General features: G+C 65.0%; 50 protein-coding genes, 1 pseudogene and 1 riboswitch (1 of these 52 cut by a window edge). Of the genes and pseudogenes, 32 read left to right on the top strand and 19 right to left on the bottom strand.

Annotation, left to right across the window (positions count from 1 at the left end):
• The first annotated feature begins 157 nt into the window (after positions 1 to 157).
• Positions 158 to 517 carry a VOC family protein gene (locus ACVWZ5_RS01960; protein WP_062573676.1) on the top strand — a complete coding sequence of 120 codons (360 nt, stop codon included), beginning with the start codon at positions 158 to 160 and terminating at the stop codon, positions 515 to 517.
• Positions 518 to 520: 3 nt separating this feature from the next.
• On the opposite strand, the gene ACVWZ5_RS01955 is transcribed toward ACVWZ5_RS01960, so the two are convergent.
• The 3 genes from ACVWZ5_RS01955 to ACVWZ5_RS01945 all read right to left on the bottom strand — a co-directional run bounded on the left by ACVWZ5_RS01955 (position 521) and on the right by ACVWZ5_RS01945 (position 2947).
• A complete protein-coding gene (locus tag ACVWZ5_RS01955; protein WP_081100372.1) occupies positions 521 to 2023 on the bottom strand; it encodes a sensor domain-containing diguanylate cyclase in 1503 nt (500 codons plus the stop codon).
• Positions 2024 to 2253: 230 nt separating this feature from the next.
• Complete coding sequence (locus ACVWZ5_RS01950) at positions 2254 to 2733, bottom strand: hypothetical protein (RefSeq protein ID WP_084943696.1); 480 nt, start codon at positions 2731 to 2733, stop codon at positions 2254 to 2256.
• A gap of 58 nt (positions 2734 to 2791) precedes the next feature.
• Complete coding sequence (locus tag ACVWZ5_RS01945) at positions 2792 to 2947, bottom strand: hypothetical protein (RefSeq protein WP_155721651.1); 156 nt, start codon at positions 2945 to 2947, stop codon at positions 2792 to 2794.
• A 430-nt stretch (positions 2948 to 3377) separates the two neighbouring features.
• Here ACVWZ5_RS01945 and ACVWZ5_RS01940 point away from each other — a divergent pair, with 430 nt between their 5' ends.
• A complete protein-coding gene (locus ACVWZ5_RS01940; RefSeq protein ID WP_028691652.1) occupies positions 3378 to 3698 on the top strand; it encodes a hypothetical protein in 321 nt (106 codons plus the stop codon).
• Positions 3699 to 3768: 70 nt separating this feature from the next.
• Here ACVWZ5_RS01940 and ACVWZ5_RS01935 read toward each other — a convergent pair whose 3' ends face one another.
• The 5 genes from ACVWZ5_RS01935 to ACVWZ5_RS01915 all read right to left on the bottom strand — a co-directional run bounded on the left by ACVWZ5_RS01935 (position 3769) and on the right by ACVWZ5_RS01915 (position 9096).
• Entirely contained in the window at positions 3769 to 4554 is a 786-nt protein-coding gene (locus ACVWZ5_RS01935) for an ABC transporter ATP-binding protein (protein WP_280084132.1), read from the bottom strand.
• Positions 4551 to 5567: a FecCD family ABC transporter permease gene (locus tag ACVWZ5_RS01930; RefSeq protein WP_301141969.1), complete on the bottom strand. Its 1017-nt coding sequence runs from the start codon at positions 5565 to 5567 to the stop codon at positions 4551 to 4553. The genes ACVWZ5_RS01935 and ACVWZ5_RS01930 overlap by 4 nt, the downstream gene beginning before the upstream one ends.
• Positions 5564 to 6577: an ABC transporter substrate-binding protein gene (locus ACVWZ5_RS01925; protein WP_457340369.1), complete on the bottom strand. Its 1014-nt coding sequence runs from the start codon at positions 6575 to 6577 to the stop codon at positions 5564 to 5566. The genes ACVWZ5_RS01930 and ACVWZ5_RS01925 overlap by 4 nt, the downstream gene beginning before the upstream one ends.
• Positions 6578 to 6691: 114 nt before the next feature.
• Positions 6692 to 6889: riboswitch (cobalamin riboswitch) on the bottom strand.
• Positions 6890 to 6916: 27 nt separating this feature from the next.
• On the bottom strand, positions 6917 to 8077 hold the full coding sequence (locus ACVWZ5_RS01920; RefSeq protein ID WP_062573682.1) for a DUF1624 domain-containing protein: 1161 nt from the start codon (positions 8075 to 8077) through the stop codon (positions 6917 to 6919).
• A 98-nt stretch (positions 8078 to 8175) separates the two neighbouring features.
• Positions 8176 to 9096, bottom strand: a complete 921-nt coding sequence (locus tag ACVWZ5_RS01915) for a LysR family transcriptional regulator (protein WP_062573683.1) — start codon at positions 9094 to 9096, stop codon at positions 8176 to 8178.
• A 112-nt stretch (positions 9097 to 9208) separates the two neighbouring features.
• Between ACVWZ5_RS01915 and ACVWZ5_RS01910 the strand changes: the two genes are divergently transcribed.
• Positions 9209 to 10396, top strand: a complete 1188-nt coding sequence (locus ACVWZ5_RS01910; RefSeq protein WP_457340368.1) for an MFS transporter — start codon at positions 9209 to 9211, stop codon at positions 10394 to 10396.
• Positions 10397 to 10681: 285 nt separating this feature from the next.
• Here the strand turns inward: ACVWZ5_RS01910 and ACVWZ5_RS01905 are convergent, their stop codons facing one another.
• The 8 genes and pseudogenes from ACVWZ5_RS01905 to ACVWZ5_RS01870 form a co-directional block, all read right to left on the bottom strand.
• Positions 10682 to 11575 (bottom strand): hypothetical protein, encoded by an 894-nt coding sequence (locus tag ACVWZ5_RS01905; protein WP_280071577.1) that lies wholly within the window; start codon positions 11573 to 11575, stop codon positions 10682 to 10684.
• A 2-nt stretch (positions 11576 to 11577) separates the two neighbouring features.
• A pseudogene (locus ACVWZ5_RS01900) lies at positions 11578 to 14538 on the bottom strand (T6SS effector BTH_I2691 family protein).
• A complete protein-coding gene (locus ACVWZ5_RS01895) occupies positions 14535 to 15428 on the bottom strand; it encodes a DUF6708 domain-containing protein (RefSeq protein WP_435768283.1) in 894 nt (297 codons plus the stop codon). The pseudogene ACVWZ5_RS01900 and the gene ACVWZ5_RS01895 overlap by 4 nt, the downstream one beginning before the upstream one ends.
• Positions 15429 to 15430: 2 nt before the next feature.
• Positions 15431 to 18421, bottom strand: a complete 2991-nt coding sequence (locus ACVWZ5_RS01890) for a T6SS effector BTH_I2691 family protein (protein ID WP_457340367.1) — start codon at positions 18419 to 18421, stop codon at positions 15431 to 15433.
• A 444-nt stretch (positions 18422 to 18865) separates the two neighbouring features.
• Positions 18866 to 19840 (bottom strand): PDR/VanB family oxidoreductase, encoded by a 975-nt coding sequence (locus tag ACVWZ5_RS01885; protein ID WP_084942856.1) that lies wholly within the window; start codon positions 19838 to 19840, stop codon positions 18866 to 18868.
• A 57-nt stretch (positions 19841 to 19897) separates the two neighbouring features.
• Positions 19898 to 21019: an aromatic ring-hydroxylating oxygenase subunit alpha gene (locus ACVWZ5_RS01880; RefSeq protein ID WP_062573688.1), complete on the bottom strand. Its 1122-nt coding sequence runs from the start codon at positions 21017 to 21019 to the stop codon at positions 19898 to 19900.
• Between the two features lie 121 nt (positions 21020 to 21140).
• Positions 21141 to 22739 carry a BCCT family transporter gene (locus tag ACVWZ5_RS01875; RefSeq protein ID WP_050706147.1) on the bottom strand — a complete coding sequence of 533 codons (1599 nt, stop codon included), beginning with the start codon at positions 22737 to 22739 and terminating at the stop codon, positions 21141 to 21143.
• Positions 22740 to 22989: 250 nt separating this feature from the next.
• The gene (locus ACVWZ5_RS01870) at positions 22990 to 24081 is read right to left on the bottom strand and encodes a tartrate dehydrogenase (RefSeq protein ID WP_028689262.1); all 1092 of its coding nucleotides are present in this window, start codon (positions 24079 to 24081) and stop codon (positions 22990 to 22992) included.
• Between the two features lie 94 nt (positions 24082 to 24175).
• Between ACVWZ5_RS01870 and ACVWZ5_RS01865 the strand changes: the two genes are divergently transcribed.
• From ACVWZ5_RS01865 to ACVWZ5_RS01830, 8 genes are all read left to right on the top strand, one after another.
• Positions 24176 to 25087: a LysR substrate-binding domain-containing protein gene (locus ACVWZ5_RS01865; protein WP_457340366.1), complete on the top strand. Its 912-nt coding sequence runs from the start codon at positions 24176 to 24178 to the stop codon at positions 25085 to 25087.
• A 173-nt stretch (positions 25088 to 25260) separates the two neighbouring features.
• Positions 25261 to 28092 (top strand): xanthine dehydrogenase family protein molybdopterin-binding subunit, encoded by a 2832-nt coding sequence (locus ACVWZ5_RS01860; RefSeq protein ID WP_457340365.1) that lies wholly within the window; start codon positions 25261 to 25263, stop codon positions 28090 to 28092.
• Positions 28085 to 28624: a (2Fe-2S)-binding protein gene (locus ACVWZ5_RS01855; RefSeq protein WP_028689265.1), complete on the top strand. Its 540-nt coding sequence runs from the start codon at positions 28085 to 28087 to the stop codon at positions 28622 to 28624. The genes ACVWZ5_RS01860 and ACVWZ5_RS01855 overlap by 8 nt, the downstream gene beginning before the upstream one ends.
• 2 nt (positions 28625 to 28626) lie before the next feature.
• Positions 28627 to 29838 carry a c-type cytochrome gene (locus ACVWZ5_RS01850; protein WP_457340364.1) on the top strand — a complete coding sequence of 404 codons (1212 nt, stop codon included), beginning with the start codon at positions 28627 to 28629 and terminating at the stop codon, positions 29836 to 29838.
• Between the two features lie 3 nt (positions 29839 to 29841).
• Positions 29842 to 30813, top strand: coding sequence for an XdhC family protein (locus tag ACVWZ5_RS01845; RefSeq protein WP_062573691.1), 972 nt, complete (start codon positions 29842 to 29844; stop codon positions 30811 to 30813).
• A complete protein-coding gene (locus ACVWZ5_RS01840) occupies positions 30810 to 31373 on the top strand; it encodes a nucleotidyltransferase family protein (RefSeq protein WP_062573692.1) in 564 nt (187 codons plus the stop codon). The genes ACVWZ5_RS01845 and ACVWZ5_RS01840 overlap by 4 nt, the downstream gene beginning before the upstream one ends.
• 169 nt (positions 31374 to 31542) lie before the next feature.
• A complete protein-coding gene (gene hchA, locus ACVWZ5_RS01835; RefSeq protein ID WP_062573693.1) occupies positions 31543 to 32397 on the top strand; it encodes a glyoxalase III HchA in 855 nt (284 codons plus the stop codon).
• A 5-nt stretch (positions 32398 to 32402) separates the two neighbouring features.
• A complete protein-coding gene (locus ACVWZ5_RS01830; protein ID WP_062575708.1) occupies positions 32403 to 33104 on the top strand; it encodes a PA1136 family autoinducer-binding transcriptional regulator in 702 nt (233 codons plus the stop codon).
• A 1-nt stretch (position 33105) separates the two neighbouring features.
• On the opposite strand, the gene ACVWZ5_RS01825 is transcribed toward ACVWZ5_RS01830, so the two are convergent.
• Entirely contained in the window at positions 33106 to 34098 is a 993-nt protein-coding gene (locus tag ACVWZ5_RS01825; protein WP_069017794.1) for an NAD(P)H-quinone oxidoreductase, read from the bottom strand.
• Between the two features lie 180 nt (positions 34099 to 34278).
• Between ACVWZ5_RS01825 and ACVWZ5_RS01820 the strand changes: the two genes are divergently transcribed.
• The 17 genes from ACVWZ5_RS01820 (at position 34279) to ACVWZ5_RS01740 (ending at position 51576) form a co-directional block, all read left to right on the top strand.
• Positions 34279 to 35148 (top strand): LysR family transcriptional regulator, encoded by an 870-nt coding sequence (locus tag ACVWZ5_RS01820; protein ID WP_062573695.1) that lies wholly within the window; start codon positions 34279 to 34281, stop codon positions 35146 to 35148.
• Positions 35149 to 35272: 124 nt separating this feature from the next.
• Positions 35273 to 36277: an AraC-like transcriptional regulator QhpR gene (gene qhpR / locus ACVWZ5_RS01815; protein ID WP_062573696.1), complete on the top strand. Its 1005-nt coding sequence runs from the start codon at positions 35273 to 35275 to the stop codon at positions 36275 to 36277.
• A gap of 90 nt (positions 36278 to 36367) precedes the next feature.
• Complete coding sequence (locus ACVWZ5_RS01810; protein WP_457340363.1) at positions 36368 to 37732, top strand: NAD(P)/FAD-dependent oxidoreductase; 1365 nt, start codon at positions 36368 to 36370, stop codon at positions 37730 to 37732.
• Positions 37733 to 37937: 205 nt separating this feature from the next.
• Entirely contained in the window at positions 37938 to 39275 is a 1338-nt protein-coding gene (locus ACVWZ5_RS01805; RefSeq protein ID WP_084942845.1) for a DUF1329 domain-containing protein, read from the top strand.
• A gap of 18 nt (positions 39276 to 39293) precedes the next feature.
• Positions 39294 to 41120: a DUF1302 domain-containing protein gene (locus ACVWZ5_RS01800; RefSeq protein ID WP_457340362.1), complete on the top strand. Its 1827-nt coding sequence runs from the start codon at positions 39294 to 39296 to the stop codon at positions 41118 to 41120.
• 44 nt (positions 41121 to 41164) lie between these two features.
• Entirely contained in the window at positions 41165 to 43525 is a 2361-nt protein-coding gene (locus ACVWZ5_RS01795; RefSeq protein ID WP_457340361.1) for an efflux RND transporter permease subunit, read from the top strand.
• Positions 43526 to 43553: 28 nt separating this feature from the next.
• Positions 43554 to 44516: a WD40/YVTN/BNR-like repeat-containing protein gene (locus tag ACVWZ5_RS01790; RefSeq protein WP_230962655.1), complete on the top strand. Its 963-nt coding sequence runs from the start codon at positions 43554 to 43556 to the stop codon at positions 44514 to 44516.
• 37 nt (positions 44517 to 44553) lie between these two features.
• Positions 44554 to 45774, top strand: a complete 1221-nt coding sequence (locus ACVWZ5_RS01785) for an amine dehydrogenase large subunit (protein ID WP_189660255.1) — start codon at positions 44554 to 44556, stop codon at positions 45772 to 45774.
• Positions 45768 to 46322: a MauE/DoxX family redox-associated membrane protein gene (locus ACVWZ5_RS01780; RefSeq protein ID WP_062364443.1), complete on the top strand. Its 555-nt coding sequence runs from the start codon at positions 45768 to 45770 to the stop codon at positions 46320 to 46322. The genes ACVWZ5_RS01785 and ACVWZ5_RS01780 overlap by 7 nt, the downstream gene beginning before the upstream one ends.
• Entirely contained in the window at positions 46319 to 46915 is a 597-nt protein-coding gene (mauD, locus tag ACVWZ5_RS01775; protein WP_457340360.1) for a methylamine dehydrogenase accessory protein MauD, read from the top strand. Before ACVWZ5_RS01780 ends, mauD begins: the two co-directional genes overlap by 4 nt.
• Complete coding sequence (locus tag ACVWZ5_RS01770) at positions 46912 to 47436, top strand: methylamine dehydrogenase light chain (RefSeq protein ID WP_028689280.1); 525 nt, start codon at positions 46912 to 46914, stop codon at positions 47434 to 47436. The genes mauD and ACVWZ5_RS01770 overlap by 4 nt, the downstream gene beginning before the upstream one ends.
• Positions 47437 to 47439: 3 nt before the next feature.
• The gene (locus tag ACVWZ5_RS01765; protein ID WP_084942829.1) at positions 47440 to 47886 is read left to right on the top strand and encodes a hypothetical protein; all 447 of its coding nucleotides are present in this window, start codon (positions 47440 to 47442) and stop codon (positions 47884 to 47886) included.
• On the top strand, positions 47883 to 48488 hold the full coding sequence (locus ACVWZ5_RS01760; protein ID WP_457340359.1) for a c-type cytochrome: 606 nt from the start codon (positions 47883 to 47885) through the stop codon (positions 48486 to 48488). The genes ACVWZ5_RS01765 and ACVWZ5_RS01760 overlap by 4 nt, the downstream gene beginning before the upstream one ends.
• A gap of 95 nt (positions 48489 to 48583) precedes the next feature.
• Positions 48584 to 49108, top strand: coding sequence for a hypothetical protein (locus tag ACVWZ5_RS01755; protein ID WP_260269921.1), 525 nt, complete (start codon positions 48584 to 48586; stop codon positions 49106 to 49108).
• Positions 49105 to 49809 carry an NAD(P)H-dependent oxidoreductase gene (locus ACVWZ5_RS01750; protein WP_062573707.1) on the top strand — a complete coding sequence of 235 codons (705 nt, stop codon included), beginning with the start codon at positions 49105 to 49107 and terminating at the stop codon, positions 49807 to 49809. Before ACVWZ5_RS01755 ends, ACVWZ5_RS01750 begins: the two co-directional genes overlap by 4 nt.
• A gap of 15 nt (positions 49810 to 49824) precedes the next feature.
• Positions 49825 to 50607 (top strand): enoyl-CoA hydratase/isomerase family protein, encoded by a 783-nt coding sequence (locus tag ACVWZ5_RS01745; protein WP_062573708.1) that lies wholly within the window; start codon positions 49825 to 49827, stop codon positions 50605 to 50607.
• A gap of 147 nt (positions 50608 to 50754) precedes the next feature.
• A complete protein-coding gene (locus tag ACVWZ5_RS01740) occupies positions 50755 to 51576 on the top strand; it encodes a MipA/OmpV family protein (protein ID WP_260269918.1) in 822 nt (273 codons plus the stop codon).
• 1 nt (position 51577) lies between these two features.
• Here the strand turns inward: ACVWZ5_RS01740 and ACVWZ5_RS01735 are convergent, their stop codons facing one another.
• Both ACVWZ5_RS01735 and ACVWZ5_RS01730 read right to left on the bottom strand, forming a co-directional pair.
• A complete protein-coding gene (locus ACVWZ5_RS01735; RefSeq protein ID WP_062573709.1) occupies positions 51578 to 52042 on the bottom strand; it encodes a VOC family protein in 465 nt (154 codons plus the stop codon).
• 41 nt (positions 52043 to 52083) lie between these two features.
• Positions 52084 to 52266 (bottom strand): DUF2986 domain-containing protein, encoded by a 183-nt coding sequence (locus ACVWZ5_RS01730; protein WP_186599836.1) that lies wholly within the window; start codon positions 52264 to 52266, stop codon positions 52084 to 52086.
• Between the two features lie 153 nt (positions 52267 to 52419).
• Here ACVWZ5_RS01730 and ACVWZ5_RS01725 point away from each other — a divergent pair, with 153 nt between their 5' ends.
• The 4 genes from ACVWZ5_RS01725 to ACVWZ5_RS01710 form a co-directional block, all read left to right on the top strand.
• Complete coding sequence (locus tag ACVWZ5_RS01725) at positions 52420 to 53187, top strand: ribonuclease T2 family protein (RefSeq protein WP_028689288.1); 768 nt, start codon at positions 52420 to 52422, stop codon at positions 53185 to 53187.
• 22 nt (positions 53188 to 53209) lie between these two features.
• Complete coding sequence (locus ACVWZ5_RS01720) at positions 53210 to 54901, top strand: phospholipase D-like domain-containing protein (protein ID WP_062573710.1); 1692 nt, start codon at positions 53210 to 53212, stop codon at positions 54899 to 54901.
• A gap of 249 nt (positions 54902 to 55150) precedes the next feature.
• The gene (locus ACVWZ5_RS01715) at positions 55151 to 55786 is read left to right on the top strand and encodes a lytic polysaccharide monooxygenase auxiliary activity family 9 protein (protein WP_028689290.1); all 636 of its coding nucleotides are present in this window, start codon (positions 55151 to 55153) and stop codon (positions 55784 to 55786) included.
• A gap of 37 nt (positions 55787 to 55823) precedes the next feature.
• On the top strand, positions 55824 to 56753 hold the 5' portion of the coding sequence (locus tag ACVWZ5_RS01710) for a chitinase (protein WP_028689291.1). 120 nt of this gene lie beyond the right edge of the window; 930 of the gene's 1050 nt are visible here — the first part of the coding sequence; it begins with the start codon at positions 55824 to 55826; its stop codon lies beyond the right edge, outside the window.

Genomic DNA, 56753 nt, shown 5'->3' with positions numbered 1-56753 from the left:
AGCGGCAGGGCGAGCAGGCTTTGTCGAGGGCGACCTCCGGATATCCGTTAGCACCGCCCCTTGAGCTTGGAAGGACAAACATGATGTGTGGAAGCGGGCCTGCGCGCGTGGCGCTTGCAGTAAGCTTCCCCTTCCAATCCCCGCAAGGAGGCTCACCATGGGTGCGCGTGGCAATGACCGGCAAATCGACAACATCGAGTTCAACGTGGGCGATATCGCCCGCAGCAAGGCTTTCTACGGCCAGGTGTTTGGCTGGACCTTCACCGACTACGGGCCGACCTATGCCGAATTCAGTGACGGCCGCCTCACGGGTGGTTTCACCACGGGCGAACCGGTTCGTCCGGGTGGGCCGCTGATCATCCTGTATGCCGCTGACCTGGCGCAGGTGCAGCAGCGCATCGAGGCTGCCGGCGCCCGAATCAGCCGCCCGGTGTTCGCGTTTCCTGGCGGGCGGCGTTTCCATTTCATCGACCCGGACGGCTATGAACTGGCGGTGTGGACGGCCGACGCCGCGTAGGGGTCAGGCCGGGCTGTCGATGCAGACGCGGTTGCGTCCCTTCTGCTTGGCCTGGTACAGCGCCTTGTCGGCCCTGGCCAGGGCGTCGGCAGGCGTGCCAGCGTCGCGGGGCTGCCAGCTGGCCACGCCCAGGGAGATGGTGACGGTACCGGTCGGTACGATCGGGGTGTGCTCGACCGTCAGGCGCAGGTGGCCGGCGACAGCTGTCGCCACCTCCAGGCCGGCACCCGGCAGCAGCATGAGGAACTCCTCGCCGCCGGTACGGCACAGCACGTCACCTTCGCGGCAGGTCCCGCGCATCAGCCTGGCCAGCTGCTGCAGCACACGGTCGCCGGCATCGTGGCCGTGGCTGTCGTTGATCCGCTTGAAGTGATCAATGTCCAGCACCACCACGGCAAACCCGCACTGCTCGGCCTGTTGCACCCGCAGTGCCTGTTGCAGCCCACGCCGATTGACCAGCCCTGTCAGCGGGTCGGTCTGGGCATCTCGGTTGAGCCGGCCGATGCGCTCCTGCAGCAGGTTCACGCCGAACAACAGGGCACGCTTGAGCTCCGCGGCCTCTGCATACCAGGCACGGACCTGGTGGATGCGTTCGGTGGTCTGCTGTTGGCCCATGCCCCGGGCGACACTGGCCAACTGCCGCAGCGGGTGGGCGATGACTTGCGTGAGCCAGTACAGCAGCAGGCAGCCGAGCAGCGCCAGCGGCGCGGAAATCATCACTACATTGAGGATCAGCTGGCGAAGCGGTGCCACGGTTTGGCGCAGTGGCTGCTGGGCGACGATGGTCCAGCCGGCACTGGGTACCGTGGCGAACCCGGCGAGCATCTCCACGCCCTGGCTGTTTACCAGGCGCCGGGTGCCATGGTCGAGGTTCGGCAGGTCGTCGAGCAGCGCGTTGTCGCCTACCAGGGTGCCGACCCGTTTGCTGTCGGGGTGAAACAGCAGCCGGCGGTTGCGGTCGACCACGTACAGGTACGAGCCGTTCTGGTAGAAGTGCGTGCCCAGCAGGCTGTTGAGCAGGTTGCGTTCGCGCAGGTACAGGCTGCCGCCGATATAGCCGTGGTAGTGGCCGCTGGCGTCGAAGATCGGTTGCGAGAGCACCACCAGCAGGTTGTCGGCCGCCGACAGGAAAGGTGTGGAGACCAGCGTGCGGCGCTCGCGCAAGGCTTGCCGGGCGCCGGGTGAGGTTGCCTGGCTGCCGGCCAGGTGCTGCAGCGGTGCGGGCGATAGCGAGCGTACGGTCCCCTGGGCGTCGACCCGCAAGGTGGAGTTGAACAGGTTGCTCTGTTGCTGCAGGCGGTCGATCTCAGCTTGCACCAGGCTGTCGTCGTCCGGGTGCAGGCCACTTTGCCGGGCGCCGTAGGCCAGTTGCTGCAAGGCATTGACCAGGGTGGTCTCGGTCACGGCGGCCAGCTTGGCGGCATAGGCCCGGTTGGCCTCCAGGGCGCTGTCGATCAGCAGCTGCCGTTGTACCCGGTAACTGGCGAAATAGCTGGCCAGCAGCATGACCAGGGCCGTGGTGGCGCAAAGGGCGAGTATGAGGGTGCGCAGGTCGGGGCGCGGTCCGTGCGGGGTGAAATATCGCAATCCTTGGCCTCGTCGGATACAGCGGAAAACGCACCTTACGCGCTTGGCCCAAAGTGGACCATGCTTGAGCGCAATTGCAGGGTTGGAGGACAAAGGTGGCTCCGGTTTCCCACGGGACTCACGGAATTATCCTCCCTTGTTACCTACGTTCAGGGGGCAGTCTGCTCCAGCGCCTGCAGGTCGTCCTCGACTTGTTGCATACGCTCCTGCACCAAGGCCTGGACCTTGGCGTCGCTGGCGCTTTCGCGCATCAGCGTGGTGAGCTTCTCGCTCAGGCGCTTGCCTTCCTCGCTCTGGCCCAGTTCCCTGGCCTTGGCCGGATCGCGGGTGGCCTGAACGATGAGGTCGAACTCGGCATCGCTGAAGTGCTCCTCGCTGTACAACCTGAACAGGTCCTGGCGCTGGTCGTCGACGGTCAGGTGCTTGCGCAGCACGTCCTTGATCTTGTCCCGGGGCACCTGCGCATGGGTCATGGCCAGCAGCCCGGCCATGCGCTCGATGTTGTGGTCGTAGGCTTCCTGCAGGGGCAGGTTGGCGAGGATCTTTTCCTCGCGGCTGGGCTTCTGGTCGCAGGCAGCGAGGGCGGCGAGCAGCAACACGGGGAGCAGTAGACGGGGCAGGCGGGGCATGGTGGGGCCTTGGGCACGGTAAGGCCTGGGAGTGTACTGCAATCCCATGGTCGAGGAATCAGCGTTGCAGCGGATTGCGCAGGCGTACCCAGAGGATCGCCGGCAGGGCCATCAGCAGCCATTTCAGGTAGCGGTTGACTTCGTAGTGTTCGCAGGCGACGCCGATGAGGGTGCAGACCATCACCACGGCCACGAACTGGATCATTCTTTCCATCAGCAGGTTTCCAACATTGCAGGGGCCGGACGGGCCGCGGGCGCACTGTAGCAGGAGTCGCAGGCGCCGCAGGCCGGCATGCCACACGGCGTAACACTTTTGCGCCGCTGGCAGGTGCCAGGTTGGCTATTGTGCGGCAATCCCACCAGCCAGGGAAGGTAGCCCCCATGACCCTCTACAAAGATGGCTAGCCAGCGTTCTGCGCCACCTGCGGCAGTTCCCTCGGGGCCATTGACGATGCGCCTACGGTGGCCTTGCTGCTGGGCAGCTTCGATGCCAAGGGCGACCAGGCCCTGCGCCCGGCACGCGCGTCTGCACAGTCTGACAGATCCTTCCAGCCTTCCTGCACAACACTCAACACCGCGTTCATTTTCATTCCCGCTGTATTCGCCTACCGTCTCCTTCCACCCCCATCACAAGGAGATCACGCATGCCTGAGCTTGCGTTGTACAAGGTGAAACTGCTGGATGAATTCGAGGCCCGCGAGGACGACTGGAGCTTCAGCCACTTCGAGCGCCGCCTGACCCAGGTCAAGCCCGCCGCCAACTACCAGGATGCCAAAGGCATTATCAAGGCCGCCCACCTGGCGAACAACTGGCCGAAAACGGTCCGGCGCTACCTGCTGAGCAACTACCGATTCCACGGCAATGTCAGCAGTGAGCTGACTGAAACCTTCGTGCAGGTGCTGGCGGGCATGACGCCGTTGGAGCTGCAGGCGTGGAGGTTGCCGCCTGCAGGATACATGGGCTGAGATGCAGGCTGTAACCTCTGCTCAGCGCTATGACAAACGATGCTGGGGTCGCGAAGCGGCTCCAGCCCTTTCAGGCGCGAAACCGCAGTACCCGCGCCCCATCATACGGATCGATCAGGTAGTGGGCCTGAACCCCGAATGTCGCCGATATCCGCTCCGGCGTCAGCACCACCTCCGGTATCCCCAAGGCAACCAACCGTCCTTGGTCAAGCACCGCCAACCGGTCACAAGTCAACGCCTGGTTGAGATCATGCAAGGCCACCAGGGTCGTCACCGACAGCGCTTGAACCTGCCGCAGCAGGCTCAGTTGATGCTGGATATCAAGATGATTGGTCGGCTCGTCCAGTAGCAGTACCTGCGGCCGCTGGGCCAGGGCCCGGGCGATGTGCACGCGCTGGCGTTCGCCGCCGGACAGCTCGCCCCACAGGCGCCGACGCAGGTGGCCGGCGTCGGCGTCGGCCAGGGCCTGCTCGACGATGGCACGGTCGTCCGCGCCGAACGGCGCCAGGGCCGACAGCCACGGCGTGCGGCCGAGGGCCACGGCGTCGTAGACGCTGATGGCGTCCAGGGTGTCGGCCTGCTGTTCGACCAGCGCCAGGCTCTGCGCAACGCGCCGACGCGGCATGCGCTCAAGCGCCTCGCCCAGCAAACGCACGCTGCCACTGCTGGGTTCGCGCAGGCCGGCGAGCAGCTTGAGCAGGGTGGACTTGCCCGAGCCGTTGGGGCCGACCACACCGAGGGTTTCGCCGGGCATCACGCTCAGGTCGATGTCTTGCAGCACTTCGCGGCCGCCCAGGCGCAGGCCCAGCCCCTCGCAGACTAGCGGGGCGTTGGCGAGGGCGGTCATCACGGTCATGGACGCCCCCGGCGGCTGACCAGGATCAGCGCGAACACTGGCGCGCCGATCAAGGCGGTGACCACGCCCACCGGGATCACCTGGCCGGCGATCAGGGTGCGCGAGAGGATGTCGGCGACGATCAGGAACAACGCGCCGCCCAGCGCGCTGGCCGGCAGCAGGCGGCTGTGCCCGGGGCCGAGCAGCAGGCGCAGGGCGTGGGGGATGACCAGGCCGACGAAGCCGATGGCGCCGACGATCGAGACCATCACCGCGGTCACCAGCGCCGTGCAACTGATCAGCAGCAGTTGCGTGCGCCGCACCGGCACGCCCAGCGATGCCGCCGAATCGGCACCGAAGGTGAACGCGTCCAGCGCCCGGCGGTGCCACAGGCACACTGCCAGCCCGACCAGGGCTACCGGCAGCGCCAGCCACACCGCTGGCCAGCGCACGCCGCTGAGGTTGCCCAGCAGCCAGAACAGGATGCCCCGGGCCTGTTCGGCGGTGGCCGACTTGGTGATGAGGAAGGCCGTCAGCGCGTTGAACAGTTGCGAGCCGGCGATGCCGGCGAGGATCACCTGGGCGTTGTCGTGGCGACTGCCGCTGGCCCGCGACAGCACCAGCACCAGGGCGAAGGCGGCCAGTGCGCCGATGAAGGCACCGGCCGACAGCGACAGCACCGCGCCACCGAGGCCGAACAGTCCCACCGCCACGGCACCGGTCGAGGCGCCTGCCGACAGGCCCAGCAGGTACGGCTCGGCCAGCGGGTTGCGCAGCAGCGCCTGGAGGATCACCCCGCAGGTCGCCAGCCCCGCGCCACAGGCGGCGGCCACCAGGGTGCGCGGCAGGCGGTAGTTCCAGACGATGCCGGCGTCGATGGGGTCGAGCGCATGGCCGGCCTGCCACAGCTGGTTGGCCAGTACCTGCCAGACCACCTCGGTGCTGATTCGCGTCTCGCCGATGGCGATCCCGGCGAGCATGGCCAGGCACAGGGCAAGCAGCGCGAAGGCGCCGATGGGCAGCAGGCGGCTCATGGCTGTGGTGCTTTACCGCTGGCGAAGGCGCTGGACAGCACTTCCAGGCCACGGAACAGACGGATGCCGGCCTGCATGGCGTCGGCGTCGAGGACGATGATCCGGCCTTGCTTGACCGCGTCCATGTTGCGGGTCACCGGGTCGCTGCGCAGGAACTCGAGCTTTTGCTGGTAGTCGTCGGCGGGGTAGCGGCGGCGGTCCATGCGCGCGACGATCAGCCAGGTGGGGTTGGCCCTGGCCAGGGTCTCCCAGCCCACCGCCGGCCATTCTTCGCGGGACTCCACCACGTTGCGTACGCCGAGGGTCTGCAGCATGAAGTCGGCCACGCCCTGGCGACCGGCGACGTAAGGGTCGACCTTGAGGTCGGCGCTGGAGAACCAGAACAGCGCGCTGGTGTGGCTCAGGTCCTGGCCGGCCAGGCGTTGCCGGGCCTGGTCCAACTGGCCCTTGAGCTCGGCATTGAGGCGTTCGCCGCGATCCTGCACGTCGAAGATCTCGGCCAGCTGGCTGACGCTCCTGTAGATGGTGTCGATCCTGAACGGCTGCAGGCGGGTACCGTCGGCGCCCACCAGGTTGTCCTTGCCTTCGCAGTCCGAGGGCAGCAGGTAGGTGGGAATGCCCAATTCTGCGAACTGTTCGCGGGTGCCGACCGCGCCCTGGGGGCCGACCATCCATTCGAACTGCGCGGTCACCAGCTGCGGGCGCTTGCCGACCACTGCCTCGAAGCCCGGTTCGTTGTCGGCCAGGCGCTCGACCTTGTCGTTCTGCGCCTTGAACTCGGGCAGCACGTTGTTGAACCACAGCGAGGTGCCCGCCAGCCGCTCGCCCAGGCCCAGGGCATAGAGCAACTCGGTGCCGGCCTGGCCGATGGTCACCACGCGCTGCGGGGCCTGGGCGAAGGTCTGCGGCAGGCCGCAGTTGTCGACGGTCAGCGGGTAGCGGGTGGCGTCGGCGTGGGCCAGGCCCGCCAGTGACAGGCCGGCGAGCAGGGTGGCGAAGCGGTGCGGCATGGTGGGGCGATCTCCTGTCGGGTGGTGCACGGAATGGCCCACGGACAGGCATCGCCAGGCGTCGTGCGGCAAGCACGCGGCCAGGGGCGGATGACCATCCCGGACACCCCGCCGGTTGGTGAATGCGTGCCGGCAGGTCTCCTGACTGGTGCGTCCTGGCCGGCGCCGGCCTTCCCGGGTCGGCAGACCCAGTGGCATCGATGGCGCAGGCTCGGCACCTACAGTTGCGGGGGCAGTTCCCTTTGGCCCGCCCTCGGCGCGCCCGGGATTCCCTTTTGATTCCGTGTGGAAACCGGCGGGCGGCATGGTAGACCATCGGGCCATCGGGTGAAAACGCTTTTACAGGTACTTGAGCCAGGCGATGTCGCGCCGCCGCGCCTTGAGCCGGGCGAAGCCGCGCACCGGCAGGTACAGGGCGATCGCCAGCAGCACCGCGACCAGCCACACCGCGCCGATGCCGTCGAAGCCGAAATAGCTGCCCTGGTTCAGGCCGAACAGCCCCACGCAGGCCACATACAGCAGCTTGAGCACATATAGGTGCAGCAGGTAGAAGAACATCGGCGCGGCGCCGAACACTGCCAGCGGGCCGATCCAGCGGGCGTCTCCCGCACGCTCGAAAGTGCGCAGCAGCAACAGGCCAGCGCCCAGGGTCAAGGCCAGGAACAGCAGCGACGGCGGGTATTTGGTGATGTTGAAGAAGCTCATCAACGTCTGCCCGCCGTTGGCGTAGAAGGTCCACGGCGCCTCGCCGTAGCCATTGAGCAGGCGCAACACGACAAAGCCGAGCAGCAGCATCATGCCGCCCAGCAGCAAGCGCTGCTGGCGCTCGCCGGCATCGCTGCCGCGGCCGAACCAGGGGCCGAGCCCGTAGCCCAGGGCGATCACGCCGATCCATGGCAGCACCGGGTAGGAGGTACGCAGGCGCAAGCCGTCGGGCAGCTCCAGCCAGCTGCGCTCGTGCAGGATCGCCCAGGGTACATGCAGCGCCGAGTGCGGCGCGAAGTGCAGGCCATCGAGCAGGTTGTGGCCGGCGACGATCAGCGCGCCGAGGGCCAGCAGCAGCGGGCGTGGCAGCCACACCAGCAGCGACAGGGCGATCATGCTCAGGCCGATGGCCCAGATCACCTGCAGGTAGATCACGCTCGGCGGCAACTGGAAGGTCCAGGCGAAGTTGACCAGGCTGAGCTCCAGCAGCACCAGGAACAGGCCGCGCTTGAACAGGAACGTCGCTGCATCGCCCCGGCCTTGGTGCTTTTCGCCGTAAAGCCAGGCCGACAGCCCGGTGAGCAGCACGAACACCGGCGCGCACAGGTGCGCCAGGGTGCGGCTGATGAAGAGGCTGGGGTCGGTCGCGTCGATGGTCATCGGGTCGCTGACCTGACGGTGCAGGAAGAAGGTTTCGCGCACGTGGTCCAGCAGCATGAACAGGATCACCAGGCCGCGCAGGGCGTCGATGCTGTGCAGGCGTTGGCTGGGGAGGGCGGTCGGGAGGCTGGTCATCGAGGAGGGTCGCTGGCAGAGGTATCATTCAAATGAAATGTTATTTTATTTCATTTATTTGTACCTGGATACAGCCATGCGCTGGCACTCCACTTGAATCAGCCCTGAATCAGTGGTCCCAGCCGCTCGGCCAGGGCCTGGACCGTCGCGCTCACCTTGGGCAGATGCCCACGGTTGCGACGCCAGGCCAGGTTGATCGGCAACCCCTCCATCGCGTACTCCGGCAGCACTTGCTGCAACGTCCCGGTGTCGAGCTGGCGCTGCACCAGCCAGGTCGGCAGTTGGGCAATGCCGTGCCCGGCGCTGATGGCCAGGGCCTGCCCCTCGGCATCGCCGATGGCCAGGCGGCCCGGCATCGGCCGCAGCTGCGCCAGGCCCGGGCGGGCGCCGGCGAAGTGCAGGGCCGGCGTGCTGCCGTCGGCGCAGGCGTAGAGCACACAGCCCTGGGCCTGCAACTGCTGCAGGTCGCGGGGCGTGCCGTGCCGGGCGAGGTAGGCGGGGGCGGCGCAGAACACCAGGCGCTGGCTGCCCAGGTAGCGGTGCTCGATGCCCGGCTGCCAAGTCTGTGGTCCACCGATGCGCACGACGATGTCGATGCCGTCCTCGGCCAGGTCGACGAAGCGGTCGGAGAGGGTGATGTGCGGTTGCAATCGCGGATGCAGCGCGGCGAAGTCGAGCACGGCGGGCAGCCCGTGCAGGCGGCCGAAGGTGGCCGGCAGGTCGATGCGCAGCTTGCCGCAGGGGGTCTTGTGCTCGTCGTTGAGGGCCAGTTCGGCCTCTTCGATCTCCGCCAGGACGCGGGTGCAGGTGCGGTAGTAGTCGGCGCCACTGTCGGTCAGGGCCAGGCGTCGGGTGGTGCGCTCGAACAGGCGCACCTGCAGGCGTTTCTCCAGGCGGGCCACGCCCTTGCTTACGGCGGAGCTGGTGAGGTTCATGCGCTCGGCGGCGGCGATGAAGCTGCCGGCGTTGGCCACGCTGACGAAGAAGTCGATGTCTTTCAGGCGTTCCGAGGCGGACATGGCATGGGTTCGCGATTATTGAATATGGTTCACTTGATAAGGGAATATCTACCAGTAATCGGAACAACATTCCAGATTAAGCTGGCCTGCCATTCATCGAGGATCGCAGTAGATGTCCACCTCCAGCTTGACCCATGCCACCCTGGCGCGGCCGGCGCCGCGTGCTGGGCTGTCGATCGGCCTGTTCGCCGTCGGCGGCTTTGCGGTGCTGACCACCGAGTTCCTGATTCTTGGCCTGCTGCCCGCGCTGGCACGTGACCTTGGACTGTCGGTGGCAGGCGCGGGCCAGTTGGTCACCCTGTTCGCGGTGACCGTGATGCTGTTCGGGCCGCCGCTCACCGCCTGGCTGTCGGCCCTGCCACGCAAGGGGCTGTTCATCGCCATCCTGCTGCTGTTCGCCGCCTCCAATGCGCTGTCGGCGCTGGCGCCGAACGTCTGGGTACTGGCCATGGCGCGGTTCCTCGCCGCGTTGGTCCTGCCGGTGTACTGGGGTACCGCCAGCGAAAGCGCCGGGCAACTGGTGGGCCAGGGGCGCGAGGGCTGGGCGGTGGCGCGGGTCTACTTGGGGATCACGGCGGCGTTCGTCTTTGGCATCCCGCTGGGCACCCTTGCCGCCGGGATGGTCGGCTGGCGCGGCAGCTTCTGGTTGCTCGCCGGGCTGTGCCTGCTGGTGGCGCTGCTGATGTTGGCCTGGCTGCCACCCCTGCCGGCGGTCCCGGCCCGCGCCGCGGGAGAGCGGCAGTCGGTGATTCTCAAGGACCGTCGTTTCATCGCCCATGTGCTGCTGTCGGCGCTGGTGTTCACCGCCATGTTCACTGCCTACACTTACCTGGCCGAGATCCTCGAGCAGCTTGCCACCGTGCCGGCCAACGCGGTCGGTTGGTGGCTGATGGGCTTTGGTCTGGTGGGCATGCTCGGCAACGCCCTGGCCGGACGGATCGTCGATCGCAGCCCGCTGCGGGCCACGCTGTTGCTGTTGGCGATGCTGGCCTTGGGCATGGGCCTGGTCACCCCGGTGATCGGCAACCCGCTGCTGCTGGTGGGCGCCCTGGCCTTGTGGGGCATCGCCTACACGGCGCTGTTCCCGGTGTGCCAGGTGCGGGTGATGCGGGCCGGCGCCAAGGCCCAGGCCCTGGCCGGGACCCTCAACGTGTCGGCGGCCAACGCGGGCATCGCCGCCGGTGCCGCGCTGGGGGGCGCGGCGATCCAGGGGCTTGGTCTGGCTGCACTGGGTTACGTGGCTTGTGGGTTTGCTGTGTTGGCGTTGATGGCCACGCTGGTGCTGCAACGGAGCGAGTGAGTTCTGCTCCACCGTCCAGCCAAGGCGCGGTTACGCCATAGGGGAGACGGCAGCCGGGTTTGAGATGGCTGCAGAGCGACTTGTTGCAATCCTGCCGATCCTTAGTCAATCAGCCAGGCAGGGGCGCCTTCGATCAGGACACCGCCATGGCTGGTCTTGTCTCCCTGGCGTGCCGCAGCTGAGTTCATCCCCTCTGCCCGCGCCACTGATGACGGTGCCTTCCCCGTGGAGAGTGCAAAGGTGGTGATGGTCGACTCGGGCGGTGACCAACGAGTCAGTTGACCCTCATTTGCGCTTCCTTTTACTTGGCTGGACAGGGGCTTGCTCGAAAGCCTCCGGGGGAGGAGGTGCGGCACGGACGTTGAACAGGTGGCAGACGATGTACCAACAGACGGCGAGAGTGAAGTTGTAAGGAAACAGCACTGCCCAAAACGGTAACTGCCAGTTTTTTTTGCCCTGCATTTCCCCAGGTTCGCCGGTTCGCCAAGGGGCGTAGTGACGCCAGGCTTCGCCTGGTGTCAGACAGATGGCGTGCAGAGGTTTGTGCCACCAGTTGGGTTCGCGGGGAGGAGGGAGTTTGGCCGGGCCGTTGTTCATGAAGTGGCGAAGGTATTCCCAGACTTCGGCGACGTGCTTGATGCCGGATTCGGTGGGTTCGTTGCTGTCGACCCATAAGCAATCTTTTTGGTGCAGGCTGCCATCCTCCCGAGGTGGGGCGAAGGCGAGTGCATAACTGGTGCTGAAGGATGAGCCGCCGAATTCAGTGCGTTGGAATACGCCTCCGTATAAATTTTTCCAATTAAAGGTTATAAGTTTTTTGCCTCGCTGATAGTAAATTTTCTTGGTTGAGCAGTTGAAATAAAATCCAGAGAGGTTTCTTATAAAATAGACTCGGTAAAGTAGGAAGGGGAGAAAAATTAAGGGTGAAATTGTCATCATGGCTATGAAGGCAAGATCGAGGGCGTCGATGTTTAATGATTTTATTGATAGTAACTCTGGGTAGATAGTAATCATTCCTCCGAGGATCAGTGCTGTATAAGTTTTTCCCATAAAAACGGAGTCTGTTACCCATGGATTTCGTAGGCATAATGTGTTGTTATGCAAATTTACTAGCTGTCCAGTAATTGCGGCTTCATTTTCGGATTTTGAGTTTATAGTAAATATCCATTTAACTGTCATGGTCAACGCTCGAGACGAAAAATTGAATTAACCTCATTTTTTCATTCAAGCCTTGATTGGAGCTATAGACTAAATGCAGTGAGGCATGATTTTGGTGGGTCAGCGTGTGCTTGAAATGCAGAATCAAGCCGGCGCCCACAACGTAGCAAACAGCAGAAAGTGGAAATACGACCATTTCACCGTCTTCACGAAGGCTGCTCAAGCTACCTGACCATTCGCTTGTGCCTACGATGAAGCCCGGTAGGAATACTGTGAATTCCACGGTGGATTGTGTAGTGGTGACTTCGTTATGGGTGATGGCGGTCCAGTTTGCTGGCGCCCAGTAATTATTTTCATACCAACCGCTGTCGACTCCGGTTATACCAAAGTATCGCGCTTCTTCTGCAGATATTAACCTTGGTCCGTAGTGCTCGTCGTGCCAGGCTTTAAGTTCGTCTTGCAGTGAGGGAAATTCAGGAAGTTTTTGTTCGTGATCCAGAACGATCTCGGAACGTGCCTCTCCATCGTTTTTACGATTGCCGAATATGCTCCGTGCTGCCCAGAATTCAATAGGGGAGTGCAGGTGCGCATGTGCCTGGGCGTGAAGGTATAAGCCTCCGGCAATAATCGCTATTCCTAGAAGCACTAGCCCGGCTGCGGCCCACCCAGCAAAGGGCACTACTGACGTAGCTCCCGCAACTGCGAGTCCAGCTTCTAGGGCGACCACAGAACCAGCAGCCACGGTCAGTCCACCGCCCACCGTATACCAAGCGGCGGTTGAGTTGCCGTTACTGTGCTGGCGCCACGCCTTTGAGAAATCAGAAAACAAGCCAAAGCCAATTGCGGGATATCCCGCTAAGCGCGCAAAGAGATTACTACTTAGGAACTTGATCACTCCGTTACCAAACGCCATCCCCGGCGCCGTTGCACTCAATCGCAGCATTACGGCTTGCTGCGTTTTTCTCACGCTAACCAATGTCGCCGCGGCCGCACCAATCACCCCGAAAATCGACGCCGCAAACCCCAAGGTGTATTCCGGCGCATCGCTTTTCTGCAGGCTGTTGTAAGCCGTCTTCAGCGAGATCACGTTGAACCACAGCATCCCGGCGTTCAGACCACCGCCTCCGCCCGAAGTAAGCAACCCGAGCAAGTTGGGTTTAACCCGCGCAGTGGTGGTCAACTCAACCGCCACCGTCCGATTGCCCGAAATACGCAGCTGCTTCATTTCCTCAACCTGCGCCATGCCGCTCTTCAAATACCGCTCCACCTCCTGGCTGAACGGGTTTTCCCGGATGGCCTGGTCGGTGATCTGGTAACGCGCCGCCAACAGCCCCAGCGCTTTCTCGGCATTGGCCTCACGCGCCGCCAGCAGCACCTGCTGACGCAGGGTGTGGCTGGCATCCCAGCGGGTTTGGCCGCGCAGGCGTTTGAGCACCACGGCGTTGACGGACTGGGCAGTGAGATCGGTGATGTCGGCAATGGCCGGAAAACGCCCGGCCAGCCCTTCGATGACATTGTCGCTGCCCCCCAGCACACCGCCGGCCGCATCGGCTTTGTCCTTGAAGGGGTTGAACGGCGCCAGGGCGGTGTAGAGCGGGCTGTCGTGCTGGTCCAGCCACTGTTCCAGGCGTTTGAAGCGCAGGTCTCGGTCTTCGGTACCGGGTGTCGGCTGGCCCATCGGGTAAATCAGCAGGGCCAGGGCGATTTCCAGGCCACGGGCCGAGATGCGTTCGTTGCGGTCATAGCACGCCAGTGCGGCGGCCAGGCTGTAGGGGGCATCGATATGCGCAGCTTCGGCCGTGGCCAGCCACGCGTCGTGGTCATGACTGGCTTGCAGGGCAAGGTTGCGCAGGCCTGCAATGCGCTGCTCCAGCTCATCGCGTTCGGCGAGGAACTGCAGGTATTTGTCGGTATCGATGCGCAGCGCCAAGCGCGCACCGTTGGGGGAATAGTCCTCGTGAGTGAGGGCCCGGTAACGTGCCTCGGCCGGGGGGAGAGGGCGTCCTGTGCGGGTGGACTGCAGCCTTGTCTCGACCACTTCGGTAGCGGGCATATCCGCCGGGTACATCGTCTCCAGGGTTTTGTTCAGCAACAGGGCGACCAGGTTGCGATGGTGAAAATCGCGGCTCTGCTGGCTGAGCCGTTCGGCATCGAGCTGGTAGCACGCCGGTACGCCTGCCTGCTCGGAGCCTTGTGCAGGTTTGGTGTGTTCCAGCTGTTCGGCGGGCATCAGGTCGTGCAGTTGGTGCTGGTAGGCCGAGACCGACAGGCTCAGGTCCAGGGCCACGCCTTCAGCATCAGCCAGCGCCACCACCACCGGTATTTTCGGCTGGGTGCTGGGATAGTCCCGGGCAATGGCGTTGAGCCTGCCGATGGACAAGATGCCGGTGGACGCGTGGCTGCTCCAGGTCAGGGACATACGCCGGCTTGCCGGTTTGTAGTCTTCGACCCAGTTTTGCAGCGCACTGAGCGGCAGTACATGGGGCTGGGTGGAGGGGACTGGGTTGCCGGCAATCAGCTCGGCCATGTCGAGCTGGCGCATATGCCGTTTGCGCAGGGCTGCTGAAGCGGTGATGCGGGCAGTCGTGGCGTTGGTCCACAGGTGCGGGCTGTAGCCGATCCACACTTCCTTGGCGGTATCCGGGCAGGTGCCAGGTAGCGTTCGCGCAAGTGGTAGCCTTCCAGAGGCCCTGGTAGCGCAGCTCCCGGTAATGTCCTTCGCCGTCGTACTCATGAATGATCAGCTTTTCGCCCTGAGGACCTTTCATGAACACGTAGATGTAGCCTGGGCGCAGCGCGCGCAGGGTGTAGGATGAGTGCTGCAGCGGGGCGAAGCCTTGTTCCAGGTTGAAGCCTGCGCCTGCGTAGCGACAGGCCGGGGCATCGCCCGTGCGCGGGACTATGGCATAGCGCACCGGCAGGATGGGAACGCGTGGGCTGCAGGCAGGGCCGGAGGTGGCGCTGTTGGCAGGAACGTCGGTCATTTACGCTGCCTTTTGGTTGAGCGTACTGGGGCTTCGTCGAAGGCCTCAGGCGGAGGCGGTGCTGCCCGGACATTGAAGAGGCGACACACGCCATACCAGCAGAGGGCGAGGCCGAGGTTGTAAGGGAACAACACGGCCCAGAACGGCAGTTGCCAGTTTTTCTTGCCCTGCATTTCTCCGGGCTCGCCGGTTCGCCAGGGGGCGTAGTGGCGCCAGGCTTCTGCCGGGGTCAGGCAGATGGCATGAAGAGGCCGGTGCCACCAGTTGGGTTCGCCGGGAGGAGGGAGTTTGGCTGGGCCGTGGTTCATGAAGTGGCGAAGGTATTCCCAGACTTCGGCGACGTGTTTGATGTCGGATTCAGTGGGTTCGTTGCTGTCGGTCCAGAGGCAATCTTTTTGATGGAGACTTCCGTCTTTTCGACGGGGTGCGAATGCGAGTGCATAGGAGGTGGTGAAAGATGATCCACCAGACTCTGTGCGCCTGAAAAGACCACCTCCAGTATTGCTCCACTCGAAGACGAATACCTTCTTAAAGCGTTGGTAGTAGATTTTTTTTGTTGAGCGGTTGAAGCAAACGCTTGATAAGCCTTTGATGAACCATATTCGGTAAAATAGAAATGGAAGGAAGGTAAAAGGCATAAGCACCATTCCGGTCATTAGTATGGGTTCAAGTAAAAAATCCTTCCAGCTGACGCTAGAAAATAGAAATGGGTAGAAACCGATCATTAATCCAATAATCATTGCGCAGTAAAGTTTTCCCATGAATACAGAGTCTGTTACCCATGGGTTGCGTAGGCATAAAGAGTTTTTGGATATGTTTAATAGCTGTCCACCAATGGCGGGTTCGTACCCTGAGCATGAGGTTGAGTTAAAAAGCCATATAGTTGCCATGATCAGCGCTCGAGACGGAAGTTCGAATGAATCTCAGTGCCTTCGTCCAGCCCTTGATTGGCGCTGTAGGCGAGATGCAGTGAGACGTGGTTTTGGTGGGTCAGCGTGTGCTTGAAATGCAGAATCAAGCCGGCGCCCACAACGTAGGCGGCGGGAGTGATCGGAAATACGTCCATTCCTCCATCGTTACGAAGGCTGCTCGAAATTCCTGACCACTCGCTTGTTCCTATTGCGAAGCCCGGTAAAAGAACTGTGAACTCAGCGCTTGGTTGAGGCGTGACTACTTCGTTATGCGTGATAGCGGTCCAGTTTGGCGGTGCCCAATGGTTGTTATGATGCCACTTGGTGTCCACATTGGTTACACCAAATGATAGGGCCTGCTCGGCTGATATGAGCTTTGGTCCGTAGTGCTCGTTGTGCCAAGCTTTGATTTCTGCGTGCAGTGAGGAGAATCTCGAAAGTTTCTTTTCATGGTCCAGGATAATTTCAGAACGGGCCTCTCCATCGTTGATGCGATTGCCAAAGATGCTGCGTGCTGCCCAAAGCTCAATCGGCCTGTGAACGCGTTCATGTGCTTTGGCGTGAAGATACAGGCCTCCAGCAATGATTGCTGCTCCCGCGAGCACCAATGCAACTGCGGCCCATCCGGCGAAGGGCACAAACACCGTGGGCCCTGCTATTGCAAGCCCGGCCTCAAGGACGATGACAGAGCCAACAGCCATGCTTACTCCACCGGCTGACGTATAGCTGGCTGCAGTTGAATCACCATTATCGAGTTGGCGTTTCGTCTTGAGTCCATCAGAGAGCAAGCCAAATGCTATTGCAGGGTATCCCGCTAAACGCGCAAAGAGATTACTGCTCAAGAACTTGATCACGCCGTTACCAAACCCCATCCCCGGCGCCGTCGAACTCAATCTCAACATCACCGCCTTCTGCGTTGCCCGTACGCTGACCAATGTCGCCGCAGCTGCACCGATCACACCGAAAATCGATGCCGCAAACCCGGTGGTATATTCCGGCGCATCGCTTTTCTGCAGGCTGTTATAAGCCGTCTTCAGCGAGATCACGTTGAACCACAGCATCCCGGCGTTCAGACCACCGCCTCCGCCCGAAGTAAGCAACCCGAGCAAGTTGGGTTTAACCCGCGCAGTGGTGGTCAACTCAACCGCCACCGTCCGATTGCCCGAAATACGCAGCTGCTTCATTTCCTCAACCTGCGCCATGCCGCTCTTCAAATACCGCTCCACCTCCTGGCTGAACGGGTTTTCCCGGATGACCTGGTCGGTGATCTGGTAACGCGCCGCCAACAGCCCCAGCGCTTTCTCGGCATTGGCCTCACGCGCCGCCAGCAGTACTTGCTGACGCAGGGTGTGGCTGGCATCCCAGCGGGTGTGACCACGCAGGCGTTTGAGCACCACGGCGTTGACGGACTGGGCAGTCAGATCGGTGATGTCTGCAATGGCCGGAAAACGCCCGGCCAGCCCTTCGATGACATTGTCGCTGCCACCCAGCACACTGCCGGCCGCATCGGCTTTGTCCTTGAAGGGGTTGAACGGCGCCAGGGCGGTGTAGAGCGGGCTGTCGTGCTGGTCCAGCCACTGTTGCAGGCGTTTGAAGCGCAGGTCTCGGTCTTCGGTACCGGGTGTCGGCTGGCCCATCGGGTAAATCAGCAGGGCCAGGGCGATTTCCAGGCCACGGGCCGAGATGCGTTCGTTGCGGTCATAGCACGCCAGTGCGGCGGCCAGGCTGTAGGGGTCATCGATATGCGCAGCTTCGGCCGTGGCCAGCCACGCGTCGTGATCATGGCTGGCTTGCAGGGCAAGGTTGCGCAGGCCTGCAATGCGCTGCTCCAGCTCATCGCGTTCGGCGAGGAACTGCAGGTATTTGTCGGTATCGATGCGCAGCGCCAAACGCGCACCGTTGGGGGAATAGTCCTCGTGAGTGAGGGCCCGATAACGTGCCTCGGCCGGGGGGAAAGGGCGGCCGGTGCGGGCGGACTGCAGCCTTGTCTCGACCACTTCGGTAGCGGGCATATCCGCCGGGTACATCGTCTCCAGGGTTTTGTTCAGCAACAGGGCGACCAGGTTGCGATGGTGAAAATCACGGCTCTGCTGGCTGAGCCGTTCGGCATCGAGCTGGTAGCACGCCGGTACGCCTGCCTGCTCGGAGCCTTGTGCAGGTTTGGTGTGTTCCAGCTGTTCGGCGGGCATCAGGTCGTGCAGTTGGTGCTGGTAGGCCGAGACCGACAGGCTCAGGTCCAGGGCCACGCCTTCAGCATCAGCCAGCGCCACCACCACCGGTATTTTCGGCTGGGTGCTGGGATAGTCCCGGGCAATGGCGTTGAGCCTGCCGATGGACAAGATGCCGGTGGACGCGTGGCTGCTCCAGGTCAGGGACATACGCCGGCTTGCCGGTTTGTAGTCTTCGACCCAGTTTTGCAGCGCACTGAGCGGCAGTACATGGGGCTGGGTGGAGGGGACTGGGTTGCCGGCAATCAGCTCGGCCATGTCCAGCTGGCGCATATGCCGTTTGCGCAGGGCTGCTGAAGCGGTGATGCGGGCAGTCGTGGCGTTGGTCCACAGGTGCGGGCTGTAGCCGATCCACACTTCCTTGGCGGTGTCCGGGCAGGTGTCGGCCCATACCCAGCCCATGCTCTGGCTGGCCAGATAGCGTTCGCGCAAGTGGTAGCCTTCCAGGCCCTGGTAGCTCAGCTCCCGGTAATGTCCTTCGCCGTCGTATTCATGAATGACCAGCTTTTCGCCCTGAGGACCTTTCATGAACACGTAGATGTAGCCTGGGCGCAGTGCGCGCAGGGTGTAGGACGAGTGCTGCAGCGGGGCGAAGCCTTGTTCCAGATTGAAGCCTGCGCCTGCGTAGCGACAGGCCGGGGCATCGCCCGTGCGCGGGACGATGGCATAGCGCACTGGCAGGATGGGCACGCGTGGGCTGCAGGCGGGGCCGGAGGTGGCACTGCTGACGGTGGCGTCAGTCATGGATTAGCTCCTTGCGTGGGGCCAGTGTTTGATTGGCTGGGCATGAGAGGTCGTTCGGATACGGCTGTCCTTGAACGAGACGGGGCTCGTCATTGCCTGGCATCTTGGAAGTGGCCTGTCAGCTATCGCAGCATGACGGCGTTGAGCGCCTCGATTGGGGCTCGGGGGTTTGGTGCTGACGTGTTCCGGGGGGCGTTCGCATAAGGTCCTCGCTGGCTGACAATGGCCGTACCGTCGTGCAGGCCCGTGGCTGGCTGTTGCAGCCAGCCATGGGCGACGTTACGCAGACCTGAAACACTAGCGAGGAACGGATTGTGGGTGGTCGACAGGGCTTCCCAAATCCGCGTAGGACGTTTCTCTGATTTTCCTTTTCAGCGCTTATTGGCAGTATTCAATTACATCTCACCGGCGAATCCGCGCGGGCAGACGATCCGCCGCCGAGCCTCAAAGATCCAGCACCAACCGCGCCGAGCGCGCCCGCGAGACGCACAGCATCAGGGTCTGTTGCGAGGCTTTCTCCTCGTCGCTCAGGTACTGGTCGAAATGCTCGGCCTCGCCTTCGAGGATCGCCGTCTCGCAGGTGCCGCACACGCCTTCGCGGCACAGGCACTCGACCTTGGCGGCCTTGGATTTCTCGATGGCCTGGAGAATGGTCATGCCTTCCTCGACGGCCAGTTCTGTGCCGGAGCGCGCCAGTACCACGGTGAACGCCGAGCCTGCGGTCGGCGCGGCGGCGGCGAACTGTTCCCAATGCACGCGGGACTCGGCGATGCCGGCGGCGGCGGCGCTGGCGATCACCGCGTCGATCAGCGGCTTGGGCCCGCACACATAGAGATGGGCGTCATCGGTGAGCCCCGCACAGAGCGCGGCGAGGTCGAGCTTGCGCTCCAGGCTGTCGATATAGAAGTGGGTGTTGCCGGCATGCGGGCCTTGCGCCAGGTCGCCCTGGAAGGCGCCGTGCTCGGGGGCGCGGAAGGCGTAGTGCAGCTCGTAGGGGGTGCTGCCGCCTTCGAGCTCGTGCAGCTGCGCCAGGAACGGGGTGATGCCGATGCCGCCGGCGATCAGCACATGGCGCCCGGCGCTTGGGTCGAGGGCGAACAGGTTGTTGGGGGTGGAGATGGTCAGCTCGCTGCCCACCTCGACCTGCTGGTGCATGAACGCCGAACCGCCCTTGGACTGCTCCTCCAGGCGCACGCCGATCTGGTAGCTGTGCAACTGGCGCGGGTCGCTCATCAGCGAGTAGGCATTGCTGAACTGGCTGCCGCAGGCCGACTGCATCTGCACGATGACATGGCTGCCGCCGCTGAAGGCGGGCAGGGCGGCGCCGTCGGCGCGGGCCAGGGTGAAGCGCTTGACCTGCGGCGTGGCCTGTTCCACGCCGGTCACGCGCACCTTGAACATTTCGTATTGCTTGGCCATGGCGTACCTCGACAACGAAGCCCCGCGCCAGGCCCTGGCGCGGGGCGGGGAGCGTGTTCAGTCGTCCAGGTGGGCGACGGCGATCAGGTTGTGGAAGTGGGCGATGCCGTGCTCGCTCACGCCGCTGCGCTGCGAATCGACCATGATCCGCCCCTGGCCGCGGTAGCCGCGGGACTTCAGGCCCTTCTGCACGCTCTCGACCAGGCGCAGGTCCTCGGGACGGAACACCTCGCGGTACCAGTCGATCAGCTTGTGCTGCTCCTCGGTGAGGTCCTTGTTGAGGAAGTAGATGTCGTAGTGCTGCAGGGTGGTTTCGGCATCGACCGGGAACTCGTAGATCACGGTCATGAAGTTGGCCCCCGGCGGTACGTTGAACATGGTGCACGGCCAGGCCCAGAAGCCGGCGAAGGACGGGTCCTTGACCGTTTCATCGAACGTGAACGACTGCTCCGACGGTTTGGCCAGGCCGTACTGCAAGGTCCAGTTGCCGTGCAGGCTGTGGCTGTACTGGCCGACGTCCACCGAGTCGGAGAAGCCGGGGTGGGCCGGGGCGCAGTGGTAGCACTCGAGGTAGTTGTCGACGATCGACTTCCAGTTGGCCGGGGTGTCGCTGACGAAGCGCGCGGCCAGGTGCAGGTCGTCGATCACCGCGCAGGCTTCGCGCATGCGCTTTTGCATGCCGGGCAGCTGGTCTTCGACGGTACCTGCGTCGTTGTCCATGTTGATGAAGATGAAGCCGGCATACTCTTCGACGCGCAACTGCACCAGGGTGGAGTTGTCCTTGTCGAAGTTGGCCACGTTCTCGCAGTTGCGCGCGTGGGCCAGTTCGCCGTCGAGCTTGAAGGTCCAGGCGTGGTACGGGCAGGTGATGACGTTCTTGGCCTTGCCGCTGCCTTCGAGCAGTTGGTGGCCGCGGTGCGGGCAGACGTTGTAGAAGGCGCGCAGCACGTCGTCGCGGCCACGCACGACGATGATGCTTTCTCCGATCACCTGGCGGGTGATGTAGGCGTTCTTCTCGGCGACTTCGCTGCGGTGGCCGACGCAGATCCAGCTGCGGGCGAAGATTGCTTCCTTCTCGTGCTCGAAGACGGCGGCCTGGGTGTAGAACGTGGCCGGGAGGGTGAAGGCCACTTCGGGGTTGGCGCAGAAGTCGGCGGGCAGGCGTTTGAAATCGTTCATGGTTCTATCTCTGTTCTTATTGGTTAACGCATATCTGTTGGTTAACAAACTGGGCAAAAAAATTTGTCGCAGGTTTGGCAATGTGAGAGCGGGCTTACCCGCTCCCACGACAAATCCAGACTCAGTGCACCGCCGCCGCGCTGCGAGGCGCTTGCTCTTGGGGCTCTTCTCCGGCCAGGCGGGTGGCCTCTTCCTCGATGCGGTACGCCGGCACCTGGCCGTAGTCGGCCGCCAGCCACTTGAAGAAGCCGTAGATCTTCACCAGCAGGATCACCATGAACGGGATCGCGGTAAGCACCACGGCGGTCTTCATGGTCGACAGCGAAGCCTTGGCGAACAGCATGGCCAGCGGCACCAGGGTCAGCACCACGCACCAGAACAGGCGCAGGGTCGGGCTCGGGTCCTCGCCCTCGCGCAGGTTGCGGGTGCTGGTGGCGGCCACGGCGTAGGCGGCGGCGTCCATGTGCGAGGCGCAGAACACCGCCATGATGAACAGGTACGCGGCGAGGAACAGCGTGCCCCACGGCAGGGCCAGCAAGAGGTCGGTCACCGCCGCTTCGCCACCAAGGGTGCCGAGCAGCTTGGGCACGTCGATCTGGCCGTTGATGAACTGGTGCATGCTGTAGCTTTCCAGCGCGCCGAAGAAGAACCAGCAGCCGAAGCTGCCGCCCAGCAGCAGGGCGAACACCACTTCCTTGATCAGCCGGCCGCGCGAGACGCGGGCGACGAACATGGCCACGCCCGGCGCGTAGGACACCCACCACAGCCAGTAGAACACTGTCCAGTTGCGGGTGAAGGCGCCGTCGCCGGCCGGGTCGGTGAACAGGCTCATCTGCACGTAGTGCTGCAGCATCAGGCCGATGGAGTTGGCGGTATTGTTCAGGGTGAACTGGGTCGGGCCGACCAGCAGGACGATGGCGGCGAACACCAGGGCGCCGATGCAGACCATCTTCGACAGGCGCTGCAGGCCGCCGTCGATGCCGATGTACGAGCTCAGCGAGAACAGCAGCGCCACCGCGCCGATCACCAGCAGTTGCACGGTGAAGGTGTTGGGGGTGCCGGCCAGGTCGGCAAGGCCACGGGTCAGGGTCGAGGCAGTGAGCGCCAGCGACACGGTCAGCGCGCCCATCATGGTCAGCAGGAAGATCAGGTCGACGGCGCGGCCGACGGGGCCGGTGGCCTTGAAGCCGGTGACCGCCTCGATGATCGAGGCCAGGTTCAGGCCACTCTTCTTGCGCACATGGAAGTGGTAGGCCATGGCCAGCGAGGCCAGGGCGTAGATCGACCAGGCGCTGATGCCCCAGTGGAAGAACGAGTAGCTGACGCTGTACTCCAGGGCCTTGGCCGACATCGGCGCGATGTTCAGGCCCGGGGTCTGGTAGTAGTAGGCCCATTCCATCACGCCCCAGTACAGGGTCGAGGAGCCCATGCCGGCACAGATGAACATGAACACCCAAGTGGTGGTGGAGTACTCCGGCTTGCCGGCGCCCAGGCGGATGTTGCCGTATTTGCTGAAGGCCAGGTACAGCACGGCCAGGGAACTGCCGAACACCAGGACCTGGACGCTGGTGCCGAAGGTGCGGGTGGCCACCTCGAACAGCTGGTTGGCCAGGCTTTCGGCCTGGGCGGGGAAGGCAGCAAGGCCGATCACGGTGAGCAGCACGGCCAACAGGCTCACGGCGATCAGGAACACATCGATCTTTTTGTTATTGGGGGACATCAATTGTCTCCTGGAGCATTTTTTTTGTAGTAGGCGTCAGGCGTTTGGGAAGTCCGTATCGAAGCTGGGTTTTCCTTTCTGTTAACTGGTGGGTAACAAGTATCTTGTGGTTTACAGATTCTGCATTGAATCGAAGTGGGTGGCAATAGGATCGTCGGACAATCCGGATGGTTGGGTGGCAAGCCCGCTCCCCCCATGCAGCGCATCTTCCTGTGGGAGCGGGGTTGCAGCGCGATGACCTGACGCCGACTCAGGCCCCGAGCAGCGCGGCGATGGCCTTGCCTACTTCCTGGGTCGAGCGACTGCCGCCCATGTCGCGGGTGGTGTCGCCGTTGGCGATTACTGTCTCGATGGCCTTGAGGATGTCGTCGTGGGCCGCCTGGTAGCGCGCGTCGTTGTCGGCCTGGCCGAGGAACTCGAGCATCAGCGCGCCGGACCAGATCATCGCGATCGGGTTGGCGATGTTCTTGCCGTGGATGTCCGGCGCCGAACCGTGCACCGGCTCGAACAGCGACGGGAACGTGCGTTCGGGGTTGAGGTTGGCCGACGGCGCGATGCCGATGGTGCCGGCGCAGGCCGGGCCGAGGTCCGAGAGGATGTCGCCGAACAGGTTGGAGGCCACCACCACGTCGAAGCGTTCCGGCTGCAGCACGAAACGGGCGCAGAGGATGTCGATGTGCTGCTTGTCCCAGCTGATCTCGGGGTAGTGGGCGGCCATGGCGGCGGTGCGCTCGTCCCAGTAGGGCATGCTCACGGCCATGCCGTTGGACTTGGTCGCCGAGGTGACGTGCTTGCGTTCGCGGGTCTGCGCCACGTCGAAGGCGTACTTGAGGATGCGGTCCACGCCACGGCGGGTGAACACCGACTCCTGCAGCACGAACTCGTTGTCGGTGCCTTCGAACATGCGCCCGCCCAGGGAGGAATATTCACCCTCGGTGTTCTCGCGGATCACCACGAAGTCGATGTCGCCGGGTTGCTTGTTCGCCAGCGGGCAGGGCACGCCGGGGAACAGGCGCACCGGGCGGATGTTCACGTACTGGTCGAAGTCGCGGCGGAACTTGAGCAAGGATCCCCACAGCGAGATATGGTCCGGGACCTTGTCCGGCCAGCCGACGGCGCCGAAGTACAGGGCGTCGAAGCCCTTGAGCTGGTCGAACCAGTCGTCGGGCATCATCTTGCCGTGGGCCAGGTAGTAGTCGCAGCTGGCCCATTCGAAGAACTCGAACTCAAGGTTCAGGCCGTGCTTGCGGGCGGCGGCCTCGACCACGCGCAGGCCTTCGGGAAGGACTTCGTTGCCGATGCCGTCACCGGGGATGGCGGCGATCTTGAAAGTCTTGGTCATGGGGCGGCTCTCGTGTTCAGGGAAGATGCGGCCATGCTATAAGGCTGTGCTTCGGAGATAATCCGGCAATCCATCAATTCTTGGTGCACGATTCGTGAATAATCTGCCAAACCTCGACGACCTCGACATCTTCCTGCAGGTGGCCCGCCGCGCCAGTTTTGCCGCAGTGGCAGACGAGCGTGGCATGTCGGCGGCATTCGTCAGCAAGCGCATCCGCCTGCTGGAGGGCAGCCTCGGCGTGCGCCTGCTGCACCGCACCACCCGGCGGGTGACGGTGAGCGAGGAGGGCGAGCGGGTGTATCAATGGGCGCAGCAGATCTTCGAGACCCTGCAGCGCATGGACGACGATCTCAACGCCGGCCAGCGCGAGCCGGTCGGTCAGTTGCGCATCGCCAGCAGCCTGGGCCTGGGCCGCCGCTTCGTGGCGCCGGCGCTGTCGGAACTGGCGGCGCGCTACCCGCGCCTGGACATCCGCCTGGATGTGCACGACCGCCTGGTGGACCTGATCGCCGAAGGCGTCGACCTGGACATCCGCGTGGGCAACGTGATCGCCCCGCACCTGATCGCCAAGCCCCTGGCGCGTAACCGCCGAGTGCTCTGCGCGGCGCCTTCGTACCTGGCCGAGCATGGCGCGCCACGGGTGCTGGCGGACCTGGCCAGCCATGACTGCCTGGTGATCAAGGAGCGCGACCACCCGTTCGGGCTGTGGCACCTGGAAGGGCCGCAGGGCGAGGAGAGCGTGCGGGTGACCGGCGCGTTGTCGAGCAACCATGGCGAGGTGGCGCACCAGTGGTGCCTGGATGGGCGCGGCATCTTGCTGCGCTCGTGGTGGGACGTGCACGACAGCATCGCCGAGGGACGGCTGGTGCAGGTGCTGCCGGACTACCAGCAGGCGGCGGATATCTGGGCGGTATATACCGCGCCGTTGGCCGGTTCAGCCAAGGTGCGGGTGGCGGTGGAGTTCTTCCGCCAGTACTTCGCCGAGCGCTATCGCTTGCCGGATTGAGCCTTCGCGGCGCGATCGCGCCACCCCGCGACAAGTTGTCTGCTTGACTTGCAGTGGCACCCTACGATCGTTAACTTGACTTCGTAGTCAGTTTTTGTGATCGTGCGCGCCCTCCCAGTTTTCAAGCACCAGAAAAAGCATGGGCAGCCCAAGAGCTACCCAGAGGATCAACCATGTCCAACCGTGATATTTCCCGGCGCTCGTTCCTGCAAGGCGGGCTGATCGCCGGTGTCGGCGTGACCCTGGCGCCGCTCGGCAGCCAGGCCTTCGCCGCCCTGATGGAAAACAAGGTCACCACCTCGGCGCAGAAGTGGATGAACCACGACGGCAAGGCGCGTTTTCGTAACGACGCGCTGTCCAAGGTCTGTGGCAACAAGGTGTTCGCCCGCGACATCCGCGCCAAGGACATGCCCGGCTGGCCGCAGCAGCAGGGCCACGCCATGCTGCTCAAGGCCACCAAGGCCGACCGCATCTATGCAGGCCATGACCTGTCGCTGCTGGGCGCCGAGCTGCAACCGGACCGCATCGTCACCGCCGACGACCTGAAGAAGGACGGCATTGCCTGGCCCGAGGCCCATTCGCCGGATCCGCTGCTGCCGCCGGGCCAGGTACCAATGTTCATCGGCCACCCGGTGGCGATCCTGATCTGGAACGACTTCGAGCGTTTCCGCAAGGCCAAGCTCAAGCTGCAGTTCAACGACCAGGCGATCCGCTATGGCGCCCAGGCCCCGCTGTACCAGCGCGACCCCTACGGCAGCTTCCGCTTCGTGCGCGTGGGCGGCAAGACGCCGTTCGACGAGGACGAATACTCGAGCCTGAAGAACACCATGCTGTTCCCCACCATCCTGGCGCGCAAGCCGGTATGGACCGCCGAGCCCAAGCAGCACGGCAACCTCACCGAGCAGGGGATGTTCTACGCCCAGCGCATCGACGAGCAGCTCAAGCAGCCGCCGGAAGACTGGCTGCTGTTCGACGAGCGCTACAAGACCCCGTCGATCGAGCCCGCAGCCCTCGAACCGGACAACGGCAACGGCTGGTTCGACCCGGCCACCGGCACCCTGCATTTCGTCGTGGCCACCCAGTGCCCGTTCGAAGTGGCGCAGGAATGCGTGCACATGATCAAGCCGTCGCGCTTCGGCCTGAAGCACCTGAACATGCACCCGGGCTACACCGTCGGCTACGGTTCCAAGGACAACAACATCTTCGTGTTCTACGCCGCCGTCGCCGCGCTGTACGGCGCGGGCGTGCCGATCCGCCTGGCCAACGACCGCTACGAGCAGTTCCAGAGCGGCATCAAGCGCCACCCGTTCGACATCCGCTATCAGATGGCCGTCGACAAGAAGGACATGAGCTTCAAGATCTTCCGCGCCGACATGAGCGTCGACGGCGGCGGGCGCATCAACTACAGCCCGTCGGTGGCCGCCGTGGGCGCCACCGCGGCGCAGTCGATCTACTACATGCCGCAGAACGACCTGTCGGTGACCGCCTACCATTCCCGTGGTGTCGAGGCCGGCTCCATGCGCGGCTACGGCACCCTGCAGAGCATGGCCGCCACCGAGATGATGGTCGACGAGATCGCCGACCGCCTGGGTGTGGACGCCATCGAGCTGCGCCGCAAGAACGCGCTCAAGTCGGGCATGAAGAACACCCAGGGCGCCGTGCCCGCCGGTGCCCTGCGCCTGCACGAGATCCTCGACAAGGCCGCCGCGCACGACTGGTGGAAGAACCGCAACGCGCGCAAGCAGGCCGAGGACGCCAAGGACCACGACAACTGGTATGGCGTGGGCTTTGCCATCACCCAGAAGGACTTCGGCACCGGCTCCGAGGCGCCGATGGCGGCGGTCGAGTTCAGCGCCGATGGCCGCATCAGCCTGCGCCATATCGGCACCGAGCTGGGCACTGGCATGTCCACCTCCCAGGCCCTGGTGGTCAGCGACTTCCTCGGCCGTGTCGCCGACGAGGTCATGACCGCCCAGACCGAATGGCCGGAGCTGGCGCTGACCACCAGCGGCAACCCCTACCTGATCAGCCAGGCCGAGCAGGACGCCGCGCTGCGCAACCCGCGCTGGGTCGGCAAGCTGGCCTCGCCGTCGTCGGCGACCAACTCGGCGTTCTACTTCAGCCACGCCACCCGCGAAGCGGCCCGCGTGCTGTTCAACCACGGTCTGTGGCCGGCGGCCATGGCCCTGTGGAGCCAGGGCCCGTATGGCGGCCAGGCCAACCCGTTGGTGGTGCGCCGCGAGAACGCGGTGTGGGTCAACGGCGAGCTGACCGGTAACGGCCTGGCGCCGATCCCGTTCGCCACGCTGGCGAAGAAAGCCCACGAAATGGGCCTGGTCACCGGCGTCAGCGTGCACGGTTTCAACCGCTGGAGCTGGGCCGAGGCCGACTTCGTCATCGACGGCGTGCGCGAGCGCCTGCCGCTCGATGCGGTGGCGGTAAAGTACGGCGACGGCGCGGTGAACGCGAAGAAGGCGCAGATGAACAGCGCCGGCTTCCACCTGCTCGACCGGCAGAACGCCGAATACCCGGCCACCCAGCTGAACAACGCCATGGTCACCTACTACAGCCCGGTGGCGACCATCGTCGAGGTCAAGGTCAACAAGGGCAGCGGCGAGGTGACGGTGCTCAACCACCACAGCTGGGTCGAGTGCGGCCGGGTACTGGTGCCGGAGCTGGTCAAGGGCCAGCTCGAGGGTGGTATTGCCATGGGCATCGGCCATGTGCTGCTGGAGGAAATGCCGCTGTACGAGGGTGGCCCGGGCGAGGGCGACTGGAACTTCAACCGTTATCGCCTGCCGATGGCCAGGCATGTGGCGGTGTGGAAGCAGACCTCGGAGATCCTGCCGCCGTTGTCGCCGACCGACCCGTCCAAGGGCATCGCCGAAGTGGTGATGATCCCGGTGGTCGGCGCCATCGGCAATGCCGTGGCCCATGCCATCGGCAAGCGCGTGCGCGACCTGCCCATCACCCCCGCCCGAGTCAAGGAGGCCCTCAATGGCTGACCGCAAGCTGCAACTGACCCTCAACGGTCAACCTGTCGTCACCGAAGTGGTCCCCGATGACCTGGCGATGATCGACTACCTGCACGAATACCAGAACCTTACGGGCTCGCGCCTGGGCTGTGGCCAGGGCATCTGCCATGCCTGCGTGGTAATCGTCGACAACCCTGACGGCACCAGCGAAGAGGTGCGCACCTGCATCACCGGCGCGCATTACTTCGAGGGCAAGAAAGTCCGCACCATCGAAGGCCACGCCAAGCTCGACGAAGCCGGCAATCCGGGCGAGTTGAACCCGATCCAGCAGAAGTTCGTCGATCGCTTCGCCTTCCAATGCAGTTACTGCGCGCCGGGCTTCGTCAACGCCGCCACGGTGCTGGTGGAAAAAGCCCAGCGCAAGCCGCTGAAGCAGAGTGAGCTGGAGGGCGCCATCGAGGCCAGCCTCGGCCACCATGTGTGCCGCTGCACCGGCTACGTGCGCTACTACGAGGCAACCCGCGAAGTGCTGGGCGACCTCGGCCTGGTCAAGGAGGGCTGAGCATGACGCGCATTCTGAGCAGCCTGGCGCTGGCCATCGGCGCACTGGTCGCCTGCAACGCCCAGGCGGCGGACGAGGCCTTGATCAAGCGTGGCGAATACCTGGCCCGCGCCGCCGACTGCATGGCCTGCCACACCGCCGAAGGCGGCGCGCCCTATGCTGGCGGCCTGCCGATCCATTCGCCGTTCGGCACCATCTACGGCACCAACATCACCCCGGACAAGCAGTACGGTATTGGCAACTACAGCAGTGACGAGTTCTTCGCCGCCCTCACCGAGGGCAAGCGCAAGGACGGCGCCAACCTGTACCCGGCCATGCCGTACACCTCGTACCACCTGGTCAAACGGGAGGATTCCGACGCGATCCATGCCTACCTGATGAGCGTGGCGCCGATCAACCGTCCGGCCCCGCAAACCAGCCTGAGCTTCCCGTTCAACGTGCGCACCGGCCTGGTCGGCTGGAACCTGTTGTACGGCAAGAGCGTGCAGCTGGAGGAGGGCAAGGGCAACAGCGAGGCGTGGAAACGCGGCCAGTACATGGTCGAGGTGCTCGGCCACTGCGGCGAGTGCCACACCCCGCGCAACCCGATTGGCGCGCTGCAGCAGGACAAGCGCCTGACCGGCGGCGTGCTGTTGGGCTATCTGGCGCCTAGCCTGCTGGCCCAGGACCTGGCCGACCGTGGCTGGAACCATGCGGATCTGGCGACCTTCCTCAAGCACGGTGTCAGCGCCCAGGGCAGCATGTTCAACGAGATGTACCCGGTGGTGCACCACAGCACCCAGCATCTAGAGGACAGCGACCTGTCGGCCATGGCCACCTACCTGCTCGGTGACCAGCCGCCGGCGGCCAAGGTGGTGCAGACAGTCGCCCACGAGACCATGGGCGAGAGCGCCAAGCGTGGCCGCCAGCAGTACCTCAACGTCTGCGCCGGCTGCCATGGTGGCGAGGGCGAGGGCAAACCGCACATCGCCGTGGCCATGCGCGGCAACACCGTGCTGCGCCAGGCCGACTCGCGCAACCTGGTCAAGGCCATCGTCGATGGCATCCGCGAGCAGCAGTTCACCGGTTTCGAGCGCATGCAGCCGATGCCGGGCTTCGCCGACAAGCTCGACGACGGGCAACTGACCGACATGGTCAACTACCTGCGCGAAGCCTGGGGCGGCCTGCCGGGCGACCTGACCACCCAGCAGCTGGCCCAGCTGAAGGCGGACTGACCCGTGCAGCATCTCGACCTGCAGGTGGTGCGCCAGGCGGCGCAGTGGTCGCGTGACGGTGTGCGCGTGTGGCTGTGCACGGTGCTCTGTACCTATGGCTCGGCACCGCGCGCGCCGGGCTCGCTGCTGGCGGTCAACGACCAAGGGCACTGGGTCGGCTCGCTGTCCGGCGGTTGCGTCGAGGAGGACTTCCTCGAACGCGTCGCCGCTGGCGAGTTCGCCGGGGCCGTCACCATGGTGCGCTATGGCGACGGCAGCGACACCCGCGGCAACATCCGCCTGCCCTGCGGTGGCATCCTCGATGTGCTGGTGGAGAACCTGCCGGGCGACTGCGCGACCCAGGCGCACCTGGGCGAGCTGGAGGCGGCCTTGCTGGGCCGCCGCCGGCTTGTGCGCGAGGTCGACCTGCGTACGGGCGAACGCCAGGTGCAGGACGACCACAGCCAGGGGCCACGGGTGGAGCAGGGCGGCGCCTGCGTGCGCCTGCGCGTCGGCGCCGCCCAACGGCTGTTGCTGGCCGGCTACTCCAGTGTCGCGCATTTCTGCGCCGAGTTCGGCAAGGGCCTGGGTTTCGAGGTGGTGCTGTGCGACCCTCGCGACGAGGTGATGGACAACGTGGTGCTCGACGGGATAGAAATCCGTCGGGAACTGCCCTCGCTGTTCATCGCCAACGGTGGCTGCCACCGCGACACGGCGGTGGTGGCGCTCACCCACGACCCGAAGATCGACGACCTGGCCATGCTCGAAGCGGTACACACCGAAGCGTTCTACATTGGCGTGATGGGCTCGCGGGCCACCTCGCAAAAGCGCCGTGAACGCCTGCGCCGTATCGGCGGGCTCGGCGATGCCGAGATGGCGCGCATCCATGCCCCCATCGGTCTCAACCTGGGCAGCAAGACGCCGGCGGAGATCGCCCTGGCGGTGCTCGCCGATATCTTGCGCACCCGTAGCGGCATCGCCCGCGAGGCCTTGTGAGCATCGTCGCGCTGGTGTTGGCGGCCGGCCAGGGGGCGCGTTTCGGCGCGGACAAGCGCCGGGCCGTGCTGGGTGATGGTCGTAGTCTTTTGCAGCACAGCGTCGAGCACGCCCTGGAGGCGTTCGACGACGTGCGCGTGGTGCTGCGCGCTGGCGAGCGGGGCGAGGACCTGGGGTTGCCGGCGGACTGCCGGATCATCCATAGCCTCGATGCCGGGCTGGGCATGGGCCATAGCCTGGCGGCGGGCGCCGCCTCGCTGGATGACAGCGAGGCACAGGCGGTCGCCATCCTGTTGGGGGACATGCCATGGATCCTGCCCGCGACCTTCCGGCGGTTGGTCGAAACCGCTGGCCCTGCGGTCATCGTGGTGCCGCGTCATCAGGGGCAGAATGGGCATCCGGTGCTGTTCGGGCGCAACTACTGGCCTGAACTCGCACTGATGGCCGGTGATGAGGGCGCGCGTTCGGTGCTGCAACGGCATCGGCAACAGTTGCGGGTGGTCGAGCTAGACGACGCAGGGGTATTGCGCGACGTCGATACGCCCGCCGCACTCGGCTAGACTGCCCTGAGTTCATTCGCAGCCCTTTCGCGACACAAGGCCGTTCCAGGGACCGCGCGGTCCGATGAACCGATGCCACAGGCAGCCATTGAGGGAAAACCCTCATTGCCGCTCATCCGGTGGCCTCCTAGCATGGATCCGGTCAACCCCCAGGCACAGGAGCACAGCCATGACCAACAGCAGCGACGACAAACGCCCGACCCCCGATCCGGCCGAGGACAACGCCTTTTTCCCCTCGCCGTATTCCCTCAGCCAGTTCACCTCGCCCAAGTCCGACCTCAGCGGCGCCGACTACCCCGACGCCTACAAGGGCGGACGCTGGAAAATCCTCCTGATCGGTGCCGACGAGCGCTACCTGCTCACCGACAACGGCACGCTGTTCTCCACCGGCAACCATCCCGTGGAAACCCTGCTACCCATGTATCACCTGGACAAGGCCGGCTTCGCCTTCGATGTCGCGACCTTGTCGGGCAACCCGGTCAAGTTCGAATACTGGGCCATGCCTCGCGAGGACCAGCAGGTGCTCGGCCTGTTCGAGCGCTACAAGCCCTCCTTCAAGCAGCCGCGCAAGCTCGCCGAGGTGATCGACAGTGCCCTGGGTGACGACTCGGACTACATCGGTGTGTTCATTCCCGGCGGTCACGGCGCGTTGATCGGCCTGCCGGAAAGCGAAGAAGTCGCCCAGGTGCTGAAATGGGCGGCGGACCACGACAAGTTCGTCATCACCCTGTGCCACGGTCCGGCGGCGCTGCTGGCCGGCGGCAAACTGTTCGATGGCTACAAGATCTGCGCCTTCCCCGATGAGCTGGACGCCAAGACCCCGGACATCGGCTACATGCCCGGCCACCTGACCTGGAAGTTCGGCGAGCGCCTGCAGGCCCAGGGCGTCGAGATCGTCAACGACGGCATCTCCGGCGCCGTCCACCAGGACCGCCGACTGCTCACCGGCGACAGCCCGCTGGCCGGCAACGCCTTGGGCAAGCTGGCTGCCGCGGCCTTGCTCAAGGCGACCAACGGCGGGTGAACGGCATGCCGTTCGACGAGGTGGTACAGGCGGTCCGGCAGATCGAGCAGGCCACCACCCTGGCGACGATCCAGACGGCCGTGCGCAACGTCGCCCGGCCGCTGGGCTATGACCGCTTCGTGCTGTTCAGCGCCAGCGCTGCGCGGGACGAGGTGGTCGAGCGCATTCACTGGGTGGAAGGGGACTGGTTCGGTGACGGCCAGGTGGTCGATGCCCGGACCTACGTGCGCCATTGTCCGGTGACCCGCCATCTGCTGGCAGCCCGTGAAGCGTTCTTCTGGAGCAAGCAGCCTGGCGACGAAGGTGAATGCTATCGGGTGGTTCGGTTGCCCGGCGGGCCGGGCATCCATGGCCTGCAGGTGCCAGTGTTCGGCCCGGCAGGCCTGGAGGGCGCGATGAGCCTGGGCGGTGTGCGCATCGACGCTTCGGCGCCGGCGCGCCTGGCCTTGAGCCTGCTGGCCAACGCAGCGTTTCTCGGTGCACGGCGGCTGCTGGAGGCACCGCCCGGCGAGGGTCAGCTGTCGGCGCGTGAGCGCCAGGTGCTGGCCTGGACCGCCGCCGGGCAACGCCAGGCGGATATCGCCGCCACCCTGGGCCTGTCGGTGCGCACCGTGGAAAACCACCTGCGCGCCGCTCGTCGGCGCCTGGGGGTGAGCACCACCGCCCAGGCGATCAGGATCGCCCTGGGCAGCGGCGCGCTCGACTGACTCAGCCGTTGTGCGCAACCTGCAACACCACCTTGCCGATATGCCGGCCGGACTCCATCAGGGCATGGGCCTGGCTGGCCGCTGCCAGCGGGAAGGTCGCGTGGATCAGCGGCTTGACCGCGCCGCTGCGCACATGGGGCCAGGCCTTGGCCTGCAGATCCTCGAGGATCGCCGCCTTGTCGTCAGCGCTGCGTGCACGCAATGTCGAGCCGATATGGGTCAGGCGCTTGGTCAGCAGGGGGAACAGGTCGACCTCGGTGGCCGGGCCCTTGACCACGCCGATCTGCACGATGCGCCCATCCATGGCCGCGGCCTTGAAATTGCGGGCCACATAGTCGCCGGCGATGATGTCGACGATCACGTCGACGCCCTTGCCGTCGGTGTGCAGCATGACCTGTTCGACAAAATCCTCGCGGGTGTAGTCGATGGCCACGTCGGCGCCCAGCTCGAGGCTGGCGGCCTGTTGCCCGGCGCCGTTGACCGTGGTGAAGATCTTCGCCGCGCCCAGGGCGCGGGCCAACTGTGTGGCGGTGGTGCCGATGCCGGATGCGCCGCCGTGGATCAGCACGCTTTCACCGGCCTTGAAGCCGCCGCGCTGGAACAGGTTGACCCAGACGGTCATGAAGGTTTCCGGCAAGGCCGCGCCCTCGACCATCGACAGGTTGTCCGGCAGGTGCGCGGTGGTGCGCTCGTCGGCCACGGCATACTCGGCATAGCCGCCGCCCTGGACCAGGGCGATCACCGCGTCGCCCACGGCAAAATGGCGGACCTGTTCGCCGAGGGCCACGACCCTGCCGGCGATCTCCAGCCCCGGAATGTCCGGCGCGCCGGCGGGCGGATCGTAAAGCCCCTTGCGCTGCAGCAGGTCGGGGCCGTTGACGCCGGCGGCATGGACCTGGATCAGCACCTCGCGGGGGCCTGGTCGAGGCGTGGCGTGGGTGGCGGCCTGGAGGACCTCGGGGCCTCCAGGCCGGGTGATGTCGATGGCGGTCATGTGAGTGGGGATGTGACGCATGAAGACCTCTGTCATTCTGAGGAAAGGCCGCTTTGGCCCGGTGCGTAACAGGGTATGAAACCCGCGTCGTGCGGTCGCGCGGCGATTTTGCGACACACCTTTGCAGATTTTCTTCAGGTGCCGCGATGCCTGCGGGCCGACAAGTAATGGAGTGAACCAATGAACTGGGATGACGCCCGCATGCTGCTGGCCTTGAGCCGCGAACTGACCCTGCGCCGCGCCGCCCGGGTACTGCGCGTCGACCAGGCCACCGTGGGCCGGCGGGTGGCGGCGCTGGAGGCGGACCTTGGCGCGACCCTGTTCCTGCGCACGCCCGCCGGCTACCAGCTCACCGCCACCGGCGAAGTGGCCGTGGAAATGGCGCAGAAGATGGAGCAGGCCGCCCTGGAACTGGCCCGCCGCACCCGGGGCAGCGACAACGAACAGGCCGGCGAGGTGCGCATCGCCACTACCGATTCCCTGGCCCTGGAGTTCGTCATCCCGGCACTGCGCCGCTTGCACGAGGAACACCCCGAGGTGCGCATCGTGCTCAGCGGCAGCTCGGAGATCGTCAACCTGTCGCAACGCGAAACCGATATCGCCATCCGCAACCAGCGCCCGGACAACCCCGACCTGGTGCTGCGCAAGCTGGCCAGCTGGCAGATGGGCCTGTTCGCCTCGGCGGACTACCTGGCGCGTCGCGGCGTGCCGCAGGAGGGCAGTTTCGCCGGCCACGACCTGGTGGTGTACGAGCCGTACTGGCGTGACCGCGGCGCACCGACCCTGGTGGACGTGCCCATGGGCGAGGGCCGGGTGGTGATGGCGGCCAATGCCAGCATGATGCTGCGCCGGGGCATCGCCGAGGGCCTGGGCCTGGGCGAGATTCCCGTGGCGCTCGGGCAGCGCGACGGCCTGCGACGGGTCTGGCCGCAGCGTACGCGCAGCCAGCCTTACGAGGTGTGGATGGTCACTCACCAGGACCTGCGCCACACGGCCAGGGTGAGGGCGGTGATCGAGCATCTGGTGCGGGCGTTTGCCCCACCTCAGTAACAATCGGTTACAGTCGCTGTGAGCGACCACACGCCCCCTGTAGGCGCGGACTCATCGGCGATGCGCCGCCCGGTGGCGCCTTTTCCTGATCCTGGCACTCTAAAAACGACCTGCGAAGAACAACATGAAATCAGTGCGCACCGTCCTCTCGGAAAACTTCTTCCGCCGTTTCAGGACCACCTTCGCCCCGCACCTGGAAGCCCTCGGCATCGACCTGCCGCTGCTGGAACGCGCCGATATCGAAATCCCTGGCGACCAGTATGTCGCCCTGTGGGAAGCGGCCGGCACCTGCAACCCGGCCGTCGGCCTGACCCTGGGCAGCCAGACCGAGGCCGACGATATCGGTGCCCTGGGCCACGCCTTGCATTGCGCGCCCAGCGTGGAAAAGGCGCTGATGACCCTGCACACCTACATCGTGGTGTTCGCCCAGGAGTCGTCCATCGACTACAGCTGCGAGGGCCGCCAGTTGCGCATCACCTACCAGGTCACCGACAGCACCGTGGTCAACCGCCGCCAGGACGCCGAGTTCGCCATCGCCACGATCCTGCGCCAGTTGCAACTGATCACCGCCAGCCCGGTACGGCCGCTGCGGGTGGACTTCGAGCACTCGCGCCCGGCGGACGTGTCGATGCACAAGCAGTTGTTCATGTGCCCGTTGTTCTTCAGCCAGCCGACCAACCGCATCACGCTGCCCGCCGAGGTCCTGCAACTGCCGGTGGCGCGAGGTAATGAGCGCCTGTTCATGGCCCTGGAACCGTACCTGCAGCAGGCGCGTGAGCAGCGCAGCATCAGCGACGAATTGCTGCCCCAGGTCGCCCGCATGATCGCGCTGGGCATGACCAGTGGCGTGCCGTCACTGGATGAGGTCAGCGAGTGCATGGGGCTGAGCCGGCGTACCCTGCAACGTCGGCTCAAGGACCAGGGCATCGAGTTCTCTGTGCTGGTGGAGGAGGTGCGCCGTGACCTGGCGCTGGGCTACCTGAATCATTCCGACTACTCGATGACGCAGATCTCTCTGCTGCTCGGCTATGCCGAATCCGGCTCTTTCACCCGGGCGTTCCGGCGCTGGACCGGGCAATCGCCGCAGCAGTTCCGCCAGGCCGGGCGCGGGCCTGGCACGGGGTGCTGAAAATCTGGCGTCCATGGTCAATCACGTTGTCGCGCCACCCGATAGGCTCGGAGGGACCGCATGTCTGTGTGCGAAACCCGAGAGTCCAGCATGAACGACAACAACAACGACGCTGTGCATGAACATCGCTCCTTCTGGCAACACGACTACGGCGCCTACGCGCCCAATACGCGCCTGACCGAAGACCTCAAGGTCGATGTGGCGGTGATTGGTGGAGGTTTTACCGGGCTCAACACTGCCTGGCAGTTCAAGCGCGACAACCCCGGTGCCCGGGTGGTGGTGCTGGAGGCGGCCTTGATCGGCTTCGGCGCCAGCGGGCGCAATGCCGGTTTCAGCACCAAGCTGTTCGGGCTGGAGCCGGAACTGGTGGTGCTGCGCTGGGGACGGCAGAAGATGATCGACGCCCACCACTACCTCGAAAAGGCCGTGGCCTATACCCGTGAGGTGATCGACAGCCACGGCATCGATTCTGATTACCGCCATGCCGGGCTGGTGCGGGTCAGCTATTCGCCGCAGCAGGTAGCGCGCCTGGGCAAGACCCTGGAGCTGTACGACTCGCTGGGACTGGCGGCGGACATGCGCTGGCAGGACAGCGACGCGCTGCGTCAGCAGTACGCTTCGCCTCGGTTGTTGGGCGGCATTCGCGAAGCCGAGACCGGCTACCTCGACCCTTGCAAGCACGTGCGCGGGCTCAAGGGCCTGGCAGCTTGCGCAGGGGTGCGTATCCATGAGGCGACACCGGTGCTCGATATCGACAACCGCGGCGTCGGTATCGTGTTACGCACGCCCGTGGCCAAGGTGACCGCCGACAAGCTGGTGATCGCCACCAATGCCTACTCACGGCAGGTACCCGGTTCTCGTGTGCTGGAGCGCCGCCAGTTCCCGCTGTGGACTTACCAGGTGGTCACCGAGCCGTTGGGCGACGCGCTATGGCAGCGTCTGGGCTGGCAGGGCAGGGAGGCCTTCGGCGACAACCGGCAGATGCTGCACTATTTTCGCCCGACCGCGGACGGGCGCATCGTCATGGGCGGTGGTGATGTGCGGGCCTACACCGGCAGCGCCATGCACGAACAGCCCTCGCCGGCCACCTGGGCCCATTGCGAGACACACCTCAAGTGGATCTACCCGCAGTTACGCGACGTACGCATCGCCTATCGCTGGGGCGGGCCGGTGTCGGTCAACGCCGACATGGTCCCTGAGATCAGCTTTGTCGGCGATGAACGCATGATTTATGCCGGGGGGTGCTTCGGCCACGGCGTGGCGCTGAGCCACCTGAACGGGCGCACCATCGCCGACCTGCTGCAGGGGCGACGCAGCGAGCTGAGCGACTTCTGGATCGTCAACCGCAAGGCCATCCCGATGCCGGGCAACACCCTGTCGTGCTGGGCCGGGCGCACGGCGCGCCAGGCGCTGCGAGCCTGGGACTGGTGGGAGGAGCGCGGGCTCAACGCCTGACACGCAGAGGGTACTTGCCTGCTGGCACCGGATGACAAACACCCTGGCGCATGCGGCCAAGCCGCTGGCCACCGCCATTGAATACTGTCTGTCACGCAGAGCCGGAAACGCATGTTGGGCCGTCTTTTGGCGGCCCCTTTTTCCGCGCCCTTGCCCGTTACGAACTGCCTTTCGATAACCACAACAATCCCGCAAGGAAAAGTTCATGAAACCACGCCCCCTGTCCCTGTTGGGCGGCGCGCTGTTGGCGCTGCTCGGAACCACCACTTCGCTCACGGCCCTTGCCGACCTTACCCCTACGGGGGCCGAAAGGGCCGGCAATGCCGATGGCAGCATTCCCGCATGGACCGGCGGCCTGACCGAGGCGCCGGCCGGCTGGTCGCCGGGCCATGGCGACCCCTATGCCGGCGACAAGCGCCTGTACTCGATCGATGCCAGCAATGTGGCCCAGTACCAGGGGCAGTTGCCGGAAGGCCAGGTGGCGTTGATCAAGGCCTACCCGGGCTATCGCCTGGACGTGTACCCCACCCATCGCAGCTGCGCCATCCCCGCCGAGGTGGCCAAGCGTACCCAGGACTTTGCCGGCCAAGCCCGCATCGGCGCTGATGGCTGGCGCCTGGAGCAGGCCGCCGGGGCCGCGGTGCCGTTCCCGCAACCGAAAAGCGGCATCGAGGTGCTGTGGAACTACAAGCTGCGCTACATGGCCAAGGGCCGCAAAGCGCAGATCTCGTTCCTGCGCCGCGAGGCGGCCGGCGGGCTCACCGAGGTGCGGCAGTGGGCCAGCGAGTACTACCCCTACAACGACCCGGCGGTCAAAGCGCCCGAGGACACCGGCGATATCGAAGCCAAGCTGCTCTACGACATCCAGTCGCCGTCCTCGCGCGCCGGCGAGATGTACCTGGTGCACGCACGCCTTGACCAGCCGCAGAACGCCTGGATCTACTTCCCCGGGCAACGCCGCGTGCGTCAGGCGCCGACCTTCGCCTACGACAATCCGATCGCCGGCTCCGACAACCTGTACTTCGTCGACCAGATCAACATGTTCACCGGCGCCCTGGACCGCTACGACTTCAAGCTGCTGGGCAAGCGCGAAGTGGTGGTGCCGTACAACTCCTACCGCCTGGTGGACAAGGCCAATACCTACGACAAGCTGATCGGCGAGCAGTACCTGGACCGTGACGCGCAGCGCTACGAAAAGCATCGAGTGTGGGTGGTGGAGGCTACGGTCAAGGCCGACAAGCGCCATTCGTTCGCCAAGCGCGTGTTCTATTTCGACGAGGACAGCTGGAGCCTGCTGCACGTGGACATGTACGACGCCAGGGGCAACCTGTGGCGGGTGCAGGAGGGCAGCCTGTGGGCCGATCCCGAGATCCAGGCCTGCACCAGCTTCGAGTACGTCAGCTACGACCTGATCGCCCGGCGTTATATCGCCGACGGCTTCACCCAGCAGGGCGCGGCCCTGGACCTCACCGCCGGCCTGCAGGGCCGGGTCAGTGACAAGTTGTTCAACGCGGGCGAACTGCGCCGTCGCGGCGAACGCTGAGCCTCGGGAGACCACAGCATGAACAGACTCCCTTCGCGGGCATGGGCGAAGGCCGCACCGTGCCCGGCGCTGGCCCTGGCTGCCCTCGGGCTGCTCGGCGCGCAACCTTGCCAGGCCGTGACATTCGGTAGCGAGGACGGGATCTCGGGCAGCGTCGACTCGACCCTGTCCTACGGTTTCGCCAGCCGCCTGCAATCGCCCGACTGCCATTTGCTGGGCAATGACAATGGCGGTTGCAACACCGGCACCCATAACGAGCTGGGCCGTTATTACAACCTGGAGCGCGGCAATGGCTATGCCAACGCCGACATCAACTACAGCAACGCCGACGACGGCAACCTCAATTACCACAAGCACGACGTGTTCTCCCAGGTGCTCAAGGGTACCCATGAGCTGAGCCTGCGTTTCGGTGAGGGTTGGAGCGCCTTGGGGCGGGTGGCCTGGGCGCGGGACTTCAAAATGGACGACACCCGTCGCACCGACCTGGAGGGGCCGGCCAGGCGCGACGCGACCCAGCGCTTCGACCTGCTCGACCTGTGGCTGGCGAAAAGCTTCGACCTCGGCGATATGCCGGCCAAGGTCAAGGTCGGCAACCAGGTGATCAGCTGGGGCGCGGAGCTGTTCGTCAGCGGCGGCATCAACCAGATCAACGCCCTGAGCCTGCCCAAGTACCACACCCCGGGCACGCAGTTGAAGGAAGTGTTCATCCCCGCGCCGATGGCCTCGTTCAGCCTGGGACTGACTGACGCCCTGAACCTGGAGGGCTACTACCAGTTCAAGTGGAACGGCTATGACGTCGACCCGGTGGGCACCTATTTCTCCAGCGCCGACATCGCGGGCGAAGGGCGTCGGGCGATCTATTACCCGACGGGTTTCGTCGAAGGCCTGCAACCCGGCACCTGCGCCGGAAGCCCGACCGGCCGCTGCGGCGACCCGCTGACCAGCGGGCTGAGCCACGAGCAACTGGTGGCCAGCGGCCTGGCAGTACCCTATGGCGGCGAACGCAAGCCCGGTAACGGCGGCCAGTACGGCTTGGCCCTGCGCTGGATGGCGGAGTCGATCAACACCGAGTTCGGCCTGTTCTACCAGCGCTACCACGACAAACTGCCGTTCATCGGCTACACGGCGCGCAGCAACCCGGACGCCTTGGTGGTAGACGATTACTTCATCAACTACGGCGAGGACAAGGACCTGTTCGGTGTGTCGATGAGCACCCTGGTGGGGCCGGTTGCCGTGGCCGGGGAGCTGTCGTTCCGACCCCACGACAGCGTGGCCATCGACCCGACGGTAGCCTTCGGGCAGGGCCTGACCGGCAGCTACAATCGCTACAGCGTGTTCGACACCGGGGTGAGCAAGGGCTTCGTCGAGCAACGCAAGTGGCAGGCTGACGTCAACGCCACCTATACCTTCTCGGGCAACGACCCGCTGGGCTTCATCCCCAACGCCCTGGGCGCCTCGGACGGCTTCCTGCTGGCGGAGGTGGCGGTCACCCGCTATCCGGGGTTGGACACCTCGGGCCGGGTGCCTTACGTGCTTCCCGACTATTCGCTGCCGGACCGTACCTCGTGGGGCTACGTCACCGAGTTCGGGCTCAACTACCCGAACCTGTTCGGCAGCGGCGTCACCGTCACCCCGCAACTGGACTTCAGCCATGACGTCAAGGGCACCACGCCCAACGCCATGCCCTTCGTCGAGGGGCGCAGGTCGCTGACCGCCTCCTTGCTGTTCAACCACCGCGACCGCTGGAAAGGCGGCCTGCAGTGGGTGCGCTACTGGGGCGGGGGCGACAACAACCTGATGGCCGACCGCGACTTCGTCAGCGGCAACATCTCCTACTCCTTCTGATCCGGCCGCCACGCGCTTGCTGGCGCGTGGTGGGGAGGCTATTCATGCTGGCTAATCTGGTCTCGGCGCTCGAGCGCCTGGTCTTTCGCCACCGCCTGGCGACCCTCGGCCTGCTGGTCGTGGTCACCCTGGTGATGGGCCTGTTTGCCGCGCGTCTGGAGATGACGGCGGGCTTCGACAAACAGCTGCCGCAGCAGCACCCCTATATCAAGACGTTCAACCAGTACCGCGACGTGCTGTTCGGCGCCAACCGCGTCATCGTGGTGCTGCGGGCGCGCCATGGCGATATCTGGAACACGGCGGCGCTGACACGCTTGCACGACCTGACCCAGACGCTGTTCTTCCTACCGGGCATCGACCGGCGCAGCGTCACTTCGCTGTGGACGCCGAACACCCGCGCGGTGCAGATCACCGAGGAGGGCATGAAGGCCGAGGACGTGGTCGGCGGTGATGTCACCGTCGGCAACCTCGATGCCCGGGCCATTGCCGCCATTCGTGAGCGCACCCTGGCCGGCGGCTTCGTCGGCACCCTGGTGGCCAATGACCAGCGTGGGGCCATGGTGGTGGCGGAGCTGGCTGACCCGGACCCGGTGACGGGCAAACGTCTCGATTACCTGGCCTTCAGTCGTCAGTTGGAGGAGCAGGTACGGGCGCGATACGCCGACGCCGACTTCGACGTGCAGATCATCGGCTTCGCCAAGCAGATGGGCGATATCGGCGCCGGCGCCCGCAGCGTGGTCGAGTTCTTCGCCCTGGCTTTTGTGCTCACGGCATTGGCGGTCTACTGGTACATCCGCTCCTGGCGCCTGACGGCGCTGGCGCTGGTGTGTTCGCTGGTGTCGGTGGTGTGGCAGTTCGGCACCCTGACGCTGTTGGGCTTCGGCCTCGATCCGCTGGCGATCCTGGTGCCGTTCCTGGTGTTTGCCATCGGCGTGTCCCACGGCGTACAGCAGGTCAATTTCATCGCCAAGGAGGTCTGTGCCGGTGCCGATGGCATGACCGCCGCCAGGCGCAGTTTCGTCGGCCTGATGATTCCCGGCACCCTGGCGCTGATCACCGCCTTCGTCGGCTTTGCGACGTTGGTGCTGGTGCCGATCCCGATGATTCGCGAACTGGCCATTACCGCGTCGGTGGGGGTGGCCTACAAGATCGTCACCAACTTGGTGATGCTGCCGGTACTGGCCAGCTACTGCCGTTTCGACGGCCGCTACGTGGCCAAGGTCGAGCGCCTGCGGGCGCGCCGCGAAGGGTTGATGACCGGCCTTGGGCGCATCGCCGAGCCGCGCAACGCGCTGCGGGTGACCGTGCTGGGCGTTGGCCTGATGGCGCTGGCGGTGTGGCAGAGCCAGGGCCGGCACATTGGCCATGTGCTGCCGGGCGCGCCCGAACTGCACGCCGACTCGCGCTACAACCAGGATGTGGAGCAGGTGGTCAGCCATTTCGCCCTGGGCCTGGACCTGTTCACCGTGGCCGTGCAGACCCCGGCGGGCGGTTGCTACCGGCATGACGTGATGGCCTATGTCGACCGCCTGACCTGGTACCTGGGCACCTTGCCCGGCGTGCTGTCGGCGCAGGCGCTGCCGGCCATGGCCAAGCTGGCGGCCTCGGGGGTCAATGAAGGCAACCCGAAATGGGCGGCATTGCCGGTCGACGAGCTGTCCCTGGGCGAAACCGTGCGCCAAGTGCCCGAAGCGCTGCGCCTGTTCGATGCCGAATGCACCGTGCTGCCGGTCAACCTGTACCTGGCCGACCACAAGGCCAGCACCCTCAAGCAGATAACCGCGGCCGTCGAGCAGTACCGCGAGCGCCATGTTTTGCCTGGGGTGAGCGTGCGCCTGGCCAGCGGCAACGCCGGGGTGCAGGCCGCCACCAACGCGGTGGTGGAGAGCTCGGAGCTGCCGATGATGCTCTACGTGTACCTGACCATCGTGCTGCTGGTGGGGCTGGTATACCGCGACTGGCGGGCGATGCTTGCCTGCTGCCTGCCGCTGACCCTGGCGACCTTCCTCGGCTACTGGTTCATGAAGGCCCTCGACATCGGCCTGACCGTGGCCACCTTGCCGGTGATGGTGCTGGCCGTGGGCGTCGGGGTGGATTACGCCTTCTACATCTACAACCGCCTGCAACTGCACCTGGCAGCAGGAAGCGACATCGTCGCCGCCTTCCAGCAGGCCTTGCGCGAAGTGGGCGTGGCCACGGTGTTCACCGCGCTGACGCTGTCGGTGGGGGTGGCCACCTGGTCGTTCTCGGCGTTGAAATTCCAGGCCGACATGGGTCTGCTGCTGACCTTCATGTTCATGGCCAACATGCTCATGGCGGTGACCTTGCTGCCGGCGCTGGCCGTGGTCCTGGAAAGACTGGTTCCGCGACGGGGGCCGGTCCGCGCGCCCCTGATCGCCCATTGAGAAGGGCTGAAGGATGAGGACTGTTCAGGTGTTGCCCTGGCTGCTGGGGTTGATATGGGCAGGGCAGGTCGCTGCGGCGCCGGCCATTGCCCTGAGCGATGTACGCCACGCGCCCCTGGTGGCGGTGGCGCGGGCCGGGGAAGGGCTGGTCGCGGTGGGCGACCACGGCGTGGTGGCGTTGTCCGCCGATGGCCAGCAATGGCGCCAGGCGCGCAGCGTGCCGGTGGATGGTTTGCTGACCGCCGTGAGCTTCGTCGATGAGCGACAAGGCTGGGCGGTGGGGCATGGTGGGGTGCTGCTGCACAGCCTCGACGGCGGTCAGCACTGGACCCTGCAACAGCGCCTGGAGGGCAAACCCGTGCTGCTGTCGGTGCTGTTCACCGACGCCCACCACGGCATGCTTGTCGGTGCCTACGGCTATGCGGCGCGCACGGTCGATGGCGGCGTCAGCTGGCTGCCGATACAAATCGGCGAGGAGGGCGACGACTTCCACCTCAATCAGGTGTTCCAGGCCGCTGACGGCAGTCTGTTTATCGTCGGCGAGGCCGGCCACGGCTACCGCTCCTCTGACCAGGGCGCGTCCTGGCAGGCACTGGACACCGGTGTCAGTGGCTCGCTGTGGACCGGCACCGGCCTGCGCGATGGTCGCGTGCTGCTGGCGGGGATGAGCGGGCGGGTGCTGCTGGGGGACAGCCAGGGGCGCCACTGGCGCCTGCTCGACAGTGGCAGCCGCGAGGCGATCAGCGCCGTGACGCAACTGGATGACGGGCGGGTGGCGCTGGTGGGTAATTCGGGCCTGGTGGCGATCTCCGACTCGCAGGTGGCGCATTTTACCAGCGCACAACGTGAAGACCGCTCGAACCTGGCCGCCCTGGCTGCGCAATCCGGTCACCTGCTGTTGTTCGGCGCCACTGGCGTGATCGATGGCGTGGCACCGGATGCCAAGGCAACTGTCACCGCGCGCCAAGCCTCTGAAAATGCCCCTCGATAGACTCAAGCCCAGGCCAATCGCCTGTTGCGGAGCCCCTATGTTCAAGCGTTCCTTGCGTCATCTGCTGTGTGGTCTGTCGTTGTTCGCCGGCACCGCCTCGGCACTGGCCGAATTCGTGCCGGAGCAGGCCCGTGTCGAAGTGCTGGGCGATCATCGCGAGCAGCACTGGTTCTGGATCTGGGGCAGCAATGCGCCCAACATGGTCGATGGCCGCGCCTACCTGTTCGACGACCAGGGCCGCAACCTCGGCCAGCTGAGCACCGGCATCTGGTCCAACGGCCTGCAGCTGGCGCACAGCCGCGACGAGCTGTATGCCACCGAGATCTACTTCAGCCGTGGCGTGCGCGGCCAGCGCAGCGATGTGGTCACGGTGTACGACGCCAGGACCCTCAGCCCCAAGCGTGAGATCGCGATCCCGGCCAAGCGCATGACCGCGCTGATCTCCACGGGCCTCAGCGTGCTTTCCGATGACGAGCGCTTCCTGCTGGTGCTCAATTTCACCCCGGCGCAGTCGATCTCGGTGGTCGATCTGGAAAACAGCCGCTTCGTCACCGAGGTGCCGATCCCCGGCTGCGCCTCTATCTACCCGGCCGGCCCTCGCGATTTCTACGCCATCTGCGGCAATGGCGGGTTCTTCCACCTGCGCTTGGATGATCAGGGGCAGGTGGCGCTGCAAGAGCGTACCGCGCCAGCGTTCGATCCATTGCAGGACCTGCTGCTGACCACGGGCGTGCGCGATGGCGGCACGTGGTACTTCGTCTCCCAGCACAACCGCGCCTATGCCCTGGACATGAGCGCCGAGGGTGTGCGCCCGCGCAAGCAGTGGTCGTTGCTCAGTGACCAGGAGCGCGCCGATGGCTGGGGCATTGCCGGCAACCATGGCGTGGCCTTGCATCGGCAGAGCGGGCGGCTGTTCGTATTGATGCACAAGGACAAACCGGAGAACTACCAGAAGCCCGGCACCGAGGTGTGGGTGTTCGATGTGGCCACGCAGCAGCGTGTGGCGCGCCTGTCGCTCAAGGAGCAGAGCACCGCCATCGGCGTCAGCCAGGGCGCGCAACCACGGCTGTACAGCCTGGACTGGGTGGTGCCGATGCCGAGCCTGTTCACCCTGTGGGTCTACCTGACAGAAGGCGAGGCCGGACTGACCCCGTTGCTGCGTCAGGGTGTGAACCTGTACGACGCTGACAGCGGCGAGCACCTGCGCAGTGTCGGTGACATTCCCCTGGGTTTCCTCAATGTGGTGATGCCATGGTGAGCGTCGAACTGCTGCATGACCCCTTGGTGCATGTCGCCAGCGTCGGCGGGCTGGCCCTGCTGCTCGGCGCCGCCGCGCTGCACAAGCTGCACGATCCCCGGGCGTTTGCCGAGGTGCTGCAACGCTATGCGCGCGTGTTGGGCCGCTGGTGCGCGGCGCCGGTGTGGGCGCACCTGTTGCCGGTGCTGGACGTGTTGGCCGCCGCCGGCTTGTTGCTGAGCCTGTGGTGGCCGTTGGCGACGCTGCCCGCCGTGGTGATGCTGGTGCTGTATGCCGGCGTGTTGGCGGCGGCCGTGGGAGAGGGTGCATCCCTGGAAGACTGCGGCTGCCACTTCGGCGGCCGTCGCCAGCCGCCGTCCCGGGCGCTGGTCTGGCGCAACCTGCTGCTGGCGCTGGTCGCCGGCAACCTCTTGGTACCGATGAACGAACGCGCGCTGAGCTGGCTCGACGGCTGCACCCTGGTGTTCGCCTTCGTATGTGTCGCCGCCCTGTACCTGCTGGCCAACCAGCTGATCTCCAACCGTGCACTTGTGAGGCAACGGCCATGACCTATGCACTGATCATTTCCAGCCTGTTGTCCTGGGCGATCATCCTGATGCTGATCCTTGCCGTGTGGGCGCTGGCGCGCCAGGTCGGGCTGCTGCATGAGCGCATCCAGCCGGTGGGGGCGCTGTCCCTGGGCAAGGCGATAAAGGCCGGTGACACGGCGCCCGTGTTCACCCTGCCGAGCCTGACCGGGGGCTCGGTCAACCTGGGCGACGCAAGCGGGCAGGGCACTTTGCTGTTCTTCCTGTCCGAGACGTGCCCGGTGTGCAAGACGCTGCTGCCGGTGCTCGATGCGTTGCGCCGCCAGGAACGCCTGAGGGTCGTGCTGGCCAGCGATGGCGAAGCGGATGAGCACCTGGCCTTCATCGACGCCCACAGCTTGCAGGCGTTCCCCTACCTGCTGTCGCGGGAAGTGGGCCTGGCCTACCAGATCAGCAAGCTGCCCTACGCTGTGCTGATCGATGAGCACGGCCGCGTCGCCAGCCATGGCCTGATCAACACCCGCGAGCACCTGGAAAGCCTGCTGGAAGCGCGGCGCCTGGGGCATGCCACCGTCCAGGCGTACAACGCCGCGCAACAGGGGATGCAGCCATGACGATCCGTTGGTTCGACGAGGCCACCCAACTGCTGACCCGCCGTGTCGCCCGCGGCACTTCGCGCCGCGGCTTTCTTGGCGGCCTGGGCACCTTGCTGGTCGGCACCGGGGCGACCACCCTGCTGCCGGTGTTTCGCGGCGGCGCCTTTGCCCAGTCCAGCGCTGGTCTGCAGGAGTCGGGTGATCCGAACAGTTGCGAGTACTGGCGTCACTGCGCCATCGACGGGTTCCTTTGCGGCTGCTGCGGCGGCACGTCCAGCAGTTGCCCTCCGGGCACCGTGCGCTCGGACATCACCTGGATCGGCACCTGCCGCAACCCCACCGACGGCAAGGACTACGTCATCTCGTACAACGACTGCTGCGGCAAGAGCAACTGCGGCCGTTGCGTGTGCCAGCGTGACCAGGGCGACACGCCGCTGTACCGCCCGCAGAGCTCCAACGACCTCAACTGGTGCTCCGGCAGCCAGGCGGACATGCCGTACCACTGCTCGCTGTCGGTGGTGATCGGGGTCAAGGAGTAGGGCATGGCCGTGCGCCGGATAGGGCTGCTGACGCTGGCGGTGCTGTTGCTCGCCGGCAATGCCCGGGCCACCGAGCCCCGTCAGTTCGACTACATGCTCAACTGCCAGGGCTGCCACCTGCCCGACGGCAGCGGCAACCCGGCGCGCAACGTGCCGGCGTTTCCCGGGCAACTAGGCAAGTTCCTCGGGGTGCCGGGGGGGCGCGAGTACCTGGTGCAGGTGCCGGGTTCGGCTTTGTCGGGGTTGTCGGACGAAGCCCTGGCCGGCGTCCTCAACTGGATGCTGGCGCGTTTCGACGCCCGTCATCTGCCCGCTGATTTCAACCCCTACACCGGTGCCGAGGTGCGGCAGTGGCGCGGGGCGGTGCCCGCCGACGTCGAGACCACGCGCAATCGCCTGCTGCAACGCATCGCTGAACAAGAACAACGATCAGGGAACCCCGACCGATGAAACAAAGCCTTTACGCTGGCCTGCTGGCCATGACCGCGGCCTTCGCCGCCCACGCCGAAGCGCCACCGACCCAGGCCACCACCTGTGTGGCCTGTCACGGTGCCCAGGGCCAGGGCAACCCCGCCCTGGGCGCGCCGCGGCTGGCCGGGCAGCAGGCCGAATACCTGCTCACCCAGCTGCGCGACTTCAAGGCAGGCCGCCGTGGCTATGCCGCCGCAGACACCCATGGCGCACAGATGCGCGCCATCGCCACGACCATAGGCGATGGCGACCAGGAACCGCTGGCGCGCTACTTCGCAGGGCTTGGCGGTACTTCCAGCACTGTGCCAGCTGCGTCCGCTAGTCAGGGGCAAGCGCTTTACCAGGGTACCTGCGGCGCTTGTCACGGCCCTCGGGCAGAGGGCTTCGCGCACTTGAAAACGCCCAATCTGCGCGTGCTTGACCGGGTCTATCTGGAGCGTCAGTTGACGGCGTTCAGCGATGGGAGCAGAGGGGGCGAGCAGCATGGCAGCGAGCTGGCGATCTGGATGCGCGGCATTGCCTTGCAACTGCATGACGATGATCAGCGGCGGGTATTGCTCGACTACATCGCCAGCCCTTGAATCGGGGCTGCTGCGCAGCTCATTCGCGGCATAAGGCCGCTACTACAGGGATCGTGAAGGCCCACTGTCCCACTCCAACGGAAATACCTCCTACCATGCCATCACCCAAGTTTCTCAAGGGCTTTCGCCACGAACTGGCCAATCGCGCCTTCGCCCTGGCGGCGGTCCGGCGCATGGCTTCGCGCTTGCAAGGCCAGCCGTCCCATCCATTCTGGAAGACCTACGCCGACCTCGAACGCTTCAATCAACCGCGCTACCAGGCCGCCGCCGACCGCTGGGGGCTGGATACCACGCCCGGCGTACTGACACGGCTCAAGGCCTGGCTGCTGTCCTCGGTCCCGCGGCCCCTGCAAGGCCTGCTGCTGCGCATCGTCCACCACGAGACCGTGAAGTACATGGCCTGGCTGCAGGGCCTGCGCCAGATTGGCCCCGCTGATGCGCAGCGTTTCCTCGACTACATGATCGAGCAGGAGCAACTGCAGCTGGACATGATGCGCATGGCGCTCAATGGGCGCTACCGCGATGTGGTACGCCAGGCCGACACCTTCTTCCTCAAATACAACGGTGTGCGGCTGCTGGCCGAACACCTCTTGCCACCTGCCACCGCGGAGCTGCCATGAACGTCCTGATCGTCCATGCCCACAACGAACCCCAGTCCTTCAACAGTGCCATGGCCCGCCTGGCCGTGGAGGTTCTCGAGGGCCAGGGCCACAGCGTTCAGCTGTCGGATCTCTATGCCATGGACTTCAACCCGGTCGCCAGCGCCGATGACTTCCGCCAGCGTGCCAATGCCGACTACCTGATCTATGCCCTGGAGCAGCGCCATGCGGTCAACAACGGCACCCTGGCTACGGACATCGCCGCGGAGCTGGACAAGATCCGCTGGGCCGACCTGATCATCCTCAACTTCCCCATCTACTGGTTCAGCATGCCGGCCATCCTCAAGGGCTGGATCGACCGGGTGTTCGTCTCAGGCTACTGCTATGGCGGCACGCGCATCTACGACCGTGGCGGGCTCAAGGGCAAGCGGGCGATGCTCAGCTTCTCACTGGGTGGGCAGAGCCACATGTTCGGGCCGGATGCGGTGCATGGCGAACTTGACGCGATGCTGCGTCCGATCCAGCGCGGGGTGCTGGGCTATGTCGGGTTGTCGGTGTTGCCGCCGTTCGTGGCGTTCCATGTGCCCTACATCAGCGAGCAGGCGCGCCAGCAGTACCTGGCGCAGTACCGCGAGCACCTGTTGACGCTCGATGAGCGGGCGCCGCTGGTGTTCCCGTCGCTGGATGATTTCGATGCCACCTTGCACCCAAGAGTCCTGTGAAGGGGAGCGATATCCATGCCTGTTCATGTCGAGCGTTGCGAAGGCATCGCGTTTCTCACCCTGGATCAGCCGCAGCGGCGCAACAGCTTCGACCTGTCCATGGCCATCGCCCTGCGCGATGCCGTGCGCGGCCTGGCGCTGGCGCCGCCTAAGGTGGTGCTGCTGCGCAGCCGGGGCGAGCACTTCTCGGTCGGCGGTGACGTCCATCACTTCCAGCAGTTACTGCAACGTTCGCCCGACGCCCGTAGCGCAGGTGTCGCGCAGTTGGTCGGCGCGGTGAACGAGGCGGTGCTCGGGCTCACAGACCTGCCATGCCCGGTGCTGGGTCTGCTCAATGGCGCCGTGGCCGGCTTCGGCCTGTCCCTGGCACTGGGCTGCGATTTGCTGGTGGCCGCCGAGGACGCTCGGCTGGTCTACGCCTACGGCGCCATCGGCATCACACCGGACGGCGGCGGCAGCTGGCACCTGCCGCGTCATCTCGGACTGCCCCGCGCCCTGGCCCTGGCGTTGCTGAACAGGCCCTTGTCGGCCCAGCAGGCCCAGGCGCTCGGGTTGGTGGTCGATGTGGTGTCCGCCGACGCCTTGCCGGCCACCGGCCTGGCGCTGGCCAGGCGCCTTGCCGGCGCCGCCGCCGCTGCGCAGACGGGGGCCAAGCGGTTGCTGCGTGCAGGCCTGGAGGGCGATCTGGCCAGTGCGCTGGACCGGGAGCGAGGTGTGTTCGTGAGTCTTTGCGCCAGCGATGACTTTGCCGAGGGGGTGGAGGCCTTTTGTGAGCGCCGTCCGGCGTCCTTCGGCTAAAAAAAATCAGCCATCTTCACGGGATCTTGATAATCGCTCGAAGGAACGTTGACAGACCCTCGCTAGAGTGCGCGCCAGTTGAAATGCGCCGGGCAATCCCGGTGCGTTTCCCGTGGTGTCGAAAACCTTATCCAGCGAGTCATGATCATGTTCGAAACAACGTCCATCAGGAAGATACTGGGCACTTCGCTTGCCCTCAACGCGGCGCTTGCCTGCAGCCAGGCCAATGCCCAGGAAAAGACTGCGCCGGACATCATCTGGGGCGACGAGACCCAGTTTGCCGCAGGCTTCGCCCTGCATGCCGCCCCGCGCTACATGGGCGCGAAGGGCAGCCAGGGCCACCTGCTGCCATCGGTGACCCTCCAGCGCGGCATCTTCTTCGCCGACAGCCTCAAGGGCGTGGGCGTGCAGCACCAGTTCGACAACGGCTTCAGTGCCAGCCTCTCGGTTGGCTACGACTTCGGCCGTGCCGACGGTGACAGCAAGTACCGCAATGGCTCGGACGATTTGAAAGGCATGGGCGAGGTAGGCGGTGCGACGGTGGTCGACATCAACCTGGCCCAGCAGGTCCTGCCCTGGCTGGCGATCACCGCCGATGCCGAACTGCGTACCGGTGGCTACAAGCGCGGCAACCGCTATCAGTTCGGCCTGCTGAGCACGCTGCACCAAAACGACGCCGACACGGTGACCCTGGGCGTCAACGCCCATGCGGGGCAGGCCAGGTACAACCAGACCTACTTCGGCGTCACCGGCCAGCAAAGCGACAACACCGATTTCGATCGATTCAAGGCCGACCAGGGCATCTATGCCTACTCGGGCGAGTTGTCGTGGATGCACCGGTTCGACCCGCACTGGTCGACCATCGCCAGCGTGAACGTAATGCACTACACCGACCAGGTCCGCCACAGCCCGATCATCCGCCAGGACACGCCGGTCACCTCGACCGTCGGGGTGCAGTACGCGTTCTGATTCAGGCCAGCGGCAGGAACGCCTCTTCGATGAACGCTTCGAGCGCCTGCGCCTCGATGACCTCGATCGAGAAATGCCCGAACCGCTTCGGCAGCCAGATGATGCGGGCACCGGCAGGCGACTGCAGGTGCTCGCGCGCCAGCGGCGTGCCGTTCTCGTCCTCGGGCTGGATGCCGTTGGCCGTCAGTTGGTCATAGGCCTGTTCGATGTCCGGCGTGGAGTAGCAATGGCGGTAGATCATCCCTTCGCCGTGAGTATCGAGCAGGTCCTTGAGGTTGCCCGCCAGCGGCTGCACCAGCATGAAACGCTCCTGACCGATCCGGGCGATGGCGTAGTGCACATGCAGGCCGCCGCGCTCCCAGACGAGGGTGCGCGAGATCTCGGCGCCCAGCACCTGGGCGTAGTAGGTACAAGCGGCCTGCAGATCGGCGACCAGCACATCCACGTGGCTGAATGTCAGGTCCATCGCATCGCTCGCTTTCTCGGCAGGTGTTGTCATCATCAGGCTCAGTGCTGGGTGGGGGAGACGCTGTCTGCGTTGGCCTGTTCGGCGCCCAGGCTGGCTTCGGCCGCCAGTTTCAGCCGGTCGGCCTTGGAGATGTAGGTGTTGCGGTTTTTCGGCGCCAGCTTGGCGCTGGCCTTCTTGGCGTGGGCTTTCAACAGCTGGTTGATCTTTTTACGACGGTTCATGTTTTTTCGCTTCATTGGCGCCTTGTGGTACGGCAGGACGAACGATACAACAAAGCACCCCTGACGAATCGTCATATTCACGCTACACCATCACCTGACGGGGTTGAACGAGCGACAGGCACGGAGCCTGTCGAACCCGACAAGGAGGTCATCATGCAAGGAACACCACGGCATTGCGCCTGGATGAGAACGCTGTTCTGGGGTTGGCTGGCCGTTGCCTCGCCGATTTTCGCCGAGGAAATCTGCGCGTTGCCCGACGTCGTCGAGCCCGCGCCGGTGCGCCCGGTGGACTATGTCAACAAGGACCTGCCCACCGATTACCTGGCGCTGGTGCTGTCCTGGTCGCCGGAACACTGCGAGACCCAGCGCAACAAGCCCAAGGCGCAACGGGACAAGCATGCCTTCCAGTGCTTCTCCGGCAACCGTTTCGAATGGGTGGTGCATGGCCTGTGGCCGCAGAACCGCTATGCCAAGTCCAACCAGGACCATCCTCGCAACTGCCAGAGCGTCGGCTCGCTGCCGGCGCCACTGGTCAGGCAGCACCTGTGCATGATGCCGGGGCCGGACCTGATGCAGAACGAATGGCAGGCCCATGGTACCTGTGGCTGGTCGTCCGCCGACCGTTACTTCGCCGATATCCAGCGGGTGTACGACACGCTGCGCCGTCCCGATACCCAGGCCATGCTCGGCCGCAACCCTGGTCCCAATCAACTGCTGGACGCCAAGGTCAGCGATATCAAGCAGGCTTTCCTGGCCCGCAACCCCGCGCTGCCGGCGCAGAGCCTGCGAGTCTCGGTAGGCTCGGGCAACCGGCTGAAGGAGCTCTGGGTGTGCCTGGACAAGCAGCTCGCCCCGATCTCCTGCCCGAGCGGCGGGACCCCTGACAGTCAATCGATCAAGGTCAGGACGCCGTTCCAGTAACCGGCCTGCAAGGAGTGCACCCATGCGAGCATCCGCCACTGGCGACTATCTGCGGGTACGGGCCATCGCCGGCACCCATGTCGTGTTCCTGGCCTGGGACTTCGTGACGCCGCCGAGCCTCGAGGCACTGGTCGGCGAGCAGAACCTGCTGGGCTTTGCCGTGCACCGTCGGTACTTCGACGCAGCCGGCAAGGTGCGGACCCAATACTACCTGCGCGGCCTCAAGCGCTTCGCCGACAAGGACAAGGGGCTGCCACCGGGGACGCTGGTGCCCACCAGCGAGCATCCGATCCAGAGTTTCCTGTGGGCCGACTACACCGTCGCCGCCGATGGGGATTACGAGTACAGGGTACTGCCGGTGTTCGGCGAACCCAAGAACCTGCGCATCGACGAAGCCCGGAGCGTCGCGGTGCGCGTGCGCTGTGAATCCACGTTGGCGCCGGCCGGCGAGGGATTGGGACACGATATCCACTTCAACCGCGGCGTGATCGGCTCCCAGGCTTATGCCAGGGAGTTTGACAACGTCGCTCCCGACCCCGATGCGCCGGCATCAAAACCGATGAAATGGCTTTCACGGGGCTTGTACGAAGCCCTGCTCGACTTCATCGGGCGTGGCGGCGCTAAGGGCATGGGCCTGCGCGCGGCGTTCTACGAGTTCCAGTACCTGCCGGTCGCCCAGGCCCTGCGCGAGGCCGCTCGCGAGGGCGACGTGCAGGTCGTCTTCGATGCGCAGAGCAAGTACAAGGCGAACAACCTGGCCACCATCGAGCAGGCCGGCCTGCAGGCCTGGGTGCATCCGCGCACGGTCAGCGAAGGCATCCGCCACAACAAGTTCATCGTGCTGCTCAAGGATGGCCAGCCGGTCAGCGTCTGGACCGGCTCGACCAATATCTCGGCTGGTGGGATCTTCGGCCATTCCAATGTTGGCCATGTCGTCCACGACCCCATCATCGCCCGGCAATACCTGGACTACTGGACGCGGCTGCAACAGAACATGACCCCGGCAAGCTTGCGAGTGCCCAACGTCCAGGCCAGCCCTTTGCCCGCCTTGCCGTTGCAGCCGGGCACCTACCCGCTGTTCAGCCCCCGCGAGCGCAAGGAAACGCCCCAGGCGCAAAAGACCTTGCAGTGGTACGCGGACCTGGCCGGCAATGCCCGGCAACTGGTGTGCTTCACCGCCGCGTTCGAAATCGCCCCGCAATTCCAGAAGGTGCTCCAGGCCCAGAACGACGTGCTGCGCTACGTGATCAAGGACGATCCGCTCAGGAAGACCGAAGACATTGGCACCGACGGTGACGTGATCTTCGCTGCCGGCAGCTACCTGGGCGAGGACAACCCGCTGGCCAACGCGCTCAAGGAGCGTGACAACCCGCTCAACAGCAACGACTTCGTCCATACCAAGTACCTGTTGGTCGACCCCCTGGGCGAGCAGCCCACCGTGGTGACCGGGTCGGCGAACTTCAGCGCCGCCTCCCAGGAAAAGAACGACGAGAACATGCTGGTGATCCACGGCGACACCCGGGTGGCGGATATCTACTTCGGCGAGTTCATGCGTCTGTTCGATCACCACTACGCGCGCTACCTGGCGGCGAAGTACCGGGCCCGGCCCGGGAGTACTGGCAATTACCTCAAGCCGCAGGCCGGGCAATGGTTGCCTGCACACCTGGATCCGTCCAACTACCGGTCGAAGCGGCGCCGCTATCTGGTCGGCTGACAGTCCCCCCAGGCCATGCGCTATCCCTGTAGGAGCGGCCATGCGCCGCCTGGGCATGTAGGTGATTTGCTCCATGATGGGTAGGAGAAGCATAGCGACACTGTATAAACATCCAGTATTCATTGGGGTTTCTCCCAACGGCCGGCTTCGGTGCGCAAAATCGCGCCGTGGACAATAAATCCAGCTCCGTTAGTTTGAAGGCCTCTCCTTCGGAAAGGGAGAGTTCTCAAATCAAATGGAGCTATGAACATGAACCAACCACAAAACCAGAACCCACTTCGCCATGGCCGCGTCACTTCTCCGGCTTCCCGCGGCGCCGTCGCCATCGACCTCGGTGTGCTGAGCGGCTGGCAGGTCGACGAAATGGAAGGCGGCAAGAACTTCCCGGCCCTGGCGGCCGGTCCGTTCCCCGCACCGTTCCAATCGGACAACCCAAGCGTCGCCCCGCCCGCCGACGGCTATATCCTCAGCGGCGGCAAGACCGACGCCCGTGACTGCGTCAACTTCACCGACGAGGAGATGAGCAAGAAGCTCAACCGCGCCTTCACCTGGCCGCTGGTGAACGTCGACCCCGGGCAGCTGTTCAAGGTGACCTGGCGCTACACCGCGCCGCACACCACCCGTGGCTACCGCTGGCTGATTACCAAGGACGGTTGGGATCCGAAACAGCGCATCACCCGTGCGCAGCTGGAGGACAAACCGTTCGCCGAGGACTTCTACCCGCAGGTGCCGTACTACAGCCATGCCGGCGAGCTGAAGGCCAAGGTCGACCACGAAGTGAAGCTGCCGGCCAACAAGAAGGGCCGTCATGTAATCGTCCTGATGTGGATCGTCGCCAACACCGGCAACGCCTTCTACCAGGCCTTCGACGTCGACTTCAAGTAAGTCCGCGGATCTTCCACACGTTCTAAAGGATTGGAACATGTCAAAGATTGACTTTACCCAACTGAAGGCCGCGCGGGACGATGCCGCCTCGCGCATGCCCAGCCTCGAGGGCAAGAAGATCCTCATGGGCTACTGGCACAACTGGCCGGCAGGCCCGGCGGACGGCTACCAGCGCGGGCAGTTCGCCAACATGAGCCTGGAGGAGGTGCCGCGCGACTACAACGTGGTGGCCGTGGCGTTCATGAAGGGCAGCGGCATCCCGACCTTCAAGCCTTACAACCTGTCCGATGCCGAGTTCCGCCGCCAGGTCGGCGTGCTCAACAGCCAGGGCAGGGCGGTGCTGATGTCGTTGGGTGGTGCCGATGCGCATATCGCGCTGAACCCGGGCCAGGAACAGCCCCTGGCCAATGAAATCATCCGCCTGGTGGAAACCTACGGTTTCGACGGGCTGGACATCGATCTTGAACAGAGCGCGATCGACTTCGCCGCCAACAAGACCGTCCTGCCCGCCGCGCTGAAGCTGGTGAAGGATCACTATGCCGCCGAGGGCAAGCATTTCATCATCAGCATGGCACCGGAGTTCCCTTACCTGACCAGCGCCGGGCGCTACGTCGACTACCTCAAGGCACTGGAGGGGTACTACGACTTCATCGCCCCGCAGTTCTACAACCAGGGTGGCGACGGGCTGTGGGTACAGGAGGCCAACAACGGCAAGGGCGCCTGGATCGCCCAGAACAACGATGCGCTCAAAGAGGACTTCCTCTTCTACCTGACCGAAAGCCTGGTCAGCGGCACCCGCGGCTTCACCCGGATCCCGGCCGACAAGTTCGTCATCGGCCTGCCGGCCAACGTCGATGCCGCCGCCACCGGCTACGTGGTCAACCCGACGGCGCTGACCAACGCGTTCAAGCGTCTGTACGCCAAGGGCGTGTCGATCAAGGGCCTGATGACCTGGTCGGTCAACTGG

Source organism: Pseudomonas sp. TE6283 (genome assembly GCF_054060555.1).
Note: the sequence above shows the minus strand (reverse complement) of the source record. Positions and strands in the feature narration are given on the sequence as shown.

Excerpts from the sequence above, each read along its gene's own strand:
- ACVWZ5_RS01795 (WP_457340361.1), top strand. The coding sequence starts at position 41,165 with ATGCTGGCTAATCTGGTCTCGGCGCTCGAGCGCCTGGTCTTTCGCCAC.
- ACVWZ5_RS01860 (WP_457340365.1), top strand. The coding sequence starts at position 25,261 with ATGTCCAACCGTGATATTTCCCGGCGCTCGTTCCTGCAAGGCGGGCTG.
- ACVWZ5_RS01715 (WP_028689290.1), top strand. The coding sequence starts at position 55,151 with ATGAACCAACCACAAAACCAGAACCCACTTCGCCATGGCCGCGTCACT.
- ACVWZ5_RS01940 (WP_028691652.1), top strand. The coding sequence starts at position 3,378 with ATGCCTGAGCTTGCGTTGTACAAGGTGAAACTGCTGGATGAATTCGAG.
- ACVWZ5_RS01925 (WP_457340369.1), bottom strand. The coding sequence starts at position 6,577 with ATGCCGCACCGCTTCGCCACCCTGCTCGCCGGCCTGTCACTGGCGGGC.
- ACVWZ5_RS01720 (WP_062573710.1), top strand. The coding sequence starts at position 53,210 with ATGCGAGCATCCGCCACTGGCGACTATCTGCGGGTACGGGCCATCGCC.
- ACVWZ5_RS01880 (WP_062573688.1), bottom strand. The coding sequence starts at position 21,019 with ATGAACGATTTCAAACGCCTGCCCGCCGACTTCTGCGCCAACCCCGAA.
- ACVWZ5_RS01730 (WP_186599836.1), bottom strand. The coding sequence starts at position 52,266 with ATGAACCGTCGTAAAAAGATCAACCAGCTGTTGAAAGCCCACGCCAAG.
- ACVWZ5_RS01735 (WP_062573709.1), bottom strand. The coding sequence starts at position 52,042 with ATGGACCTGACATTCAGCCACGTGGATGTGCTGGTCGCCGATCTGCAG.
- ACVWZ5_RS01750 (WP_062573707.1), top strand. The coding sequence starts at position 49,105 with ATGAACGTCCTGATCGTCCATGCCCACAACGAACCCCAGTCCTTCAAC.
- ACVWZ5_RS01785 (WP_189660255.1), top strand. The coding sequence starts at position 44,554 with ATGTTCAAGCGTTCCTTGCGTCATCTGCTGTGTGGTCTGTCGTTGTTC.
- ACVWZ5_RS01945 (WP_155721651.1), bottom strand. The coding sequence starts at position 2,947 with ATGGAAAGAATGATCCAGTTCGTGGCCGTGGTGATGGTCTGCACCCTC.
- ACVWZ5_RS01780 (WP_062364443.1), top strand. The coding sequence starts at position 45,768 with ATGGTGAGCGTCGAACTGCTGCATGACCCCTTGGTGCATGTCGCCAGC.
- ACVWZ5_RS01800 (WP_457340362.1), top strand. The coding sequence starts at position 39,294 with ATGAACAGACTCCCTTCGCGGGCATGGGCGAAGGCCGCACCGTGCCCG.
- mauD (WP_457340360.1), top strand. The coding sequence starts at position 46,319 with ATGACCTATGCACTGATCATTTCCAGCCTGTTGTCCTGGGCGATCATC.
- ACVWZ5_RS01875 (WP_050706147.1), bottom strand. The coding sequence starts at position 22,739 with ATGTCCCCCAATAACAAAAAGATCGATGTGTTCCTGATCGCCGTGAGC.
- ACVWZ5_RS01850 (WP_457340364.1), top strand. The coding sequence starts at position 28,627 with ATGACGCGCATTCTGAGCAGCCTGGCGCTGGCCATCGGCGCACTGGTC.
- ACVWZ5_RS01895 (WP_435768283.1), bottom strand. The coding sequence starts at position 15,428 with ATGGCAACTATATGGCTTTTTAACTCAACCTCATGCTCAGGGTACGAA.
- ACVWZ5_RS01915 (WP_062573683.1), bottom strand. The coding sequence starts at position 9,096 with ATGTCCGCCTCGGAACGCCTGAAAGACATCGACTTCTTCGTCAGCGTG.
- ACVWZ5_RS01745 (WP_062573708.1), top strand. The coding sequence starts at position 49,825 with ATGCCTGTTCATGTCGAGCGTTGCGAAGGCATCGCGTTTCTCACCCTG.
- ACVWZ5_RS01825 (WP_069017794.1), bottom strand. The coding sequence starts at position 34,098 with ATGACCGCCATCGACATCACCCGGCCTGGAGGCCCCGAGGTCCTCCAG.
- ACVWZ5_RS01725 (WP_028689288.1), top strand. The coding sequence starts at position 52,420 with ATGCAAGGAACACCACGGCATTGCGCCTGGATGAGAACGCTGTTCTGG.
- ACVWZ5_RS01765 (WP_084942829.1), top strand. The coding sequence starts at position 47,440 with ATGGCCGTGCGCCGGATAGGGCTGCTGACGCTGGCGGTGCTGTTGCTC.
- ACVWZ5_RS01885 (WP_084942856.1), bottom strand. The coding sequence starts at position 19,840 with ATGGCCAAGCAATACGAAATGTTCAAGGTGCGCGTGACCGGCGTGGAA.
- ACVWZ5_RS01760 (WP_457340359.1), top strand. The coding sequence starts at position 47,883 with ATGAAACAAAGCCTTTACGCTGGCCTGCTGGCCATGACCGCGGCCTTC.
- ACVWZ5_RS01755 (WP_260269921.1), top strand. The coding sequence starts at position 48,584 with ATGCCATCACCCAAGTTTCTCAAGGGCTTTCGCCACGAACTGGCCAAT.
- ACVWZ5_RS01950 (WP_084943696.1), bottom strand. The coding sequence starts at position 2,733 with ATGCCCCGCCTGCCCCGTCTACTGCTCCCCGTGTTGCTGCTCGCCGCC.
- ACVWZ5_RS01890 (WP_457340367.1), bottom strand. The coding sequence starts at position 18,421 with ATGACTGACGCCACCGTCAGCAGTGCCACCTCCGGCCCCGCCTGCAGC.
- ACVWZ5_RS01935 (WP_280084132.1), bottom strand. The coding sequence starts at position 4,554 with ATGACCGTGATGACCGCCCTCGCCAACGCCCCGCTAGTCTGCGAGGGG.
- ACVWZ5_RS01905 (WP_280071577.1), bottom strand. The coding sequence starts at position 11,575 with ATGACAGTTAAATGGATATTTACTATAAACTCAAAATCCGAAAATGAA.
- ACVWZ5_RS01820 (WP_062573695.1), top strand. The coding sequence starts at position 34,279 with ATGAACTGGGATGACGCCCGCATGCTGCTGGCCTTGAGCCGCGAACTG.
- ACVWZ5_RS01920 (WP_062573682.1), bottom strand. The coding sequence starts at position 8,077 with ATGACCAGCCTCCCGACCGCCCTCCCCAGCCAACGCCTGCACAGCATC.
- ACVWZ5_RS01955 (WP_081100372.1), bottom strand. The coding sequence starts at position 2,023 with ATGCTGCTGGCCAGCTATTTCGCCAGTTACCGGGTACAACGGCAGCTG.
- ACVWZ5_RS01830 (WP_062575708.1), top strand. The coding sequence starts at position 32,403 with ATGCCGTTCGACGAGGTGGTACAGGCGGTCCGGCAGATCGAGCAGGCC.
- hchA (WP_062573693.1), top strand. The coding sequence starts at position 31,543 with ATGACCAACAGCAGCGACGACAAACGCCCGACCCCCGATCCGGCCGAG.
- ACVWZ5_RS01770 (WP_028689280.1), top strand. The coding sequence starts at position 46,912 with ATGACGATCCGTTGGTTCGACGAGGCCACCCAACTGCTGACCCGCCGT.
- ACVWZ5_RS01910 (WP_457340368.1), top strand. The coding sequence starts at position 9,209 with ATGTCCACCTCCAGCTTGACCCATGCCACCCTGGCGCGGCCGGCGCCG.
- ACVWZ5_RS01740 (WP_260269918.1), top strand. The coding sequence starts at position 50,755 with ATGTTCGAAACAACGTCCATCAGGAAGATACTGGGCACTTCGCTTGCC.
- ACVWZ5_RS01930 (WP_301141969.1), bottom strand. The coding sequence starts at position 5,567 with ATGAGCCGCCTGCTGCCCATCGGCGCCTTCGCGCTGCTTGCCCTGTGC.
- ACVWZ5_RS01960 (WP_062573676.1), top strand. The coding sequence starts at position 158 with ATGGGTGCGCGTGGCAATGACCGGCAAATCGACAACATCGAGTTCAAC.
- ACVWZ5_RS01855 (WP_028689265.1), top strand. The coding sequence starts at position 28,085 with ATGGCTGACCGCAAGCTGCAACTGACCCTCAACGGTCAACCTGTCGTC.
- ACVWZ5_RS01870 (WP_028689262.1), bottom strand. The coding sequence starts at position 24,081 with ATGACCAAGACTTTCAAGATCGCCGCCATCCCCGGTGACGGCATCGGC.
- ACVWZ5_RS01805 (WP_084942845.1), top strand. The coding sequence starts at position 37,938 with ATGAAACCACGCCCCCTGTCCCTGTTGGGCGGCGCGCTGTTGGCGCTG.
- qhpR (WP_062573696.1), top strand. The coding sequence starts at position 35,273 with ATGAAATCAGTGCGCACCGTCCTCTCGGAAAACTTCTTCCGCCGTTTC.
- ACVWZ5_RS01810 (WP_457340363.1), top strand. The coding sequence starts at position 36,368 with ATGAACGACAACAACAACGACGCTGTGCATGAACATCGCTCCTTCTGG.